Source organism: Dolichospermum sp. FACHB-1091, assembly GCF_014697585.1.
Lineage (GTDB): Bacteria > Cyanobacteriota > Cyanobacteriia > Cyanobacteriales > Nostocaceae > Dolichospermum.
On sequence record NZ_JACJSB010000021.1, the window covers coordinates 1 to 57671 of the forward strand.

Genomic DNA, 57671 nt, shown 5'->3' on the forward strand with positions numbered 1-57671 from the left:
TCTTCAGGCAGCAAGCCTTTCACCTCTCGGCACATCCGGTATTAGCCACCGTTTCCAGTGGTTGTCCCCGACCTGAAGGTAGATTCTTACGCGTTACTCACCCGTCCGCCACTAAATCCCTAAAGATTCCGTTCGACTTGCATGTGTTAAGCATACCGCCAGCGTTCATCCTGAGCCAGGATCAAACTCTCCATTTTGTTTGAGTTTGTTTTCGCTCTGAAACTTATCTCAAGCTTCAGAATCCTCTATAATTATCTTAATGACGAGGATTGGTTTAATCTATTCTTTCAAAGTATTATTTTTTCTCGGTTCAGTTGCCTTGAGTTGTTTCTCTCTCAGCCACTTATCCAATATATCAATGCTGCCGGTTGTTGTCAAGGGTTTTGAAAAACTTTTTTTTTAATCGGGTGAATTTAATTTCTGATTTTGGCTATAAGCTTTATGTGGTAAGGGTTAGACAAATTTTTAAATTAGTCAATCTATGGGATGCTGTCCATAATAGGGTAGAGCCTTAGACCAATGGGGGTGTTTACCTTGCCGCCAATTTAAATAAGCTAATTCCAAAATACTGTTAACAGTGGCAGCTAATTGAGATGTAGCCGAAATTAACTGATAACTGGTCTGCCAATTAGCAAGGGTTTCTTGCCATGCGGCTGAAGTGAATACTGTATCTGGCAACAAGGCCGTAAGACCGGAATTATCAGGGTTTGGTTGATAAATAGCACCAAAAGTCTGTCCCCTTTGTGCTGGCATTTCTACTGCAATTATTGGATATTGGCAATTTTGCGGTAGGGGAGTAGTATTTTTAATTTCAGCCGCAAACCTAGAATGGTTGTGTAAGGTATGTTCTTGCCAAGCTACTGCGGCCAGGGTGGAAATGGTAAATACTGGAATTTTTAACTGTTGTGCTAGTGTACGAGCGGTGACAATACCAATGCGAGTTCCTGTAAAACCACCAGGTCCTTGGCTGACGGCGATAAATTCCAGGTCTGTCCAGGTTCGTGGTTTAATCAGTTCTATCAGGTATTGATGGATATGACTGGATAGGTCACGCCCTAAATTCCAAACTTGAGATTGGGTATGATCTGCAAAGTTGCTAATTGCCAAACCTAGTTCTGGTGTGGTGGTGTGCAATGCTAAAGCGTATTTATTTAGTGGAAATATGGTTGTCAAAGTAAATATATTTTATTTGGGGGTGGAAGCTAAGGTAGCTTTGATTTTGGGCTTTTAATTTAATATTAATGGAGTTTGTCAGAATTGGTGTTACTGATTTCAAATATACTACCTTCCATCCTCATAGGTACAGGAATCAGGCATGAAACGCAGATAAACGCAGATAAACGCAGATAAGTTTATTCCTTATAAGGCTTCTAGGAAAGGGACATTTAATTTTCACCAATGTCTAATTGGAAGCTACTATATTTATCCGTAATTGGATAAATTTTATTTACATCTAAATTGTTTAATACTGAAATAGAAGATACCTAATCACGAAAACTGCAAATGTTGTTATGATTTCAGAAATTAAGTCAAAAAATTTTCACAGGAGGAATTTCCTTTGTCTCGTCGTTATTTATTTACTTCCGAGTCAGTTACAGAGGGTCATCCAGATAAAATCTGTGATCAAATTTCTGATACGATTATTGATGCGCTACTCGCAGAAGACCCTCATAGCCGTGTGGCGGCAGAAGTGGTAGTTAATACTGGTTTGGTGCTAATTACTGGAGAAATTACCACCAAAGCTCATGTTAATTATGTCCATCTTGCTCGGAAAAAAATCGCGGAAATTGGCTATACTGACGCAGATAACGGCTTTTCTGCGAATAGTGCCAGTGTTTTAATAGCATTGGATGAACAATCACCTGATATTGCTCAGGGTGTCAATGTAGCCAAAGAAAGCCGTACAGAAAATAGTGAGGAACTATTTGATAAAATTGGTGCTGGTGATCAAGGTATCATGTTCGGTTTTGCTTGTAACGAAACTCCAGAACTTATGCCTTTACCTATCAGTTTAGCACACCGCATTGCCCGGAGATTGGCAGGAGTTCGCAAAGCTGGTATTCTCCCTTACCTGCGTCCTGACGGTAAAACCCAAGTTACGGTAGTCTATGAGGATGGAAAGCCTGTAGGTATTGATACTATCTTGATTTCTACCCAACATACAGCTACTATTGGGGATATTAGCGATGATGCCGAGGTACATGACAAGATTAAAGCTGACCTGTGGACGGAAGTAGTAGAACCTATATTTGGTGATATTACTATTAAGCCAAGTCAGGAAACCAAGTTTTTGGTTAACCCCACTGGTAAGTTTGTTATTGGTGGACCTCAAGGAGATTCTGGTTTAACAGGACGGAAAATAATCGTTGATACCTACGGTGGTTATTCTCGACACGGAGGCGGTGCTTTTTCCGGTAAAGACCCCACGAAGGTAGATCGTTCTGCTGCTTATGCTGCTCGCTACGTTGCTAAAAATATTGTTGCGGCTGGGTTGGCTCAAAAGTGTGAAGTACAGCTAAGTTATGCCATTGGTGTGGCTCGGCCTGTTAGCATTTTTGTTGATACCTTTGGTACGGGTAAAGTAGATGATGAAATTCTCTTAAACTTAGTTAAAGAGAACTTTGAACTCCGACCAGCGGGAATTATCCATGTGTTCAATTTACGTAACTTACCAAGTGAAAGAGGCGGACGTTTTTATCAGGACGTTGCAGCTTATGGTCATTTGGGAAGAACGGATTTAGATTTACCATGGGAACGCACGGACAAGGTACAGGTGTTAAAGCAAGCTGTAAATTAAGCTTATTTAAGTCTGATTGCTTAAATAGTTAGTGTGATAATAAAAAATTATTTTGAGGCTATGGACAATTTAATTATCCATAGCCCCTTTTTTTAATTCAGGCACAACTCACACAAGTGTCATAATTACTAGGTTGCAATCAGGACTTTATTTCCATATCAGGGAGGGTAACGTAAAAGAATAAAGGATAAATCCCGTACTACAAACAAAATATATTTGCTTTTGTGACACTAGATTAAAATGTGTAAATTTAATTGCCTAAGTTGAACTGGATTTAATTTGTATGATTCTAGCGGGCAAGACTTGTACTGAGCAGTTCGACAAGCTCACTGTAACACTTGTCGTAGTATGCCCGCTACACAACATCTAGTTAGATGAGAATTATCAAATTTAGATGCGTAACAGCTTAGTCCCAGTCGGGAAGAGTAGCTCCATATTCTCCACCAACACCAATTCCTGTGTTATATATACCAGCATCAGTAATAATAATATTATCCATTGATGCTTGATAGACGTTAGAATCGTGAATGGTCGCCCCAGTCAGGTTGGCGTTGTTGAGATTGGCCTGTTTTAGGTTAACATTGGTAACAAAAGCTGATGTTAAATTAGCACCCGCTAAATTTGCTCCCGTCAAGTCAGCACCTTCTAAGTTAGCATTTGTGAGGTTAGCGCCTCGAAGATTTGCGCCCCGTAAGTCAGCACCAATCAAATGAGCGTCGCTAAGGTTGGCCCCTGATAGATTACACTGAATACATTCTCTAGTTAACAAAAGTTTCTGTAAATCTTGTTTGCTTCCAGCTTGAACTGAATTAGCTAGAAACAGGGGAGTTATCAAGGCCATAGCGGCTAAGAGTTGAAGTTTCATAAAGTTTCCCCCTTTATAATGGAGTTATGTCCGTTCTTGTCCTCACGCCATTATTGTCTCACTAATTGGCTGGAAAATGTTGATTTAAATCACAAGCTTGATATTTTTTCACAAATGGGCAAAATCTGGAGTTAGGATATAGAAAATAATTAAACGCAGATAAACGCAGATAAACGCAGATAAACGCAGATAAGTGATCAGGACTAGGAAGTGATGGATTGCTATGAGACATTGGGTAAAAATTAAATGTGCGTAAATAGCAAACCTTTGTGGAGACAACTAATCAATTGTTCCCACAATGTTGTTTACGAGATGTCTATTCAGTAAATACCGAATTTATTCTCTTTCTTCACTGATCACTACTTTACCTCGAAAGACAAAGTAATTGTAGATGTTATAAAACAACATAATCGGAATTAAAAACCCAATAAATGTGATCATAAATACCATTGAACTGGCAGAAGAAGCGGCTTGATAAATGGTAATGGTGGGGGGGATGATGTAGGGAAAGGCAATAAATCCTAAACCAATAAATGTCAGCAAAAATATTAAAGCTGTGTAAATAAACGAGGGAAGCTCCTCCTGGCGGTTTAGGCTTTGCAACAACAAAAAAATCAATAGTATACCCAAGAAAGGAATTATGGCAAAAATATAAACTTGTGGTAAAAAGTGCAATAAAGCTTCCATATAATTTCTGGCTATTGTCGTGTTTCTAGAGGACGACTATCAGGAATATGACTTACGGATTCAGTGGCAATTACTGTTTTGATTTCACCTCTTGGTACTGGTAAATTTGAATCTGGTCTTTTGCGAATAATGCGGCTACCAAAATACATGGCTCAGACAAATAAAACACTGTAGAGAATAGTAATAATAGAGTATTACTTCCAAAATTTTTAACCTTTGAAAGGTTCGACAATAGGTCGTTTGATGATTTTTCTATTTCCGCGTAATTAAGTAGAATTAATGTTATTAATTGTTGGCTATTCATCCGTACAAGGCGAATAATTCAATTGATGTCAATAGCTATTGCAATTTTTTACTATTTATATGATAATGATTATAATTATCATATAAATGCAGTGCGGCTTCCTTCTGTCCTTATTGTTGCAGTTTTTACCGTGCCATGTAAAATACTGTAAGTTTTACCTTTGTCAAGTTTTTAGTTATACAGGTGTTGAGGTCAAGAATGTCTACTAATTTAGTTGTGAAACTGGGAATTCAAATTATTGCGTCTAGTCTGACTATGACCTTGGGAATATGGGGTAGAAATTGCAAAGTTACAGCAGTAGAAATTCCCCAATATAAAGAAAAGGTCTCAAATAAAATTACTCAAAATACATCAGTAGATACTAAAGAAAAAGAAGCTGATATTGAAATAAATATCATTGGAGAACTATTAAATGAACCTGTTTTTTCACCTTTTCGTCAGGAAGGAACAGTGAAAGATTCTACCCGACCAATTTATGTAATTACGGGTGAAGAAATGGAAGCACAAGGTGCAAGAACTGTCAGAGAAGCAATTAAATTTCTTCCTGGTATATTAGGTGATGGTACTGTAGGAACAGAAGTTAACGCTTTAAGTGGTCAACTTATTCGTGGTTCTAATACTGGTCAAGTATTAATATTACTTGATGGTAGACCAATTAATAATGCTGGTAGTGGTGGTTTTGATCTTTCCGAATTTACAACTAATAATATTCAAAGAATTGAAGTATTACCAGGAGGAGGTTCAACTCTTTATGGTTCTGATGCAATTGGGGGAGTAATTAATATTATCACCCGTCGTCCTACAGAGAAAATTACCACAGAGGCAAAAGTCAATATTGGTGCTTATGGACTCAATCAACAGAGTATTCAAAACAGCGGTAAAAAAGGTGATATTTCTTGGGTTGTAGGTTACAACCGTACCCAAGCTGAAAATAATTATCCTTTTTCTATTCCTGAAGCTAATTTTTCAGGAACTCGAAAAAATAATGATGCACTTTATAACAATTTTAATCTCAAATTAGAAGCAGATTTAGGAAAAGGAAATACTCTCAGTTTCTCGACTTTATACTTAAATAAAGAACAAGGAACACCGGGAGGAGTGCCAATTCCTTTTCCAGTCAATGGACAAGGTTTTTTTAATTCACTTACAGATAAAAATCGCAAATACACAGATCAAATTTTAACAGATTTAACCTGGAATTTAAAACTAGGAGGTGGAGATGATTCTTTATTAACAGCAAAAGTTTATGGTGATTTTTTAAACACTCGTTTTGATCCTAGTGGTTCAGTTTCATCTCAAAATCGCTTTCAAACTAACCAAAGTTCCTACGGAATTCAAACTACACATAGTTGGAATTTTGCTAAAAATCAAAGTTTAGTTTATGGCTTTGACTATCGAAATGTCAATGTTAGGAATACTTCTTTTAGTTATTCTACAAATAAAGAAACATTAAATTATGACAATGACATTAATCAAGGAGCATTATTTACCAAATATGAAGTAGTATTAATCCCTAATTTGACCGTAAATGTAGGATTACGTCAAGATTTTAGCAGTTTGGTAAATGGTTCAGTTACCTCTCCTTCTGTGGGAACAAAATATGCTGTTTCTGATTCAACTACCTTAAGAGCAAATTACATTCAGAATTTCCGAGTTCCCACCATTGCTAACTTATTTAATGTCAATCCTAGTAATATTGGCAACCCAGAACTTAAACCAGAAAGAGGTGATAGTTTTGATATTGGTATTGACCAAAAACTTGGTAATATTGGTTTAGCAAGATTAACCTTTTTCAAAAATAATGTATCGGATACAATTGCCTTTAAGAGACTGACACCACCCGTAAATGGTAATACGGGAACTTGGGAAAATATCGGACTAGTGGAAACTACGGGAATTGAGGCCACTTTGAATTTACAAGTTGCTAAAAATATTTATACTTTTGTTAATTACACTGCCAATGATCCGCGCATTTTTAAGAGTTCTAACGCGGCAGAAATTAACAAAGAATTGCGTTTTGCTGGTGCCGATAAATTAAATTTGGGAGTTTCTTATGAAACTCCCCAAGGTTTGTATTTGGGTTTATTAATGAATTCCTTAAATGGATATCCAACTAATAATACAAATACAGAATTTTTATCTGGTTATACCACTTTTGATTTTAAACTGCTTGTACCTTTAAGTGATAAACTAGTAGTTACAGGTAGTGTGGAAAATCTTTTTAATCAGCGTTATCAGTTGTTTCCTGGTTTTCCTGACGGTGGCAGAGGTTTTCAAATTGGTTTGAGTTCTACGTTTTAAGACAAGGAGAGTTTTTTATGGCTGATTTTAATTGTTGGGTAACACCAGTAAATGAAAAAATAATTGAAGCGACTGGGAATAATTGGCAAATTGAATATGAGTTTTTTGATTGTCAAGGTGATGTTCTTGCTTGTTTAGCTTATACTTTATTTCAGCAAAATTGGCATCAAGTTGGTTTGGGACATTTGGAACAAGGTAGTGTTTTGGAACTGGAGTTTCACGAAGCACCTAAAAAGTGTGTTCTCTATGATGGATATTTAACTGTTATTACTAGAGATTGGCATTTTCACTTATGTATTGAGGAAACGCTAGGTGGTCCTAATGCTGAAACCTCTATCGAAGTAAGACAGCAACGTTTGATTAGTAAGGGTGCATTTTATAGACGGATAAATCCCCAAGGAGAACCCAGAAGTTGGGGTATTCAACTTTGGAATGGTGCTGGTGAAAAGGCTATGACAATATTTTTACCTAATCCCTATGTAGAAGATGAAAATTTACTTCCTGAAGGCAAGGCTGATTTTACAAAGTTAGTTTTTTATCAGGAACTTAGAGATATTTATGTATTAGGTAAAAACCCCATTCCTTTTTCTAAAAATCCTCTCAAATGTGGCTATATTGCAGTTTGTACTTCTGGTCGTTGTTATCCTTCTCGAAAATGGCAACCTACTTTTGATGCTTTAAAAGCTGCTGTTGAGAAAGCGGGATTAGATTTGGAAGTGAGAACAAGTGGTTGTTTACAAGTTTGTAAGTTAGGGCCTGTTGTTTATCATTCTACTGATAAAACTTGGTACAGTCGTGTTAAGCCGGAAGTTGCAGAAAGAATTGTACAGGAACATTTACTTGAGGGGAATAAGGTTGTTGAATATATATATCCTTAGTTGGTGTTTTTCTGGGGTCATTTTTTCACACACAGGCACAAAGGGGCAAAGGGAATTAACAATAATATCGAAGATGATTTCTCAAAAGTATAAGGGGATTATTTTTCTATGTCAGTTGTTTTTAGTTGCTATCTTGGTTGTTTCTTGTCAAGGTTCTGAGAATAGTCTGATTGTTAATTCTCCTAACAATGCCTGTGTTCAAAATTATGATTCCAATGTTGATTATTTTCCCAATAAGGTTAAGGTCACTCATGCAAAAGGCTTTGCAGTTGAATATTATAAAAACTACAAAGTCGTAACGATTAAAAATCCTTGGAAAGACGCTAAAACAAGTTTAAAGTATGTTTTAGTTCAATGCGGTACACCAATACCACCAGGGTTTGAGAAATCCCAAGTATTTACTACTCCTGTAAATTCTGTGGTTTCTCTATCTACCACTCATTTACCACATTTTTCTAAGTTAAATGTTGTTGATAAGTTAATCGCTATTAGTGATATCAAACAAGTAACTACACCAGATTTTATTGACAAAATTAAGGCTGGTAAGTTGGTATCTGTTGGGAATAATTCTACTGTGAATGTGGAGAAAATTTTAGAAATTAATCCTGAATTAATTACCACGTTTGGCACTGGAAATCAAGAAACTGATAGTTTTCCTAAGTTACTAGAAGCTGGTTTGAAAGTGGCAATAAATTCTGAGTATATGGAGGATACACCATTGGGAAGAAGTGAATGGTTGAAGTTTACTGCTTTATTTTTTAACAAGGAAAAAGAGTCGGAAAAAATCTTTGCTACAATTGCTAAGAAATACGAAGATATCGCTGTTAAAGCCAGAAGGGTTAAAAATCGTCCAACTGTGTTTGTAGGTTTCAATTTTAAGGGAACTTGGTACACGCCAGGTGGTAATAGTTATGTAGCCAAATATCTCGCTGACGCAGGTGCAAATTATCTCTGGAGTCAAGATCAATCTTCTGGTAGTTTACCTATATCTTTTGAAACTGTTTTTGAACGTGCTGTTAATGCTGATTATTGGTTGAATCTTAGACAATCTTGGCAAACTTTAAAAGATGTGATTACGGAAGATAATCGCTATGGTGATTATAAGGCTTTCAAAATAGGAAACCTTTATAATAATAATGCTCGTGTTAATGCTAATGGTGGTAATGATTACTGGCAAGGTGGAATTAGTAATCCAGATGTAGTTTTATCGGATTTGATCAAAATATTTCATCCTGAAATATTAAAAAATCATCAGTTTTTTTATTACCGGAAACTTAGTCAATAATGTTAATTACAAAACCTCAACTATCAAATTCTTTATTACACCAAAAACCTGCAACTCGAATCAAGGCTCTAGTTTTTTCAATTTTACTGCTAGGTTTGGTTTTGGCGTTTTTACTAGATTTAGCCTTAGGTGCTGTGGATATTCCTATTAATCAGGTAATTACAATTTTACTCGGACAAGAAGCAGAAAAAACAACATGGACAAGTATTATTTTCAAGTTTCGTTTACCTAAAGCCTTAACTGCAATTTTAGCTGGTGCAGCTTTAGGTGTCAGTGGTTTACAAATGCAAACTCTATTTAAAAATCCTTTAGCTGGACCGTTTGTATTAGGAATAAGTTCCGGCGCTAGTTTAGGAGTAGCGTTAGTTTTGTTGACAGCAAGTGTGACTGCACCAACATTATTAAATGATTTAGGAATAATTGGTGATTTTAGTTTAGTTACCGCTGCAAGTTTTGGTGCAGCATCAGTATTAGGGTTAATGTTAGTTGTTTCTCGTCGTGTACAAGATACAATGACACTGTTGATTTTAGGTTTATTATTTGGATATGCAACAAGTGCAATGGTAAGTATTTTATTGCAATTTAGCTCAAAAGAACGGATTCAAAGTTATATAATGTGGACTTTTGGTAGTTTTACAGGGGTAACTTGGCAACAATTAGCTATTTTAACTCCAGTTATTGGTGTAGGGTTATTAATTGCCATGCTGCAATCAAAATCTTTAAATGCACTTCTATTAGGTGAATCTTATGCACGCAGTTTAGGGTTAACAGTAGAAAAAACCAGATTTTCTGTAATTAGCAGTGCTGCTATATTAGCAGGAGCGATTACTGCTTTTTGTGGACCAATAGCATTTTTAGGTGTAGCAGTTCCTCACCTTTGTCGTAGTCTTTTTAACACTTCTGATCATCGGATATTAATCCCTAGTGTCATAATTATGGGGGCAATTTTAGCTTTATTTGCTGATTTGTTTTCCCAACTTTTAATCAGTCAAATGGTTTTACCTTTAAATGCTATTACAGCTTTAATGGGAACTCCTGTTGTTACTTGGGTAATTCTACAACGTAATTCCAAAAAATCTTTTACTTCATGAATACCTCAATTCTGACAACTCACAATTTGACTATTGGTTATAAGACTTCCCAAAAAACTATTCGCAATGTTGCATCTAATATTTGTGTATCTTTGCAAACTGGAGAATTAGTTTGTCTACTTGGTCCTAATGGTGCTGGTAAGTCTACTTTATTAAGAACTCTGGCGGGAATGCAACCACCAATTGCCGGAGAAGTTAAACTTTTAGAAGATAATATTTATCAGTTACCACCACAACAATTAGCCAAACGTTTAAGTTTAGTATTGACTGAAAAAATTGATGTGGGAATGTTATCGGCTTATAGTTTGGTGACTATGGGAAGATATCCTTATACTGACTGGTGGGGAAGGTTATCATCTGAAGATGAAAATATTATTAATTGGGCAATAAAATCAGTGGGAGCAGTAAATTTAGCCCAACGTAATGTTAGTGAATTAAGTGATGGTGAACGACAGAAAATTATGATTGCTCGCGCTTTGGCTCAGTCACCTATTGTTATGTTATTGGATGAACCAACAGCTTTTTTAGATTTACCACGTCGGGTAGAAATTATGCAATTGTTACGTCAATTAGCCAGGGATACAAATCAAGCAATTCTCCTTTCTACCCATGATTTGGATTTAGCTTTACGTCTTGCTGATAAAATTTGGCTGTTAGGAAATAATGGTATTCTACAGGTTGGCGCACCGGAAGATTTGATATTAAATGGTATATTTACTGATACTTTCCGCAGTGAAGGTGTGGAATTTGATGTCTTTTCTGGGGAATTTCATCTGCATACACCATACAAGAGGGAAGTTAAGTTAATAGGTGAGGGTGTTGCTGCTATTTGGACAATTCGCGCTTTAAAAAGAGTTGGATTTATAGTTCTACAAGGTGGTAAGTCTACACAAATCACAGTAAAAGTTATTTCTAAATCTGAACAAGTTTTTTGGCAAATTAGCAATAATCAGACTGTATCTACACACTATTCGGTGTATGAAGTAATTAAATTTTTGAACATCATCAGATAAATCATGAATGGGAGATGTAAATCTCCCACTTCTTTAACAAATTGTCTTTTGATTAAATTAGGTAACTGGTATTTGGCACAATGGGAAATATTGCATATTCATACCAAGCTGTCCAGATAAAACTCCGAATCCAGCGTTGACGTTTTTCCGAACTTAATTCATACTCAAATGTACCAGAAGATTGATCAATGGAAGATAGATGAGAGTTACAACCACAGCCATGTTGATAGGTAAAACCGTATTTGGAGGCGATACTTTGTACTTTCATTTGCATAGCAAATACCTTACCTGCGTGTAGGATAGCATCCCAAGGACGTTTATGTTCTATATCTCGTTGATCAAATCTTAAAGCTCTTTCTTCAAATACATGATCTCGATAAATTGGCGCTAAATGGACATGATAAAAACTGGCTGGTAAATCATAACCAAATTCCTGGAAAAGTTCTAGTCCAATACGCGCTACTTTGATTTCGTCACTGTATTCACAACCTTTTGATTCCAAATTACTTAAAACTTCTCCAAAGTTCGGATAATTATGAACCATAAAGTCATGACCATAAAATTCTAGGGTTTCCCGTGCCATTTGCCCAAATAGCTCAGAAAATGAGGGTTTTAAATGGAATAATTGGGAACGTTCATTAAACAAGTCAACATCACCATATTGCAGTTTATATTGAAACAACTGCGCCATTTCTACATAGATTTTTGGGTCACTGAGTTTAACATTTGCCCTACCTTTAGCGATATCTTGCCACACAGAAGGTAGTTGAGAAAGGGTCACGGCATTTTCACCAACAATGACTGCAATAGTAGGGACTTCTTGAAGCTGCATATCCAATTTCCACAGAGATTTTAATTAACTAATTTACTATAATCCTCTTTTTGGTTCATTAACAGAATTTAAAAATATTTGACAGACTGTCAAAAGACAGTCCATTTCTAATTAAGTTGGTTTGACGCAAAAAACCAACATTTTTAGAACTTTTTTGGGTTGCTTCTTTTCAGGCGTAGAAGTTGATTTATCAAGTTTACTGTTCCTGCGAGGACAGAAACTAAAACCCCGATCAACGCGAAAATGTCCGTAACTTCTTCGAGATTCATATGTTCCCATACAGAAGGTAGTTGAGAAAGGGTCACGGCATTTTCACCAACAATGACTGCAGTCATGACTGCAACAATGACTGCAATAGTAGGGACTTTTTGAAGCTGCATATCCAATTTCCACAGAGATTTTAATTAACTAATTTACTATAATCCTCTTTTTGGTTCATTAACAGAATTTAAAAATGTTTGACAGACTGTCTTTTGACATTCCATTTCTAATTAGGTTGGTTTGACGCAAAAAACCAACATTTTTAGAACTTTGTTGGGTTGCGCTGTCGCTTAACCCAACCTACAATAGGTTACGGTAAACTCCATTTTCAAACGTCCTTTAGTATCTGTTTTCGGAGTCGTTCTATAATTATTCCCTCTTCAGGAGATAGCTCATTAAACAACATTTCATATATTAATGGTACACCCAATTCTAATTCTTTTAAAAGTGTCCTTTGGCTAAATACATCTTCTGGTTTTCCTTCTAACATCAATTGTCCTTTATCCATGACAAAAACCCAATCAGCCCAGCGATAGACTAAATCTAAATCGTGGGTGGCCATTAATAAAGTCTGACCATGTTGATGAATTTTTTTGAGAGTTTTCATCAAATTACGAGTATGTTTAATATCTAAATATGCCGTTGGCTCATCTAATATTAAAAGTTGCGGTTTTAGTACCATAATATCAGCAATAGAAACTCTTTTTTTCTGCCCTAAACTGAGATGATGTACTGGTGTTTCTGCTAAATTGGTTAATTCAAATTCATCCAATATTTGTTCTACTCGCTGTTTAATTTCTGCTGTGGGTAAACCTAAATTACACAAACCATAAGATATATCCTCTTCAACTGTAGAAGCTACTAATTGTTGTTCAGGATCTTGAAATACTAAACCGACTTTTTGCCTAATTTGACTGAGATATTGCCGATTATAAATTAATGGTTCACCACACCATTTAACAACTCCAGAATTGGGTTTATATAGTCCGTTAGCTAATAAGAAAAGTGTAGTTTTACCACAACCATTTTGACCAATTAAGGCACACTTTTTCCCTGAAGGAATCCTCATATTTAAACCATTTAAAGCTGGTTGCTGTAGCCTTTCTGAACCGGGATAGGTGTAATATACCTGCTCAAATTCGAGTAAATATTCCTGCATTTTGGCAAATTTCTAATCCTATTAATATTACACAGCCACAAATTGCTTCTATAGTATATCGTGGAGATAAACGATAACGACGGGGATGCCAAAATCGCAGTTCTCCTGCGAAACCTCGTGCTTGCAGTCCCAGGGAAAATTGACTATATTGTTGTAGAGTTCGCTGCAATAATTGTCCGATTAATAATGCTAAACTTTTCATGCTAGTATGCCAATTGCGGTAGCCATTACGAGAATTTTGTGCTGTCCATAATTCATTGGCTGTTTTTAGCAAAATGAAAATAAACCGATACATTAGTAATAACAAATCAGTTAAAAGCACTGGAAATTTCAACCAACGTAAAGTTTGCAAAATTTCTGTGAATGGGACAGTTAACATGAGAAAATATAAGCAAGAAACAGAGGCTAATGCTCTGGTTAAAATTCCCCATGCTTGAATGCTGCCACTCCGACTAATATAAATATAGAAGTTTCCAAAATTTAACCCGTAAAATGAATCTAATTTGACAATTTCTAGATGAGAAATTGTAACTCCATTGACCATTAATGCTGGTAAACTTGTCAAACAAAAAACTATGGTGAATATTAACAAGCGCCAATAAATTCCAGCGGGAATTTTGGCATAAATTACTGTCCAAATACTCATCCAAATTACTATCAAAATTTGCACTAAAGGATGACTACAAAGAGAAATAATCAGAGTGGTAAATGCAAAAATGAGTTTATGTTCTGGTGGTAATTTTCGCAGTTGATTAGTGTAAGCTAGGGTATCTAATTTTAAAGTCATTCTTAACTTCTTTCTCGTTTTGAACGTCCTTTATATACACCAATTGCGTAACCAACTACTCCCGCACCTAAAGCTGCTTGAGACGCAAATAATAAACTGGCTATTTCCCCACTAGCTGGTGTAAATGGTGATTGAAACCAAGGTTTATATTCAGGTTGTATTTCTGTAATAGCGGCTTTAGCTTTGTCATCAGAACCGCCAAACTTTCCATGGGGTACAAATATTAATGGTGCAACTCCTAAAGCCAAAACTGCTAATATTAAAAACCAGTTATTTAAACTTTGATTAGATTGATTCATTACTGTGATTTCTTCCCTTGATTAATTGCAAAAGTTCTAATTCTTGAGGATTATAAGATTGTAACCAGTTCCAAACTAAGACAGTTAGTAATCCTTCACTAATTGCTAAGGGTACTTGAGTAAGGGCAAAAATTCCCGCGAATTTGGCAAATGAAGCGATAAATCCACCGACTGGTGCAGGAAAAGCCAAAGCAAGTTGGATAGAAGTGATAATATAGGTGAGTAAATCTGCCAAAGTTGCTGCTAAAAAGATGGCGATTTTTTGTTTACCAGTCAGCCCCATTGTGGTATTATATATCCAGTAAGCTGCATAGGGTCCAGCGATCGCCATGGAAAAGGCATTTGCACCAAGTGTGGTTAAACCACCATGGGCCAGTAATAAGGCTTGAAATAACAATACCAAGCTACCCAAAACTGTCATAGTCAGAGGTCCAAACAGCACCGCACCTAATCCCGTGCCTGTGGGGTGAGAACAGCTACCAGTAACAGAAGGAATTTTCAAGGCTGACAAGACAAAGGTAAAAGCACCAGCTAAACCTAATAAGAGTTTCAATTCGGGGTTAGCTTGGGTAATGCGAGTTAGACTACGCAATCCTAAAATGAAAAATGGTAATGTTACAACCCACCAAAAAATTGCCCACTGCACTGGTAAAAAACCTTCCATAATGTGCATTGCGTAAGCAGGTTTGGGAAAACCAACTACCAAGTAAAAACTAATAACAGCCATTAGGGTGAGACTAACTAATGCCTGTTTTTTTCTGGACATAATCTGTACCTCGCAGATTCATATAAGCGTAATTCTATCGGTGGGCATTCTGACTTACCATGTTTCGGCTCACAGTTGCGGGACAGTGCCGGACTTGCACCAGACTTTCCCCCTTACGTCCAATAGTGCAGCGAGGTGTTAGCCATTGGCTGCTCCCCATCAGAACCGATGGTAACAACTATATCATTATTCCCAATAGAACTTAAATTCTCAATACAACTTAGACAAAATCCGGGTGCTTTGTCACCCCAAATTTTCATCGCCAGGGTGCAAGATATAAGATAAGTTTTATAGAGTGGAAAATTAAAAAAAATGTCTAACAACCGTTCTGGAATTTTTATTGGCGGTTTGATGATAGGGGCTGCTATCGGTACTTTAGCCGGTTTGCTGGTTGCTCCCCGCACAGGCCGCGAAACCCGTAAACTTCTCAAAAAATCCGCTCATGCTATCCCTGAATTAGCTGAAGATATATCTACCAGTGTACAAATTCAGGCAGATCGTATTTCTACTAACACCCTGCAAAACTGGGATGAAACTGTAGATAGACTGCGGGAAGCGATCGCTGTGGGTATAGATGCTACTCAGCGCGAAATCCAAGGTTTAAATCAGAAGAATACTGTTAATGTCAGCAGCATCGCAGACGACACCGATAATTTGACTCAAAAACTAGAACGTTTATAAATGAGATAACAGTGATTGATCCTTTATTTTGGTTGGGACTATCTATCCTCTTGGTTGCTGCTAGTCTCACGGCTGTTCTGGTGGCATCTATACCCGCTTTGCAGGAGTTAGCCCGTGCCGCCCGCAGTGCCGAAAAATTCTTTGATACTCTTTCACGGGAGTTACCACCTACTCTTAATGCTATCCGCAACACCAGCTTAGAAATAACAGATTTAACTGATGATGTTAGTGAAGGTGTAAAAAGCGCTGGTCAAGTTGTCAAACAATTTGACCAAAGCCTAAATAGTGCCAAAAAACAAGCAGAAAATATTCAAGTTGGCACTCGTAGTGTTTTAATTGGTATTAAAGCTGCTTTGATAAGTTTAAATCGGAAAAGACCTGCTAAAAGAAGTGCTAGAACCCTAACTAATCAATGATAAATTACCAATAACCCAATAACATGACAGTTATCTCCAGTCTCTAATTTCTCAATCAGGTTTTGTTGATCTATCTAACTAATATTAGAGTAAAGTAAAGAAGTGTAAAGAAGTATCACTTTTACGTGACTCTTTGCAAAGCACTTGTTACATCATCCTGTTAATAATAGTATAAAAACGTTCATGCACCTGTGTTCTTGGCGACGAATTTTAGTATCAATTGCCTTATTTTGCTTTGCTGGGTCAATCTGGGCAATTAATTCTCCATCAGCCCTAGCTTATGAAAATCCCGATTTATTACCGGGTTTTGTCACACCAGTAGTAGATTTAGCAAAAACTCTCCCTGACCCCCAAGAAGAAAAATTAGTTAAAGAATTAGACCAGTTTGAAGCTGATACTGGTTGGAAGTTGCGCGTTTTAACCCAGTATGACCGCACCCCAGGTAGAGCAGTAATTAAATATTGGGGATTAGATGATAAAAGTATTCTCCTAGTCGCAGATGCCCGTGGTGGTAATATTCTTAGCTTTAGCGTGGGTGATGCAGTTTATCAATTCCTACCGCGCACCTTCTGGATTGAACTACAAACCCGCTTTGGTAACTTATACTTTGTCCGTGAACAAGGAGAAGATCAAGCCATTCTCCAGTCCTTAGATTCAGTTAAAGGTTGCTTACTTAAAGGCGGTTGTAATGTAGTTCCTGGACTCCCTAGAGAACAATGGATACTCACCCTTGTCACCTCCGCTGTGGGTGGAATTATTTGCGGTTTTGCCGCTCAACCCCGCAACGATAAACAAATACTGGCTTGGCAATGGGCGTTAATTTTTTCACCCTTATGGGGAATGTTATTTATTGCCTTCGGGATTGCTCCAGTTATTACCCGTACAAGTGACTGGTTGCCTCTAGTTCGCAATATTTCCGCTTTTGCTATTGGTGCTTTAGTGGCTTATTTATCCCCTGTTTTTAGTCGGCCTTCTTCGGGGGCTGAATCTTAGAGGATGTTTTAAAAGTTGACGGCGATTATAAATCGCTACTACATACATAAAGTCCACCTAAGTGGACTTACAAATTGAAGTGTGGAAAGTTCAGATATACCAACAGGACTTACGCAACTGGAACAAGCGATTCCTAGGTCGCGCCTCGCTATCCCCAAGCTCTCTCGAATTGCTAATCCCTGAAATAGAAGCAACCCCCAGAGAATATTGGACAGAACTACTAGAAACACTGCGTCAATTATTTAAGTTTACCCTGGAGAAATTAGGTTACTTAGGTTACTTCAAAAATCGTGATATTTTTTCAGCCAAGATTTGTTAAAAATTAATTCATAAATACGGTTATTAACTTTGAAGAGACCTTGTTTTTTGATCACTAACCCTGATAAAACTAATTCTTTTTCTACAGCACTATCAGTCAGGATAATTTCTTCCTGTTCTAACACCTGACAGTAAAATTCTAAGAGTTGGGCTGATTGTTTACTGTTGAGAAGGCGATCTCGAATTGTTTTCAAATGCTCTGGTTCATCCTGATATTCCCAATGCTGGATTACCTGGGTTTGGATTAAGTTCTCGATCCAGGCCGCTTCATCGTTAACGGGAATGGGAGTAGTAGTATCACGAATCAGTTTACAGATTTTTTGAGTGAGAAAGGGTTGACCATTTGTCCAGTTTAAGACTTCTTTGAGCAAGGTTTGGGGATTACTGACTTTTTCGCCTAAGCCTTGCAATAAAGGTTGGGCTTCATGTTCTTTAAAGCCTTCTAGATAAACGGCTTGACCAATATTAAAAGGGGTTATCTGAACATCGTTCATTAAATCGCTAGGCGTTGTGACTCCAAAAAGAGCGAAGGTCAAACGTTGATAGGCGGGATTAAGACTACGTTGATTGTAACAGGAACGAATCAGGGCAAAAAAGTCATGAACGGGGAATTTTAAGGCGAGAACGCTATCAATTTCATCAATAAAAATAACCAAGGGTTTGGTGGGAATGCCATTTCCTACACCTGCTTCAGTTAATAGCACCTCTTCGATCAATTCACCTAATCTTTGAACAGGGGAAATATCCTCTCGTTCTTGCCACCAGGTTTTTAAATTAATTTTGCTCCGCAAATCAAAACGGCGCAATAGCTCAAAGGCAAATCCTTTATACCATTGTTCTGGAGTCACGTTTTCACTACCGATACGGGTCATATCAATGGGCGCACAGCAATAACCCTCGCGCTGGAGATAGTCAATCATCCGCACCATTAAGCTAGATTTGCCCACCTGTCGGGCATTAAGAACATAGGAAAATTCTCCTTGTTTTAGGGCTTTATACAGGTAGCGATCGCCTGCTCGGACGACGTAGGTAGAGGCATCCATCGGCAAGCTTCCGCCTACTTGGTAATCAAAAGTTGAAAAGGATTCTTCGCTACGGAGTAAATCATTTTCAAAACGGAGTTCGGCTTGGGTGGCTTTGAGGATTTCTAGGGTTTGGGAGAGTTCTTTGGTACGTTCTTCTACTTTTTGTTCTAGGGTTTGGTAGAGTCGGGAGTTGTCAATCGAAATGGCGGCTTGGGCGGACAGTATATTTAAAAGTTCGATGCGTTCAGGTATAAAAGCATCTGTGGTTAAGTTATTTTCGAGATAGACAATACCGCTTAGGTTTCCTTGATTGAGTAAAGGTACGCAGAGAATGGATTTTGTTTGGTTGGCGATAATATAGCGATCGTTAACAAATTGCCCTTCTGAGACGGCGTTATTTAAAACGAGAGATTCTTGGGTACGAGCGACATAGTTAATAATGGTTGTCGGTAAAATGGGAATATCGTTATCAGTATTTACTGAGTCTATGGGAATAGATTGCAAGAGATTAACTTCGTCGTTATTGGCTGTTCCTTCGGCTTCGATAACCCAATTATCCTCTTTTTTTAAAATCAGGCAACCTTTTCGCGCTCCTGCATTTTCGATGGTAATTTTTATCAGTTTTTGTAGTAGATTTTCGAGATTGACTTCACCTGAGATGGCTTGGGAGGCTTTAAGAATGGTTGTCAGATCAAGCACTTCTCCATCGCTTCCAGTGGTGGAGATCCTTGTACTCAGTTTATTAGATTTACTTTGATTGGTTATACCCAATAAATATTGAGGATATTCTTCTTCTAGTTGTTTGACTTTGGCTTTTGCTCCCCAACGGAGATAACAATGATGGGCATTTCTGAGATACAATTTACCGATCTCTTCTCGACCTAGAGAAAAATAAAATTCTGAAGCACGTTCGTAGGCTAAGGCTTCTTCATGGATAAATTCATATTTTTTCGCTCCTTGAATGGCTTTTTCATAATATTCTTCTGCTTGCCAATTTTGACCTAAAACTCTAGCTTTTTCTGCTTCAACTAGATCATATTTGTGTTGAAAATTGGATTGACAGTGGCAAACCCATATTGTCATACTCTTCTGATTTTTTTCAACTTTATTCAGTAATTCTTTTTGTTGATTATAGTCACAATTACGGTAGTGAGCCAGAGAGCTAAGAGAAGAATAAAAGTTATGTTGTGCTTTAAATGAGGCTGCACCACTCGTTACCTCTACATATTTTTCTGTATGTTGACTATTTTCCAAAGATTCAAAAAATGCTTTAAAAATATAACAATCCACCATTTTTCCAAAATAATAAATAAATAGTAACCATTGATTATTTTGCTCAAGATATTTTTGTAAACGTTTATCTTCTTCATCTTGAGAATTTCCTAATAAGAAAAAATCTTTATTGCAATTAATATCTCGAACTCGTACATATTTAGCAGTATTGTTTACAATTTCTAGACAACCACGAGCATATTCTTGATTAAGTTTGGTTACTAATTGAATATATTTTTGAGAATTCTGTTCAATCTCTTCTAAATTAGATCCTCCCATAAATTTGATAATACAATAAGCAAAAGCCAGAAAACCAACATATTCATAATGTCCTGTATTAAGTCCTTGTTGCAAGCCATAAAGTAATTTTTCTTCAAGGATTGGGTCATTTAGCGGATTTTTCCAACACCATATATAAGCATAATATATAAAGATTACTTCGATTTTAAATTTCTGATTATTATCCTTTTCTGATAATTTAATAGCTAGTTTTCCAAACTTATAACTATAATCAATTTCTGTCGTCATTGCCAACGTGAGCATTCCATAAAAAGCATAAATCGTAGAAGCTTGTGGAGGATTACCGTATTTGATACAGAGACGAGTTAAGGTTAGTACCAATTCCGTAAATAGAAGAAAATTAGTTGTATTTGAAGCAGAGAGAATTTGCTGTATTATTTTAATAGCTGCTAGTTTTTTAGCATCAGTCATTAGAAAGTTATCGGCTAGGTCTTCAATCGATTTGTTTTTTAAAAGCAACTTTATGGATTTCTGTCGGTTACTAATTCTTTTTTTTATTTCATTTTCTTGAAGAGAAATTTTGATATCTAGTTCTAGTAAAACGTTGATGGCAATATCTATCGCTTTTTGAGGCTGAAATATGGCGAAGTAGTAAATAATTTGTATTTCATATACCTTGAGTTTGTCGAATTGGTTTTTAGCTCTCTTTAAAAGAGTCTTAGATAGTTTCTCGATTTGAGTAAATTTAGTATTTAAGTAAAAGGCTTCTAAGGTTTCAACATAAAGTTCTAGAGTCAATTCATAATCCGTTTTCCAGCTATTTAATGTCAACAATTCTAACCCCTTTTCTAAATATCTTAAAGCCGAGTCATAAGCTGTTGACGTTTTTGCCTTTTTTGCTGCTTTTAAATTTAACTTAGCCAGTTCTTTTTTTTCTAATTGATCGGTAATTAATATTGCTCCCTTATTAAGTTGATTAACAATATCAAATATTTTCTCTTCTAATTCATGCTCTCCTTGATATTTTTCTAATAAAATACGTCCTATTTGCAGATGAAAATGTTCTTTTTCTTTTTCCGAAATGAGAGACTGAGCCGCTTCTTGCACTCGGTCATGTAAAAACCGATAATGAATATCGCCTGAATAGTAAAAAGCATCTTGTCGCTTATAGCGGTATGCACTTGAATGAGATACTTCATTTGCCCCCTCCTCGCTTGCGGGGAGGGGGTTGGGGGTGGGGTTCTTGTATCTCACTAAACCGAGAACCGCTATATTATTTGACAACTTTTCTGCATTCCACAGTAGAGGAAATTTGTAATTGTTATCCAAGGGAACGACTAAGCCTTCATCAAGAGAAGACTGTAGTTCTTGAGCTGTAGTTATATCAGATGTCTTATTAATAGTGGCAAGAATTTCTAAATTAAACTGATTCCCAATACAAGCTGCTATTTTGAGAATTTGTTGAGTTTTTGGAGATAATTTGTCTATTTTGCTAACCATTAATTCAACTACATTATCAGTAATCGATACACTTTCAATTTGCTGTATATTCCATTGCCAATAACCTTGTTGATTTTCTTCAGAATTAAGAAGAGTTCGAGACAGATTAAATACTAATAAATTTTCTTTGTGCAAAAAATAGAGAAGTTGCGTCAGAAAAAAAGGATTTCCTTCTGTTTTTTTGAAAACTAACTTAGCTAAAGGTTTTGAAACTTCTCTTGAGCAACTGAGTGTATCAGCAATTAATTGATTAATATGGTCAAATTTTAAGGGGTAAAGGGTAATCTGATGGACTAGGACTTTCCCTTGATTAATTTTCTCTAAAGTGTGCATGAGGGGATGAGTCGAACTCACTTCATTATTTCGATATGCCCCTATCATTAGAAAATATTGGTTGTCGGGATCTGACATTAATTGTTCAATTAACTTCAGAGAAGGTAAATCTGCCCACTGTAAATCATCAACAAAGATAACTAAAGGATGTTCTTGTTGGCAAAAAATACTAAGAAATCTTTTAAAAAATAAATTAAATCGATTTTGACTTTCAGTTCTATCTAGCTCCTCTACTGGTAGCTGTTGTCCAATAATTTTTTCGACATCAGGAATTAGATCAATAATAATTTGACCATTATTGCCCAATGCTTCTAAAATCTTCTTTTTCCAAGTTACTAGGGTTATTTCCGGTTCGCTTAACAGTTTACGGATTAAGTCTTGAAAAGCCTGAGCAATCGCATAATAAGGAATATCCCGCTTCAGTTTGTCAAATTTACCACTAATAAATTGTCCTCGTTGGCGTGTAATGGGTTTGTGAATTTCATTGACTAAAGCAGATTTTCCAATGCCTGAATAACCAGAGATGAGAATCATTCCCGTTGTCCCTTGACTAACTTTCTCAAAAGTCGTTAAAAGTTGAATAACTTCCTGTTCTCGACCATACAGTTTTTGAGAAATATGAAACTTCTGGGCAATATCCTGACTTCCTAAAGGAAACTGAGAAATTTGCCCTAGAGTCTTTAATTGATTAAGACAGGTTTCTAAATCAGCTTTAATTCCCCAAGCACTTTGATATCTTTCCTCTGGGGTTTTAGCCAACAATTTTCTGACGATATTAGATACAGCTAAGGGAAGATCAGGAATTAGTTCATGCACTGGTAATGGTTGTTGTGCGATATGACAATGAACTAACTCCATTGGGTCAGTGGCTTCAAAAGGAAGTTTGTTGGTTAAAAGTTCATAGAAAGTAACACCAAGAGAATAAAAATCACTGCGATGATCTATTCCTCGGTTCATTCTACCTGTTTGTTCTGGCGCAATATAAGCTAAAGTTCCTTCTAGTTGATTAAGGGGGCAAACCGTTAGTAATTCTTGAGATAAAGGGGTAGCAATGCCAAAGTCAATGATTTTGAGTTGTTCTGTTTGCAGGTTATAAACAATATTAGAAGGGTTAATGTCTTTGTGAATAATGTTGGCAGCGTGAATTGCGTCTAAGCTCTCAGTTATTTTAATCGCAATAGTGAGAAAGTTTTCTACGCTTAATTGACCCTGGGATAGTAATGATTTTAAAGATTGACCGCCAAAGTCTTCTAAAATTATTGCTAAAGTATTCTCATATCGCTCTAAGTTATAAGCTTTAACAATACTATCCGTATTAAAAGAACGAGTAATTTCATATTCTTGTTTATAGCGTGTGAGTTCTGAAGGAGTAGGATAGTTTTCTTTGAGAACTTTAAGAATAATAGGTTGATTATCTAGCTTTAGTTTGGCTCGATAAACTAATGAGTTAGCACTTTCATAGATTTTTTCGATAATCTGATAGTTTGTTAACATAATACTTGTAGCCTGTTTTGATGTTATCCTATATAGAAATCAGCCATAAGATGAGCTAATTAGTGAGGTTTAGCACTCTGCTAATTTACGGCTTACTCTATCCATTGAGATTCAATTATTTACAAAGAACGAAGACGTATATAAGCGCAAGACAGGATGACGTAGTCTAATTGCTTATGCCTCCAGCTACCAGAGTCGCCGGGAGGATAAAATGGGTAACGCCCCTCCTAAGGTACAGATTGCCTAGACAGGTTGATTGCCGTTCCTGTTGCGAACAGTATAAAACACTATAGAACACTGTAGAACACAAAAAGATAAATTCTCTTGTCTTTTTCACCCATCTTTGCCAAAAAAAAGAAACGCGGTTAAAACCGCTTGTATCGCTTATATCTCAGGTCTGAAGACCCTGAGCTTTACGCTGACCGGATAATCCTGTAATAGTTTTAACTTAGTCCATAAAAGCGGGCGGGATTATGCCACAGTATTTTTTCCACCGTTTCTCTCGATAAATCTTTCTCAAGCTTAACCACTTGACTGACAATATCGGGCTTATGATCCATGTGTGGATAATCTGAGCCAAATATAATATTGTCATTACCAATATAGTCTATAAGTTGAGACAGATAAGGTTCAGAGGGTTCGATCGCAATATAACATTGACGGCGAAAATACTCTGATGGCAGCGATTTTACATGATTTTCGACTTCCCACTGTAAAGTTTTGTACTCCTCATCAAGTCGCCATAGCCAATAGGGTAGCCAACCACAGCCCGACTCCAAAAACCCGATTCTCAAGTTTGGATGACGTTCTAAAACCCCCCCCTCAATCAAAGCCAACAGTGCCATCATCTGCTCCATCGGATGGGAACAGGCATGAAGCGCGAAACGAGTGTTAAATCTATCCGCGCCCGTTGTGGGTAAACGACTCCAATGGCCTTCATGAAGCCCCACCGCGATGTCCAAAGCTTCACATTCTGTCCAAAAAGGTTCGTAAGCTGGATCGCTCAAAATTCTACCCTTAACAGGATTAGGACGCAAAAAAACAGCTTTCCAGCCAAAATTAGCAATACGGCGCAACTCTTTCACCATTCCTTCAGAATCATGTTGATTGATCGCTCCTACTCCTCTTAACTTATCAGGATCGTAACTACAAAATTCCTCATATAACCAAGTATTATAGGCATAGGTAAAAGCTCCAATCACTGCGGGAGGTAGGCTATCAATGGCAAACAGCCAGAGTCCGTAGTTAGGATAAATCAAAGCAACATCCATTCCCATTTGCATCATTGACTGAACATGGGATTCAGGATTATAGCGATTGAGATAAGCATGAGGATAAGCCTGCATCATTTGCTTATTTGCTTCTTGTTGAAGTTTTTTAGGGATGTTTTGGCTAATGGGTTCTCCTTTGATTTTCATGTCATGAGAAGGGGCAAACTCTCGAAATTCAGGATCGAGGTATTTCACCCACATATCCGGCGGTTCGATCACATGGGCATCGGCATCAATAATCTTGTATCCATTGAGCATAAATTAAAGATCCAATAAGATTTACATCCACGTCGGGAAGGGATTGAGTTGATTTTCTGTTAAAGACTCAGACAACTATCCCATTTTTGACGGTACATCATACAATCGCCCTGCCCTCTTTTAAGTAAGAGACTTCCAATTAAAAAAATACCCAAAAATCTCTTGTGGTGCGGGCAGAAAAGCCCGCTAATAATACAAGGATTGCTGGATGCCCATCCCACAAGATTGGATAGCGAGGCGGTGCTGCAAGCAGTTCATCTTTTTTGTGGAGTTCTCTAAAGTTCAATTGAGCTACAAACAGCTAAGGGGAATATAAGGGTAGGGGGGAGTATTAAATTTAGTCCCTACTAGGTATTGACCGGTTGAATCCTTAAGATAAAAAGGGAATTTTCCATTGTCGTCTTCAGCATTTGCCCAATCTTGAATTTCTTTTAAAGATAGATTGAGTTCTGAAGGAATTGGAGGGTAAGGAATAACGAGTTTGTAAATACCAGAAGGTTTATCCCAATCAACATAAAGTTCTTGCATTTCTCCTGCGAAAATATTCCTAGATACTTCTAGATTGTACATGGTGACTATTTCACCAGTGCTTAAAATAGGTTGACTAATTTGATGGTATTTTTGATTATCATTGGAAGCGACTTTGGAACCGACTTTGCGATACACTTGTCCTGCCAGCAAAAGACTTAATTCAATTGACCCCCAGGCTTGACTAGCCGGCGAGATCACAAATTTTGCCGGGTCTTGGACCTTAGATTTATCCTCTTTAAGTGGGTAGTAACCAACAAGCTCCTCTGGGTCATGCTTGTCAGGTTCCGCACTGTCACTGGTGAGAAAAATTTCTCTGGCAATTAATCCATCTAATATATCATCACCATCAGGAAGTTTAGTAATTTCTCCCCAGTCACCTTCACAAAAGTACCACCAAATTTTTTTTGTCTGTCCGTTTTTGGTTATTTCTTTTGTTTTGGCTTGATAATAAGCATCCCATGTTTTTGCAATTAACTGAGACATTTTACGTCCCCGTAATAAAATTCCTATTGGATAACTTATATTACTATTCACTGTCTGATTGCTAAACACACTTACAACAGTAGATGGCGATAACTTTTTTAGAAAATCTTCCTTCAGACAAATTCCAGGAGAAGGCAAATATGCGGCTATAGTACCAACAGGATCAAAATTATTGCCATGCTTATCTTTTATACTTGGACTCGATGGAAATCCCTTTAATTTATCCGTTGTCGCCTGGTCGAGTTCCCATTTACTAAATGCTTCTCTTGATTTTAGGTTTAATGTTGTCTTTAAGATTTTCCTCGGATTCTTATTATCCTTTTGTTTGTTTTCTCCATGGTGAGGTTCGACGGTTAATACCTGATAAAAGGTAGTTTTTTCATACCATTGATCTGGTTTGAACATAATTTTTATCCTAATTCTCCTAAATGATCTTGGTTCTCAAAGTTTTAGTAACTTATATTCAACCATAAAAATGAAGTGGATTATGAAAAACAATTTTTTCCACTATCTCCTGTGACAACATTGTTTCAATATCGGTAAGATAAGGCTCAAAGGGTTCGACTGCAATGTTGTATTCCAGTCGAAAATACTCTGATGGCAACAGTTTAACAGAATCTTTTACTTCCCAATAAACTTCATGACAAGGGAACAGGGAACAGGTTTTGGGCAACTTTACTTTTCGTTACTTATGTCGTTTTTTTCCGTTTACCTGCTTAGAGACGTTCCATGGAACGTCTCTACAAGGGTTTTGAAATCATCAAAAATCATTTTCATACCTCAAATCAGCAACGCCCATATTTCTAATCGCACATCAATTTTGTATCCATTGAGCATAAATTAAATATCCAACAATTTGATTTACATCCACATAGGAAAAGGATTGAGTTGATTTTCTGTTAAAGACTCAGACAACCATCCCATTTTTAACGATACATCATACAATCTTCCTGCCCCCAAACGTTTCCATAGGTGTCGCAGTCCTGGCACGATCACTTTTGCTACCTTTAAGCCAATGTCTGGACGAGTTTGATCTAATACTAGCATTTCCATGTTTTTCTCCTCGACAATTTTTTGACAAAGTTTTACGTCATCTAAAAGATCATTACTGAAAAACTGGGCATAATCTGTCTGGTTTTTGGCTTTTAGATGGGAGTCAGGTATTAAATAGGAATGATCGCTTAATTTTGCTTCTTTCCACCAAGTAAGGGCTAAAGGATCAACATATTGGGGATAATTTGTTGTTCCGTCGGGGTTAGCGGCTAAAACACTGGGTAGAATTTGATTCAGTTCTGTTAAAGCGCGACTGAGGGCAATATTGACATCAAAATGCGTACCGTAGCCTAAAATAATATCCTCTACAGAGCTATCTTTTTTAGCAGAAATGGCGGCAAAGCTGGGAATATTTAGATCGTTAGTGATATCTAATACCCATAATTCTCTACCTAATTCTTGATAATATTCTCTCAGATTTTGAACGTAGGGATCGTTAAAACTATTTAGATTAACTTGGGGCTTAGAGAGACGGTTATACCACCATAAAGCAATGCTATCCCGCTCTACTAATTCCATAAATCCTTGCAAGATTGCCTCTTCAATGGTATTTCCTGCGGCACAACCGTTAGAGTCTGCCCAACAATCTAGATAATCCCGTTGAGGATAGCCATAATAACAATAAGCGGTGGGTAAATATTTAAAATCTCCTGCGGTTAATGACCAAACAGGTGTCCAGTCAATTTCTCGCTCTTGATCAAAGGGTTCAGGTACTTTTTGAAACCAACCATGACAGTTAGTATTCCATTCTATTCTGCTGTCATATTGTTGTTGACTAAAATTCATGCAATGATTAGGATGAATAGCGCGATCGCCCATTTTTTGATAACTATTTTTTATCCTGATTTCGTTGCCTTGAAATACCCCAGAATAACGTTCGATTGCTTCACAAAAACCACTGGCTCTGGCTTGAATATCGGTTCTTCCCTTACCTGAACTTTTGCCTCCCAAATTTTTATGCAGATTCTCTAAATCATCAAAAATGGTGACAAAATGATGCTTGGCAATGTAGGTATGGTTTAATGGATTTAACGGAATTTTAATTAATTCTCGAACTACACCTGTTATGGGACTAATAAAATGCTGATATTTTCTAAGGGTTTCTTGCGGGGAACAAATGCGATGGCCGCCATCAGTAGTAAAAGTTTTTGGACGATGACCTAAGACCACTGGCACAGGTTTTTGCATTAATTCATGGCTCATTTGTCCACAACTCGGACATTGGGGACGTTTAATAACAAAGTGTTCTTGACTTTTAAAAGTTAGAGTATCATAGGTGATTAAAGTCTGATTTAACTGGCTATTTTTTTTCTGAATAATCCATTTAAAAACTTCCGTTGCCACCATTCCTAACGCAGTTTCTAGACTAGAAGGTAAAAGACTTTGGGGGGAAATAGGAGCAAACAAATCTTGATTCTGTCTTTGAATAAAACTGGCCATTGGCCGATTATCTTGCAAACGATGGGCTAGACATTGCCAACAGGCGGTTTCTTGAGTCTTAAAAATCGGACCCATCCAGAAAATTGTACCGACAGGTTTTACTAATAGCCAAGGAGTTTGAGATTGTAGGGCTTGTTGATTAAACTCTTTTAAATTCGGGTTAAGATAATCATCTATCAAAACGATGGTTAGATCAGGGGAATCCGTTTCCTTAACTACTTGAATATTTAACGATTTTAAATTATTAATTAACGCTTCTGTTCCTGGACAATCAAAAGATCTAACGGCAATTTTTGTCGTCTTCAATCTTTCATTAGCAAGTTTCGGTTGAATATTCAGATGTTCACAAAAAACGAGTAAATTTTCGGGTAAAATATTTTCATTTTCGACCAGATAACCTTCTCTTTCTAGTTGAAATAGGGCGGCTTGAATTTTAAGACTAATATTTAAAACTTCTTGAAATAAGGTTGCATTATCTTGAATTGTGGACAGTAATTGCCATTGGATTTTGTCAATAATTTCATCGTTAGTGCGATCGCCGTCCACCAGAGAAGCAACCAAATATAAAAATTGGTCTTGCAAACAGACCGATCCTCTTTCCGACAATAGCAACACTTGATCGGGGGCGATCGTTGAAACCGAATAACAGGATTTAAAACGCGGTCTAGAGAGCATAATTTTGATGATTTAGGAAAACTTCTAGTGTTTGAGTGCAATTTTAAGTTTAACTGTCTTATTTTAAGGTAAAAGTCGGAACAAAGATAGTCAGAAGTCAGAACGAAGTCAGTCAATCTCAGGTTTGAAGTTAGATAGGCGAGGGCGCGTTGGTTGGGGTAGCGGTTTGGTTGGAGAGTTTGTTGGACTTTCGGCGAATCGCTGTATTGAGGGGGGACTTTAAGGTTAATGGTCTTATTCTCAGGTGAAAGTCAGAAAGAAGTCAGGTGTTCTCAGGTTTGAACTCAGGTAGCGGCGGGGTTTGATAGATAGTGTCAGGTTCAAAGACATCGAGAAAGGTGATTGAACAAATCACCCCAAAAAACCAGACGCTTTGCCTTAAAATTAAAATATCCATATTCTTACTCAGGTTGTCGCGGCCGAAGGTGACTTTAATCGCGATATCGACCAAGCCATCCAGACACTGGGCGATTCGGCGATCAAGACGAGCGAGGAGGAGGAGATCGAAACCCTTAAAAAAGCCATCACCAAAGGTATTAGGACTTACGCACAAGTCACGGAATAATGAACCACGTTCGCGGAGCGTCCCGTCAGGGATAGGAACGAAGAGAACGAAGAAAAGAGGGTTTGAGAGATATTTTGCGTAAGTCCTGGGTATTAGTGACATTCTTACTGAGGTTTTCGCGGCCGTCGGTACGGATAAGCCCCCTACCGATGGTGGCACTTCTGTGCCCTCCGTGAGTTTTGTCGTCTCGGCAATATCGGGAGCGCAGGAGGGCACCACTAAAACCCTTCAAGCGCGGGACGATCTCAAGGCTAACAACCAAAAACTCGCGGAAGCTTACCAAAGGCTGGCGCAGGCCAACTCTCTCGTGGCAGTCGCCAAAGCTGTTCAAGTTCAAAACCAAATGTTTGTCGCCGAAATAGCCGTGACCCGAGAAAAAATCCTCGCTATCGCGACCGATTGGGGGCAATCTCCCGATGTGAGACCTCCAGGAAACGGTGTTAGCCTTGGATTCTTTCAATTCCACAGGGGGTCCCAAGAGATTCCCATTTGGCACCTGCAACCAATACTGCGGGATGCAAACAGTTCCTGGCAATCGTTGGTGATGAGATTGAACAGGATCAAACGCGCGTTCACCGGTGTCTGATCCACGCCAGGACGTTTTTAGGGTACGTTATATTAACGTACATTTTTATCTTTATTGACTTAATTATCTGCGTTACACTTTGCAAATGTATCCTCCGGTTTCTGTCAAAACGGATTAGCAAGGGGGTAACTGAAAATGACCCGCAATAATCCCAGGAACAGTAATATCCTCATCTAATTCTTCCCACCTTAGAGCATAGCCGTTTACCTCAACCTTAACCGCCGCCAATTGCTCATTTGTCGCTTGTTTCAAGATGCAGAAGCGATCGCCAGGAAAACCGATAATACGTCCATCACTGAGTTCAACATATATCATGCGTTTGTCTGCCCAGGCTCGAATGGCGACAGGTTCAATAGTCATCATGGAATTAACGGTTGTGGAAATCACGATAAGCACTCCTTAAAAGAACTTGATTTTGATAAACTAACCTCTCTACTTCACGTAGCTCATGGGAAGGAATGCCACGATTAGAAGCTAAAATAACCATCGGTTCAAGCCAAAATTTACATTCGCCATCAGAAGAACGAACATGAATATGTGGCGGCTCGGAACCTTCATCAGAATAGAAGTGAAACCGAAAGTGTCCAATTCTAATTACCGTTGGCATTTAGTGAAATTCGTAATCATCAAGAGTTGTTAGTTCTTGATTTTAATATTAACTGCAAGAATCATCGATCTTGTAGAGTACGTTAATATAACGCGCCTTTTAATCGCGTTTTCCTATCTTACACTAATTGGCGATCGCTTTTTAAGTTTTTAATAACGGCGATCGCGTTTCTGTGTCTTCAACTAAATTGCGATCACTTTTCTGTGTCTTCAACTAAATTGCAATCGCCATAACAGGATTTAAAACGCGGTTTAGAGAGCATAATTTTGATGGTTTAGGAAAAACTGGCGATATAACTCACAACTGAAAACAAAATTTGATTCTAACTGTTTAACCAATCCGAGACTGGTTAGTTTATGGACAAAAATTGGTTCTAGGTTAACCCGCTCAATACCGGGTAGAACTGAGTGGAGGGCTGTTAATAATTCGGGATATTCTTTTAAATATAACCAATGTCGCTGTAAATGATGGGTATAAATGCCGACATTTGTGGCAGAAGTTTCTAATAGATGCTCTAGGGTCATTTCTCGACGACTCAGGTGATAGAGGGCGATCTGTATCAAGGCGGGATGGCCACCCACCATCTCCATTAGTTTTTGACAATCTTCTCCCTGTTCCCAGTCCAGACCGTAGCATTGAGCTAATTTTTTAACTTCTTCTTCGGAAAAGTGAGTTAACTGAATGGGTAATCCGATATTGAAGGGGGACTGGTTAAGCTGGAGCGGGACGTAGATTTCTGTGGAGTGAACGATAACCAGGCGGAGTTTTTGCCAGAGGGGTGAGGTTTTGCTTTCTTCGTACCACGATCGCAGTAGGGGTAAAAAGTCCTGGGCCAGGTTGGAATGTTCAAAAATTTGTTGGGCTTCGTCTAGGGCTAAAATGAGGGGATTTTGAAGAGATTTTAGTAAATAGTCTTCAAAGTAGGAGGTACAGCTTATTTTACTGCCTAAGTCTTCATCCCAATACTCGTCTAGGTGAGATTTGAGGTGCAGTTGTCGGGCAAGGTTGGCACAGAGCCAGCGCAAAAATTGGTTAAGGTCGTTTAAGATGGGGCGATCGACTTGGTCTAGGTTGAGGCTGACGGTGTGGTAGTTTTGAGTTTTGGCAAATTCTAAGATTCTCACTAGTAGGGAGGTTTTGCCCATTTCCCTCGGTGCTTTGATGCGGATTAAGGTTCCTGGTTTTTTGATTTCTTGTTTGATATGGGCTTCGACGGGTTTGCGTTCGAGGTAAAAGGGGGAGCCAAGGGGGACTGCGCCGTTGGGGTAGGGTGGGGAATAATTATCAGGTTCCGTGTCAAAAAAATCGAGGCTTTGGGGTTTGGTGGGGGTGTTGGTTTCAAGGTCGAGGTTGGCGATGTCTTTCCATTTGAAGCCCAATTGCCGACTGAGTTCTTCAAAGGATTTGTAGTCAACGGGTTTACCCCTGAGAAAGTTATTGACGGTAGCAAGAGATAATCCAACTTCTTCGGCTAGGGCCCGTTGGCTGGGGTAGCCGTTTCTTTGGAGGGCTAGTTTGACGCGGTCTAGTTGGGTTGGTTGGACTCTCAGCGATCGGGGCATGGAGGCGATTTTGAGTTTAACGCTCTTATTCTAAGGTAAAAGTCAGGCCAAAGATAGATGTAAGTCAGAAAGAAGTCAGAAAGAAGTCAGGTGTTCTCAGGTTTGAACTCAGGTAATGGTGGAGTTTAATAGATCCCACATTCCGCACTTCATTTTGTAGCACAGAATGGGTATAATAAGTAACAAAAGTAGCTTAAATATAAACAGATGACTTATTGAAAGCGATTGGGCATAAGGAAGATAGTCGTAGAGTGTAGTGAAGTTTATGGTGATTCAGCTTACACTGATTAGAGTATAGAAGATGATCTCAAACAAACCAGTCAAGTTAGTTTGAAAGTGATGCGGAAAAAGAACTCTAAGCGTCAAGACCACCCTTGGATTCAATATATTAAACAACATACTCGTCATTACATTGAAACCTTGTTTAGTGCTATCATAAGTAATTTTACCAAGTCCATTCATAGCGATTGTACATTGGGGACATCCAGCAATCATGGGGATTGCGATCTTTGTAGTGGGGACTTTTGTGGGAGTGACCGATTGGCATGGTAAGTTACTGGAGGATAAGAATGGAGATCTTCAAAGATGTCATGCTCATCGTCAATTAGCTCTTAGGTTATTTGTATTTTTTTGATTTATGATGCTCACGAGTGGAATAATTATCTGTCTTAGTTATATTTTGGGTTTGCTATTGACTGCAATTCCTTGGGGTGGTGTCTGGATTTTACTATTGGGTGTGGTAGGGGCGCTTTTATTTCGCCGAATATATGTTAATCTGCGGAAATTTGCTCTTAAAAAAGGTGCGACTGTTAGCAAAACAAAGCCAGTTGCTAATAACTGGATAAATATTCCCCATCCTACTGTATGGTTGATAGCCGGTGTGGTGGGCTTGTTGGCTACTTTTTATTTTAATTTGCGATTACCTCAACCTGGTATAAAAGATATTAGTCGCTTTGTGGTTGAGGATAAGAGCAATGTTGAACAATTAGTGATTGTGCGAGGTTTGGTGGATAGTAATCCTCGCTTAACTCGCAGTCAAAGGGGACAATTTTGGTTAACAGCGACTCAGTTAGATGAGGTACAGAATAATCAAGCTTCTGGGGGGAATCCCAGGGAGGTAACAGGTAGGTTATACGTGACTGTACCGATACTTCAGTCTACTGGTTTATATCCTGGACAAGAAATTGCGGTGACAGGATTTTTGTATAACCCAACAGCAGCGTTAAATCCTGGTGGTTTTGATTTTCAGAAATATCTGCGACAGGAGGGGACTTTTGCTGGTTTAGTGGGAAGACAGATTAATATTCTCGATGATCAACGTCCTTGGGGATGGTGGCAAGTTCGTGGGAAAATCGGGAGATCACAAGCTCGTTTATTAGGTGTTCCTGAAGGTCCTCTTGTTAGTTCCATGGTTTTAGGCGCTAAGGCTGTTGATTTACCCTATGATACCCGTGATTTATTTGTCAGGACGGGTTTGGCTCATGCTTTGGCGGCTTCTGGTTTTCAAACTTCTTTAATTTTGGGTGTAATTTTACAGCTAACAAGACGCAAAAATAAAGCGACTCAGATCACTCTGGGTAGCTTGGGATTAACTGGTTTTTTGTTTTTAGCCGGTTTTGAACCTGCGGTATTAAGAGCCGTAATTATGGGCTTTGCGGCTTTGCTCGGTTTGGCTTTAGAAAAAGGTGTAAAGCAGTTGGGATCTTTGTTGATAGCAGCAACATTATTATTAATATTTAATCCTTTGTGGATTTGTAATTTAGGTTTTCAATTAAGTTTTTTAGCTACATTAGGATTAATTGTCACCGCACCAGCAATAGATAAACGTTTAGATTGGCTACCACCAACAATTAGTTCTTTAATTTCCGCATCTTTAGCCGCAACAATTTGGACTGTACCCCGATTGCTAGAATTTTCTTGTGTAATTATAGTTTATAGTGTGCCTCTTAATATTCTGGCGACACCATTTATTTCTGTGATTAGCATTGGGGGAATGATTAGCGGTTTGGTAGGTTTAATTTTACCAGATTTAGGAAGTATTTTAGCGAGTTTTTTATATTATCCTACCCATTGGTTAATTCAACTGGTGAAATTTTTTGATCATTTACCAGGAAGTCAGATACCTGTTGGTAGTATATCAATTTGGCAAATGTTGACTATCTATCTTTTAATTATTTTACCTTTGTTAGTCAAATGGTGGCAGAAACGCTGGTGGTTCGCAGGTTTTATTGTGGCCGGTTTGGTACTTTTTCCCCTTTGGTATTCTCATAATAATTTGCTTAGAATTACTTTATTAGAAACCAGAACTGCACCAGTTTTAGTAATTCAAGATCGAGGTAATATTGCGATAGTTAATGGAGGAAATGAAGGTACAGGTAGATTTACAATTTTACCATTTTTAAGACAGCAAGGGATAAATCAAGTTAATTTGGCTGTCGCTAGTAAGTTCCCCGGTTATAGTCATGATGCTTGGTTGGAAATTATGCAAGATATACCAATTAAAAATTTATATGAATATACTCCCGATTTAGAAGACAATATTACAACTCAATTACTCCAACAACAACTCCAAAAACAGCAAGGAATCTATCAAGGTTTATCAGTTGGTCAACCGATAAATAATCCAACAATTATCGCACAATTAATTAATGAGCAGATACCAATTTTAAAATTACAAATTTTTAATCAAAACTGGTTACTAGTCGGTAATATTAAATCCCAACAAATTCAAGAGTTAATTAAAAGCGGAGATTTGTCTTCTCCCCAAGTTTTATGGTGTCCATCAGAATCTTTACAAAATCTAATTCTAGCACTTAAACCGCAAATAGCCATCGCTCCTACTAATAATTTAGATAGTAAAACATTATCTTCTTTAAGTAAAGGACAAACGAAGCTTTTTTTTACTGGTAAAGATGGTGCGATTCAATGGACACCCAACGGGGATTTTCAAACTTTCATTCAAACAACAGAAAATAAATCTTCTGTTTTATAATATGGGTTTTTTCCCGCCAAGATACAAAGGAGCAAAAACCCAAAGAAAGAATACGAAGGTTTTTAGAAAACTACATATACATCGGTTTTATCCTGTTGACTTACTTGTGATTTGGTTTATGTTAAAATACAGAAATATTCTCAACTAGTGCAATTTCACCATGAAAAAATCAATTTCCCCAATTGCTTTAATTTTTAGCTGTGTATCTTTGATAGCTTGTACTAGCGCATTAAAGGATACATTTAAAGAAGAGGCTGCTGCTACTGTAACACAAAATCAAATGAAAACTGCTCTGGTAGTAGCAAGTGAACAACGGAATAAACAAGCATCTTCTCTACAATCAGAAACAGAAGAGAAGAAAGAACCTGTTGGTAAAAACCTAGACAACAATAAGAAGACTAAAAAAGGTGCAAATCAACAACCAAAGGAGGGAAGAGTAAAAAAAATAGTCAGTGGTGATTTAATGTGTTATGTCACCTTAGTAGATAATAAAGGAATACAACACAATGTTGGCGCAAGTTTTGAAGTTTGTGACGAGAAGAAGTTTTTGAATAAAAAAGTCCGCGTTACTTATAAAGTAGAATCAGTTAATGATTGTCAGAGTGCAGAACCCTGTGGAAAAACTCGTAAACAATCAATCATTACTAAAATGGAAGTTGTGAATGAAAGTTCAAAAAAAAAGATTCGTACACCTTGAGTAATGGGAAATGGAAGATTACTATTAGTAATAGCAACTCTTGGAATGGTGTGAATGGTACAGGAAATGTGAGTTATCAAGGATGTGACGTTAATGGTAAATGTCTCAGGTTAAGAGGTGGTAAAATAGTTTGTCGAGACGGTGTATGTCGTACAGCTTGGAAAAATGCAAATTACACTTATATTTTAGAACAACCTATTACTGAAAATGGTAATGCTGATTCTACTTTGATAGTCAGAAAAGGTAGAACTGAGGTTTTGAAAGTTACAGATTTGAAAGCTATACCTGATAGATAATCAAAAAAACATCCCAGTTTATTTTAACTCAATTATTAAATAATAATTGATTATTAGGCGTTGCATAATAGCGGTATGAATTGTATTTTTTTCCTCAAATCAGCAACGCCAATTATTACTCTTCTGGGGTAAAATTTTGGTCAAGAAAATTAAGAGCGTGGTTGCGGAGTTCAAAATATTCCGTTGAGTTCCGCATGGCCATTCTATCTCTAGGATGTGCAAAAGGAACTGTTAAAATTTCTCCAATGTTTGCAGATGGTCCATTAGTCATTAAAATGATCCGATCTGACATATAAATTGCTTCGTCCACATCATGGGTAATCATCATAACTGCTTGACGATGATGTTCCCAAATATCTAATACTTGACGTTGTAATTTACCACGAGTTAGAGCATCTAAAGCACCAAAAGGTTCATCCATTAATAACATTTTGGGACGAATTGCTAAAGCTCTAGCAATACCTACCCTTTGTTTCATACCTCCAGAAATTTCATCAGGATATTTGTCGGCCGCTGCTGTCAAGTTTACCATAGCTAAGTGTTCATTGACAATGCTAATTTTTTCGGCACGATTAGCATTTTTTAATACTTCATCTACAGCTAAACGGATATTTTCGCGGACAGTTAACCAGGGTAATAATGAGTAATTTTGAAATACCATCATTCTCTCTGCTCCTGGTTTACGAATCTCTTTTCCTTCTAAACGCACAGAACCAGAAGTAGCTTTTTCAAAACCGCCAATTATTTTTAATAATGTGGATTTACCGCAGCCAGAATGACCAATTACAGAAATATATTCATCTTCACCAATAGTTAAATTAATATTATTTAAAACGACAAATTTGCCTTTATCTGGGGTGGGATAGGATTTAACCAAGTTCTCAATTTCTAAAAATCCGTTTCGTTGTCTTTCTGTGGTATTATTATCTGTTAAAATTGGATATGTCATGATTAATCACCCTTGATCTAATTAACTTTTTTTTAAGACATAAAAAATCGAGCGGGAGCATTAGCGCGGATATCAAAACTATGAAGATATCCTACAGGATCACTGGGATCAAATCCTTTTTTATCTATAAATGCCTCTGGAGGTTCAACCTTATAATCATTTGCGGGACATTGAATACCCATTTCTGTGGCTATTTCCCGATATAAATCTGTTCTCCAACCTTTTGCGGCTACTTGTTCGGCGTTTTTAGGAATTTCTTTGATTTGTCCCCAACGGGCTGCTTGAGTCATTAACCAAAGACTGCGAGAACGCCATAAAAATGTTGAATGTTCTCCTATTTCGTGGGGAATAGTGTTAGGAAGATCATAAAAGATTGTGGTATCATCTGCTTTTATCGTGCGGTCTTGACCGTCAAAACCACCATAGTTATAATTACCAATAATTCCCGGTCCGGTAAACTTGGTAATAGGAACACCTGATTTTTTGGGTTTTGCACCAGTAAAAGCACGTTCTGTGAGTAATTCAGCTATTTGTTGACGATTTTCAGGTCGGCTACAATATTGACAAGCTTCTATCATGGCTTTTACTAAAGAACGGTAAGTTTTAGGGTAATTAATAATAAAAGATTCCATTACCCCTAATAGTCTGTCTGGGTGTCCGTGCCATATTTCCTTACCTTGAGCAAAAGTAAAACCAATACCTTCATTACCAGTAATTGCTCTAGTATTCCAAGGTTCAGCCACCATATAGGCTTGCATTGCGCCAATTCTCATATTTGTCACCATTTGTGGTGGAGGAACAATGATGATCCGAAATTCTTTAAGAGGATCAACACCCGCAGCAGCGGAAAGATAACGAGCGAAATATTCATAAATGGCAGAACTGAGGACTACAGCCCAGATTTTCTTTTCTGGGGGTTGTTTGTCAAAATAACCGCGAAAGTCCCTTCCAAAGGCTTCTAAAGCCCCCTCAGCGTATTTCTGTTGATATTCGTACCAAGGACGGATACCATAGTCCCACATTTCCTTATTCATGGTCATAGCGTTACCATGTCGGTGGATAGTCATTGCAGCACATAGGGGAGCATGACGGGCACCTTCCGCGCCAATTCTAGCATTAGTGACAGCACCGGAAACGACAGGGGAAGCGTCGAGACGACCAAAAATCAAGCCGTCGCGGGAAGTAGCCCAACTAGCTTCCCGGTTAAGTGTGACATTTAAGCCATATTTACGGAAAAATCCTTTTTTCCAAGCGATCGCAAATGGTGCACAATCATTAACAGGGACATAACCAACCGTAAGATTAGGTTTCTCTAAATCTTGGGGTCTAACTACCTGTGTCACCGCTAAAGCTTCTTCTGTTAGTCCGTTAGCAGACCTATCTCCAGAAACAGCACAGGAAGATAATATAATTCCCGCAGTTGTCGCACCCATTCCCGCAATAAAATCCCTGCGAGTTAAATAATTTTCACTCATAATAATTAATCATTAATAATTGAAAAATTCTCTTAAATCTCTCTGCTCCTTTGCGTGAGAAAAAATCATTAACCTCCTGGACGGTGAGTAACTAACTCTTGAATTTTGCCCACAGCATAATCTAAAATCAACCCTGTTAAACCAATTATAAACACTGCTAAAAACACAGAACTCAGATTTAAACGACTCCATTCGTCCCAAACAAAAAAGCCAATTCCTATACCTCCGGTGAGCATTTCTACAGCTACAATTACTAGCCAAGCAATGCCTAAACTAATTCTCAAACCAGTAAAAATATAAGGTAAACTAGCAGGTAAAATGATTTTAGTAATTTGTCGCCAGCGGGGCATTTCTAGGACTTGCGCTACATCTAAATAATCTTTGGGGACGCTAGAAACTCCCAAAGCAGTATTAATAATTGTTGGCCATAGCGACGTAATGAAAATGACGAAAATAGCGGAAGGATCTGCTAAATTAAAAAGAGATAAAGAAATGGGCAACCAAGCCAATGGAGATACAGGTTTAAAAATCTGAATAATGGGATTAAAAGCCAGCATTGCCGGTCTAGACATTCCGATTAAAAAACCCAAAGGAATGGCCACTAATGCCCCCAAACCAAATCCTAATATTACCCGGCGTAAACTGGCTAATAATAACCAACCAACTCCTAAATCACCCGGACCTCTTTCATAAAATGGATGTAAAATATATTCCCAATTAGCAATTAAAGCTTCTGGTGGTGTAGGCATTAATTCATGATTAGCTAATGCTACCACCCACCACAATAAAATAATTCCCAAACAGCCTAATGCTGGGAATAAAAAAGTGTCTTGAAAAATTATCGTTTTGGCTTTTCTCCACACAGTTTGACTAGCAACTGCTATAATGGCTGCTAAATTTAGTTGCAATATCATTTATTTTACCTCAGCAGAGTTAAGCGCGGGTGCAAAGAAATTAAATTAGATAGTACCAACCTTGGACACTGATGAGATCAGAACATCATGATAATTATTAATTATAATTAATAATTATGATTCTGTCTCTTCAGTCTTTTCTCAATGCCTAGGAAGTTAGCTGACGGGCTAGGGTTGAGAGATACCATTTTTTACTTTATTTTAGAATGATTTTGAACTTTAAAGCGCAAATTAATCAACTAGTCAAGACAAAAACACGCCCCACAATTTGGTTCTTCCGTTCCAGTGCTACTGTTGTAATGTACTGGACTAGGCTGACTTACTTGAAATTAATAGTAGTATGATAACATTGATATCTAGTGATAACATCAGTATTAATCATAAATATTAATCATAAATATTAGTATTAGTTACTTAACTGGGGTTTGGTGGAAAAGTTATCTGTGAGGGTAGGGAACTCTTAACCGTGACCAGTCAACCGTCAACCGTCATTTGTCTATGTAAATTGTCAACTTAGGCTAACTTTGACTGCTGATAAAAAATGACCAATTAAATACAGAGAACCGCATAATACAACTTGATTATCTGTGGAGGGACAAGCAACGTCTAAGGCTGAAAATACATCTGTATAAGTATTACAAAACTTTAAATCTGGACAAATTGACGCTGCTAAATTAGCTAATTTTCCTAAATCCGCTGAATTGCTATCGGGTACTGGCACTAAATACAATTTATCCCCTGGTTTGAGAAGTTCCTGAAAAATATCACTATGATCTTTGGTGGCCAGCATTCCCATTACCCAAGTAATGTTTTTAGTTTTGAGTGTATCTACATAATGACGTAAAACATTAGCTGAGGCTGGGTTGTGTGCGCCGTCAATGAGGATTTGATAAGTTTTCCAAGTAATCCATTGCATTCTCCCTGGCCACTTGGTTTTAGCCATTCCTTGAATAATAGCTTGTTCAGAAATTTGCCAATTCTGTTTTTGCAAGATTTCCAAAGCTGCTATTGCTAAGGCTGAATTATGTAATTGAATTTGTCCCTGTAATGCTAAGGGGTATTTTATTGTTTCTGGACTGGCTATTTTTTGATATTCGGCCCAGTTTTGATTAATTTTACGAGAGGGTGCGGGGGTAAAAATCGGGCATTGTAATTCTAGAATACGCGATCGCACGACTTTTTGGGCTGCTTCTGGTAATGAACCCACCACCACCGGACATCCGGGTTTGATAATTCCCGCTTTTTCTCTGGCAATATGGGTTGTAGTTGGTCCTAGTTGTTGCCAATGTTCTCGACTTATGGAAGTAATTATTGTCACTAAAGGATCATCACAGACATTAGTGGCATCTAAACGTCCTCCTAGTCCGACTTCAATTACCGCAATATCAACTTGTTGCTGGGCAAAATATAACCAAGCGGCTGCGGTAATTACCTCAAATTGGGTAGGAGATTCTTCATCTGGATTAATTGCTGCTTGAACTTTAAGTATTAATTCACACAATTTATCACTATTAATTGCTTGTTCATTCACACAGATACGTTCTGTCCAATCAACCAAATGGGGGGAGGTGTAGCGTCCAGTTTTATAACCAGCTTCAGTAAGTACCGCAGACAGATAAGCACAAACAGAACCTTTACCATTAGTACCAGCGACATGAACAATTGGCACTTGGTGATGGGGATTTCCCAAAATTGCCAATAAATTGACAATTCGAGATAACCCCAAATTGACACCAAAATGCTGAAAAGGTTGGAGTAGGGAATCTATGCTCATGGGAATTGTGTAATTGGTAATTTGGTAATTAGATTAGAATTGGTAGAACTCTTGCCTATTCTCTGTTCCCTGTTCCCTGTTCCCTGTTCCCTATTCTCCAAATTACGCTTCTTTGCTCAAAAAGTTTTGTATTTGTCTAATAGCAGCAGCGCCGATATTAAAAGCAGCCCAACTAGCAGCGATCGCTAAAGGTGCTAAAACAATTACTACACGAGTATCAATGTCCATATTTAGAAACCCTCTGTAAATTAAAAATTTTAAGTTTTTTGACATACCTCCTCGTCCTTTCATGAGCGAGGATTCTTTGACACTGCACTGACTGGTGCTACCGAAAAGTAGTCTTATTCAGTCTCCATGTCCGTTTATAGTCTCCCAATGCCCTGTGGCGACTATACCTAGTTTACTATAAAGCCGTCCTATAAGAACGGGGATTGTATCCGATTTTTTTTGGTCAACAGTTCTCAGTTTTGATTGAGAACTCAAGTGGGGAATTTTTTCAAGGTTGTATGTAAAGTTTAATTAAAAGTCGGTGGTCAGTTGTAAAACGTGAATCACCCATTACCAATTACCCATTACCAATTACCAATTACCCATTACCTAGTCAGCATGAAGCAGGGCTAATTGATAGTATTTTTCCGCGTGTGCAATGAGTTCAGTGATTTCGGTGTCTGTGAGTTGACGAACTACCTTACCGGGGAGGCCGAGGACTAGAGAACCAGGGGGGACATTTTTGGTAACTACTGCACCCGCACCGATAATACTACCTGCACCGACTCTAACACCATTTAAGATAATAGCACCAATACCAATTAAACTACCACGTTCAATGTGAGCAGAATGGACAACAGCCCGATGGCCAACAGTGACATAATCTTCTAAAATTGTTGGTAAACCCGGATCACCATGGAGAATTGCACCGTCTTGAATATTTGTACATTCGCCAATTTCAATCCGTTCTACATCACCTCTAACCACAGATCCATACCAAATACTGGCTCTGGCTGCTATGGTTACAGAACCAATGATTATAGCGTTGGCTGCCACAAAAGCAGCTTGAGAAAATTCAGGAGATTTTGAGTCAGAAGAGATAGACACGATAGAATATGGATATTGTACCCAGGAACACTGGAGAAACTCCAACCTTTAGGGCTGGTTGTCAAACCAGAATATCACGGCTTTGGCCTTCTATGGTCAGACGGTTGTGAAACTTGTTCTCAGGCACTATCCCCACTTTTATGCAGGAGTAAGCAAGTTATCTAAAGTAGTGGAGCAGGAGTGTAAAGTTAAACCTACTGGTGCTGGCAGAAAAACAATACTATGTTTATACGCACTTCATGATAAATCCAGGCTTTCAGTACCCGATATTTGGCCCTGAAATACAGTGTCCCCACTGTCGCCAAAATATTTCAGCGTTGACATTGACGGATACTTATTTGTGTCCCCGTCATGGCGCATTTGAAGCTGAACCCAAAACTGGGGAATTGGTTCATTTACAGTCCGGTCGTCACTGGCGCAGATGGGATGGCGAATGGTATCGTCAACATACTCATCCTGATGGGATTCGTTTTGAAATTCACGAAGCTTTAGATAAGCTTTATACTCAAGGTTATCGGGCTACGAGAATAATTGTTGCTAACCGTTATCAGGAGTTAATGAATGGCTATTTGGAACGTAGTACGCCCTGGCGTTCTGGACAAGGGGAAGTTACTACAGGGGCGCGGTTATATGGCTTACCTGTAGATTTTAGCCCTGATTCTGCCGCAGAACCTTGTTGGGAAGTGATTAATTTTGATTTGGATAAAGAACCTGGTGTACCAGTCCGTTACCCATATTTCCGGTTGTTTGAATAGGTAATAGGTAATAGGTAATAGGTGATTGTAAATATCTTCTTGTATTCCTACCTGTTCTCTTTTTTGGGTTTTAGGTTGTAGATTAATCCAAAATCTAAAATCCAAAATCCGAAATTCTATGCACCATACTTCGATTAGAACGGCAAATATCCATCTAGCGATCGCTTTTTATGAAACACTAGGGTTTACGGTGCGCGATCGCTTCACCACCGGTTATACTCTAGCTTGCTGGATGGAAGGTTTGGGAGGGAGAATTGAACTGATCCAAATTCCCCAACCAAAACCAGCCCCAGATGCTTTTGAGGATGAACATTATGTGGGTTACTATCATCTGGCTTTTGATTTAACACACATTACACCAGATTTACCAACTTGGCTAGAAAGTTTAAAAACACGGTTAGCTGCAAGAGAAAGTTTACCACCTCTGAAGATTCTTTTGCAACCTACACAGCAGCAAATAGGCGATAAAATCTTGGAAGTCACGTTTATCGCTGATTTTGACGGTTTACCTCTGGAGTTTATACGGTTTTTGCATAAATCTCCCGAAAATTAGTATTCATGCCTTTTGGCTGATATAATATTTTTCCCTTTCAGGTACACTTTTATTTTCTATGGGGTACTCAGGAAACATTTGCTCAATTTTTCTAGTCCATCAATATATGTAATCTAAGTTACATATATCTATTCGCCAAAGATATGTCTTTTTTTTCTCTAGCACAACGACATCGCTTTTCTTTACTGATCTTGAGTCTTTGGGTAATAGCCGCATTTTCATTAAATCACGATGCTACTTTTAATCTCAAAGAAGGGGGTTTATCAACAACACCCTACAAGTCCAACCCGGAAAAATCCCTGGAAACACTAGTTACTAAAGAAACAGCCAATTTCGCCATTACAGCAAACGTGCGGAAAACAGTCCTCGACAATGGCTTAACCGTGATCACGAAGGAGGTTCATAATGCTCCGGTGGTGACAGTACAAGTATGGTATAAATTTGGTTCTGGTCAAGAAGCAATTGGGGTAAATGGCATTGCTCACCAATTAGAACATATCATGTTTAAAGGTACTAGCGATCGCCCGATTCAATTTGGCCAGTTATTTAGTGCTTTGGGTAGTGATTCTAATGCTTTTACCAGTTATGACCAAACCGCATATTACAACACTGCTCAAGGGCATAAACTCACCTCTGTGTTAACCTTAGAAGCAGATAGAATGAAGAACTCACTCATAGATCCTCAACAGTTAGCTAGTGAGAAACAAGTGGTGATTTCTGAATTACTTGGTTACGAAAATAGCCCGGAATATCGTCTAAAACGCGCTGTCATGAAGTCAGTTTTTCCCAATCATCCTTATGGTTTACCCATTGGTGGTACTAAAGCTGATGTAGAGAAATTTACGGTTGAACAATTAAGAGAATATTACCAAAAATTCTACAGTCCTGACAATGCTGTTTTGGTAATTGTCGGGGATTTTGACACCACACCAACGTTAAAAAGTGTCAAATCTATTTTTGGTAAAATTCCTAAAGGTCAATATTCATCCCATAATCTTATAACTCCATCCTATTCCCCATCACCTGCAATTAAACTACAAGAACCGGGAGGAAATCCATTACTACAGATAATTTATCCCCTTCCTCAAATTAATCAACCAGATGTACCTGCTTTAGAGGTCATGGATTATATCTTAACTGCGGGTAAAAATTCTTACCTATATCAAGAGTTGGTAGAATCGGGTTTAGCTAGTGATTTGAAAGCAAATGTCGCTAGTTTACGGGCTGGAGGCTGGTATGAAATATTAGTAACTGCTGCGGAAAATCAGGATTTGTATAAAATTGATGCAAAGGTAACAAAAGCATTAAAAGAAGTTATTAAAATTGGTGTCACTACAGAACAAGTAGAACGAGCAAAAAGCCAATTAACAGCTTCAGTTATTTTAAATAATCGTGATATAACCAGTCAAGCCATGCAATTGGGTAATGATCAAATCACAACAGATAATTACCAATATACAGAAAATCATTTAATAGATATTCGGAAAGTTCAACCCAAGGACGTAATTAATGTCATCAATAAATATCTAAAACCAGAAGCGCGGACAGTGGGATTTTTTGAACCTACTCAACAAACAGGTACAAATCTGATCAAATCTGATTCCGAGATCAAAAAAGATCATTTTGTCGCTGATATTACTGAAGTCCCAGCAGAAGTAAAGAAATATTTACCACCTGTAGATATCTTACCGAAAACAGGAATCAGGGAAATACCCCAGGAGTTAAAATTTGCTAATGGTTTACGCATACTACTATTAACAGATAGGTCTACCCCTACAGTTACTTTAAGCGGACATATTAAAGCAGGAACAGAATTTGATGGCAGTCATAAGGGAGGATTAGCCTCCTTAGTAGCAGCAAATCTGATGAATGGGACGAAAACCAAAGATATGCGGACTCTTGATCAAGAATTAGCAGCAAAAGGCGCAAATTTGGACTTTCAAGCCTATCGGGAAGGTGTGAGAATCAAAGGTAGCAGTTTAGCAGCAGATTTACCGATTTTACTCTTAACATTGACAGACGTAATTAAAAATAGCACATTTCCAGAAAAAGAGTTCAAACTCTCGCGTCAACAGGCTTTAACCTCCCTAAATTCAGATTTAGATGATCCTGAAAAGATTGCAACTCGTATCTTCCTTCAATCTATTTATCCGAAAAAACACCCACTACATAGCTTTCCGACAGCAGAGAGTATTCAGAGTATTAAACGTCAAGACGTGATAGCTTTTAAAGCCCAACATTATCGTCCAGATACTACAGTATTAGCAATTGTAGGCGATTTTGATATTAACAAAGTGCGATCGCTCATTCAAGCACAACTAGGCAACTGGCAAGTAAAAGGCCAACCACCAGTGGTAAAATACCCCAAAGTGGAGATGCCAAAAAATGTCATTAATCTTAATCCCGTTGTTCCTGGTAAACCCCAAGCAGTTACTTATATGGGTTATACAGGGATTAATCGTCAAGATAAACGATTTTACGCGGCGATGGTCTTGAATCAAATTCTCGGAGGTGATACATTATCAAGTAGACTAGGGGCGGAAGTGCGCGATCGTCAAGGCTTAACCTACGGAATTTATAGTAATTTCATCACAGGTAAGAATGTCGGCACATTTTTAATTGAAATGCAAACCAGTCCAGAAGACGCACACAAAGCCATTTCCAGTACCCGTAACCTGCTCAAACAAGTTCACCAACAAGGTGTTACCCTAGAGGAAGTAGAAACAGCCAAAGCTAATTTAATCAGTAATTATCATATTTCCTTAGCTAGTCCAGAACAACTCAGCGAAATAATGGTCATGAATCAGGTTTATGGCTTAAATCAGGTAGAATTACGCTCATTTGTTAGTAAGATAGAGCAGGTTAAATTAAGTCAAGTCAATCAAGCTGCTCGTGAGTTACTTCACTCTGATAAAATTGTTGTCGTCACAGCAGGTCCGCCAATTCTTGCCCATAAAAACATCAAGTGAGTATAGTTATGAGTCATAGTCAGAGGTGTAATCTACAACTATCTATTTAGCTATGAGTAAATTTTTGACTGTTATTTTCTCCCTGCTCATGAGTATAGTGATCATGGGTACATCTCCAGCAACAGCAGAGAATCTATCGCATAATCTCTTAAAACAACCAGTTATAGAAATTACGGTTAGCTTGAGTAATACTGCTAATGAATTAAAATTTGAACCGAATTACTTAGAACTTATCCCTGGTAAACGTTACAATCTGAAATTAAATAATCCTAGCTCCCAAAAACATTATTTTACTGCTAAAGACTTTGCTGATGGAATTTGGACACAAAAAGTCGAAGCGGGTAAGGTAGAAATTAAAGGTAATATTCACGAACTAGAACTTAAACCTGGTGCAGAAGCAGAATGGGTGTTTGTCCCCATAAAATCAGGAAAATATGCTTTACGATGTACTATAGCTGGACACACAGAAGCGGGAATGAAAGGAGAAATTGTGATTAAGTGATCATCTGTTTCTAGAGGCGCGAAAATAAGTTAACGTAAATATAGATATTTTTGGCAATAAATCTCAACAAATTCACACTTAATCAGTAAAGCACCAATAATTTCTCAATTTAATGATGAACATTTTCACCAGCCTGCTTTCGCAACCAGTCCAGCCAAAACCCGAAAAACAACAACGTCGAGGGATTGAAATTAAATCCCCCCGTGAAATCGAAATTATGCGGCAATCAGCTAAGATTGTAGCAACCGTCCTCAAAGAAATTTCTGAGCTAGTGCAGCCGGGAATGACGACGGCTGATTTAGATGCTCACGCAGAAAAACGTATCCGGGAAATGGATGCAGTACCTAGTTTTAAAGGATATCACGGTTTTCCGGCTTCCATCTGCTCCAGTATTAATAACGAAGTTGTCCATGGGATTCCTAGCCCTAAAAAGGTAATTCGGTCTGGAGATGTTTTAAAAGTTGATACAGGAGCTTATTATCAAGGTTTTCACGGTGATTCCTGTATTACTATCGCTGTGGGGAATGTCACAGATGAAGCTGCAAGACTGATTAAAATAGCTGAAGAATCTTTATACAAAGGGATTGAACAGGTAAAAGCTGGTGTCCATTTGACGGAGATTGCGGGTGCAATTGAAGATCATGTAAAAGCCAATGGTTTTACGGTGGTAGAGCAATTTACTGGTCATGGTGTAGGTAGAAATTTGCACGAAGAGCCAGCGGTTTTTAATTATCGGACTCATGAAATACCGAATGTAAAATTACGCTCAGGGATGACCTTAGCAATTGAACCAATTTTAAATGCTGGTTCTAAAAATACCAGAATTTTAGCTGATAGATGGACAGCGGTAACGGTTGATAATGCTTTATCGGCTCAGTTTGAGCATACGGTGTTAGTGACAGATACTGGTTATGAAATTCTCACTGATAGAGAACAACTTTAAAGGTGATTTTGGTGATTTTGGTGATTTTGGTGATGTAGATGATTAATGGACAACGGATAAAAGACAACCTACTTAATTACATTGTTAATTCCCACCAAGTTTTTTGACCAACCATACCATCTGCTGATAAAGTTCGACGATTTTGAAAGGCTTTAACAGCGGCTTCGGTGATTGGTCCAAAAACGCCATCAACAGGTATTCCATAACCATTAGAAACTAAAAGTTTTTGTAAAACTCTCACAGATATACCTGAGTTACCAAAACTAATCACGGGCATAGGATTTTTACGGGTTGTGGGATATCGTGTTGATAATTTAATATCTGTTGTTGCTATAATGTCTATGTCACCAGCATCAGCCAAAAGAAGTTGTGGTTCAAAAGAATTGACAGACATTTGTTTTTGTCTAATTTGCTCAAAGATTTTGTTCCGTCGAAAAGATATGGCTAAGGGATGAGTTAGGAAAGGTTCACTTATTTGTATAAATTCTGGTGGTGTAATTTGAGTCAGGGAAATTAACTGGGTTGATTGACTATTTGTTAATGGCACACCATTTTCTAAGTGAAACAGGGTTTGGTTGAATGGAAAATGGGGAATATTTAGTTCTCTTGGATTAAATACACCCATCATCAGCAGTCCGATTTCAGTCATTGTATTTTATAGATATACTTACTCTCTGGGCAAAAGGTAAAAACCAAATATAATTACTGTATAAAACTACTAATATGGAACTACTAATATTTATACGTAATTTCAACTTAAAGAAAATTACTACTATGAAATAGTCAAAAATAATCTTGTGTATGGAGTTTTTCTAGCCATTGAGGACAATTGATGTATCACAACCATTAAGATTTAAATTACAAGTAAATATCCTCAAGAAGTTGATATCAAAAGGACGATCTGATTTGAGACTATAAGAAGACTATAAGAATTATTAATTTTAGTCATCTATCTTAAGGGAGTTCAAATTATTAAAAAAATATTTACGGCAGATTGCAATGTGTTTGAGTATAAAAAAATTCCCAATCTAATCTAAATAGATTGGGAATCTCAGATTGTCAAGATTTGACTAGGGTAATAGTTTAACCAATACTATTGGCAACTGGATGAAAGTAAAAGGCAAAACCTAATACAGTATAAGCTGCTAGAAGTAAAGTCCCTTCTAACCAATTAGATTTACCATCAGAACTAATACTATTAGCAATTAACACTGATACAGCAACGGCTACTAATTCAAATGGGTTAAAATCTAAATCCATGGGTTGACCAATTATCCAACCAGCAATGACTAAAACTGGGGCTACAAATAGGGCAATTTGCATACTTGAACCCACAGCAACAGACATAGAAAGATCCATTTTATTTTTCATGGCTACAGTGACTGCGGTAGCGTGTTCAGCGGCGTTACCGATAATGGGGACTAAAATCACCCCGGTAAATAGTGCGCTTAAACCTAGTTTAGATGTAGCAACTTCTAGGGAACTGACTAATAATTCTGACTCAAAGGCAACTAACAAGGTACAGGCTAAAAGTACACCAGTCCACAACCAAATATTTGGTTTTTCATGGGAAACCTCTTCTTCTCCTTCTATTCCTTCTAAGTCTACTACACCAACTTCATACAAATACGCATGAGTTTTCATAGAAAATAGTAGTGTTAAACCGTAAACTAGAATTAAGACTATAGCCACTGCTAGAGAGAGATTCTGTACAGTTTTTTCACTAATACCTATTGAGGTATAGTTCATTGCAGTTGGTAGTAAAATGGCAATTACCGCCAAGTTCATGGAGGAGGCATTTACCCGCGCTACAACTGACTCAAATGTTTGTTCTTTGTAACGAATACCGCCTAGTAACATGGATAAACCCATGACTAGGAGTAAATTACCAATAATTGATCCAGTAATACTGGCTTTGACAACATCAATTAGGCCTGCATTCAGGGCAACTAAGGCAATAATTAATTCTGTAGCATTACCAAAAGTCGCATTTAAAAACCCGCCCAGAATTGGACCGACTACCACAGCTATTTCTTCGGTCGCTGTACCCATCCAAGCGGCTAGGGGTAGTATAGCTAATGCAGCAGTGATGAAGATTATTAAGTCTCCCCATTCTAAAAAGTGGGCTGCTAGAGATACGGGTATAAACAGCAGCATTACGGTGAAAATAATGTTCTTGATTGACATTTTTACCTTAATTTCAGGGGATCTGGCACAGATGTCTGAAATATCATCTGCATTTGCACACCTATCATATCTGCCAGGGCTAGTAATTGGTAATTGGTAATGGGTAATGGGTAATTGGTAATTGGTAATGGGTAATGGGTAATTGGTAATTGGTAATTGGTAATGGGTAATTGGTAATTGGTAATTGGTAATTGGTAATGGGTAATTGGCTTCATCTATATAGGAATAATATTTGATTTTTGATAGCTTGCGTCGCGTAGCCATACAAGACTCAGTAGGTATCAATTCTGTCTTTCTTCCTGTGTTCCCTGTAACCTGTTCCCTGTAACCTGTTCCCTGTAACCTGTAACCTGTTCCCTGTTCCCTGTAACCTGTTCCCTGTTCCCTGTAACCTGTAACCTGTTCCCTGTTCCCTGTACCCTGTTCCCTGTTCCCTGTAACCTGTACCCTGTAACCTGTTCCCTGTACCCTGTACCCTGTACCCTGTACCCTGTTTCCTGTTCCCTGACCACACAAGTAAATTCACAAAATCAAACCGGATTCCTATAGTTGTATTCTTGTTTAGAAATGATTGTGATAAGATTTAGTTTTGTTTCTTATGTTTTATTTATAACTGATTTTGTGAGACAACAATTGTAGAAAGGTAGACATAGCAAGAATCTTCTTCAAAATTGCACATTTATTTGGGTAACAATATATGACTTCAGCAGCGGAAATACCAAGTAGTTCTGTCTCGATCTTACCATTAGATAAACGGGCTAAATACAGTCCTGAACATGATCCCCTGAAAATTGCTCAAGGTGTTTATGTTACAGTTCATGGTCATTTTTATCAACCCCCTAGAGAAAATCCCTATCTGGATGCGATTGAACGTCAACCCAGTGCTACGCCTTTTCATGACTGGAATGAGCGCATTCATTGGGAATGCTATCGTCCTAATGCTTTTGCAAGGGTATTAAATGACCGTGGAGAAGTTGTGGGGATTGTAAATAATTATGAGTACATGAGCTTTAATATTGGTCCAACCCTGATGTCTTGGTTAGAACGCTACGATGGGTCTGTTTATCAGCGGATTTTGGAGGCTGATGCTAAAAGTTGCCAACGGTTAAATGGTCATGGCAATGCGATCGCTCAAGTATATAATCATATTATCCTACCCTTAGCCAACGAAAGAGATAAACACACACAAATTCGCTGGGGTAAAGAAGATTTCCGTTCGCGCTTTGGCCGTGATCCCGAAGGGATGTGGTTAGCAGAAACAGCCGTGGATTATGCCACCTTAGAGGCATTGGTAGCGGAAAACATTAAATTTATCATTTTAGCACCTTCTCAAGCCCAACGTTGTCGTCCTTTCCCCACAGAGGATGATCCCCATAGTCAATGGCATGAGGTAGGAGGTAATCAGATTGATCCCACTCGTCCCTATCGTTGTTATTTAGATAGTCGGGAAACTGGAAAAAAATCACAGGCCTATATTGATATCTTTTTCTATGATGGTCCGATTTCCCGGGATATGGGTTTTAGTGATGTTGTCTATAATTCCCATCATTTTGCAGGCCGGGTGGGGGCGGCTATTCGTGGGGATCATCGTCGGTCCCAATTAATTTCTGTAGCCACTGACGGGGAGACTTTTGGACACCACAAAAAAGGCACGGAGAAGACTCTGGCCTATGCCTTTATTGGTGAGTTTCCTGATCATGGTTGGACTGTCACTAACTATGCCCATTATTTGAGTTTAAATCCTCCTAGTTGGGAAGTGCAATTAAAGCCCGTTACAGCCTGGAGTTGCGCCCATGGTGTGGATAGATGGCAAGATGATTGTGGTTGTGGTGGTGAAGGGGGTGTGTGGCATCAAAAATGGCGGCGGCCACTACGAAATGCGTTAAATTGGTTACGGGATCAATTAGTTGATGTTTATGAAAAACATGGTGGTATGTTATTCCGTAATCCTTGGCAAGCAAGGGACGAATATATTCACGTTATGTCTGATCGTTCTCATGCTAATGTTAGCCATTTTTTATCTCGTCATCAAACTCATAAACTAGACGCTGGTGAACAGGTAGAGGCTTTACGCTTGTTGGAAATGCAGCGTCATTCTTTACTAATGTTCACTAGTTGCGGCTGGTTTTTTGAAGAAATTTCCCGCCCGGAGGGAACACAAATTTTACGTTATGCCGCCCGTGCTTTAGAATTAGCAGGAGATGTATCAGGTGTACAGTTAGAAAAGGGTTTTCTTAAACGCCTAACTTTAGCCCCTAGTAATGTGGAAGAGTTTAAACATGGGGCAGATATATATCATAAATTGGTATTAACTGCTCAAATTGGATTTAAACAAGTCGCCGCCCATTATGCTATTACTTCCTTATTTAATCATCGCAAAAATACTGTTTCTGGACAGGACACAGATAAACAATCCCATGGTAATCATCAGCGAGTCTATTGCTATACTGCCCATGAGTTAGATTACCATAAACAGCGCATTGGTCCGTTAACTATGGTAGTAGGGCATTTGCAGCTAGTGTCAGATATTACTTGGGAAAGTGAAAATTTAATATTTGCTGTACTGCACTTGGGGGGTTGGGATTTTCACTGCTGCATTCAACAGTTTACTGGCAGACGTAACTATGCTGAAATTAAAGAAAAGCTGTTTACAGCCTTACAGCAGGCCAGTGTAGCTCATGTTATTTTGGTAATGACTCAAGTATTTGGGGGTGAAGCCTTTAGTTTACAGACTCTATTTGCTGAAGAACGTCATCGGATTATGCGGTTGTTAAGTCAGGAAACATTGGCGCGGTTAGACCAATTATATACTCAAGCTTATCGTGATAATTACGGTGTCATCATGGCTTTTCATCGAGATGGATTAGAAGTACCACGGGAATTACAAGTAGCAGCGGAAATTGCTTTAGGACATCGTTGTTTGATAACATTGCGATCGCTACAGCAAGCGCAGCTATCGCTAGAACAAGATATTAATGAAGCACAATTAAGCTGGAATCTAATGGTAGAATTGGAGGCGATTTCTCATGAAGCGGAACATCTTCGTTGTCAATTAAATATTCCCGAAGGCAATCAAATCCTAGAACAATTAATAGTTAAGTTATTGTGGCAATTATTGTATGATGCCAATAGCAATTTGGATACAGATATCCAACGGTTAGAACGGTTAATTGATATTGGTTATAAGCTGCATATTGGCATTAATTTAAACCAATCCCAAGAACTATATTGGAGTTGTTTACACAGTCAAATATTGCCACTAATTACCAATATTAACAGTGAAGCAGAAGCCATGCAATGTCGTCAATTGCTGAAATTAGGACAAAAACTAGCGGTTGATGTTAATCCATTTTTAGATAAATTAGTGTAAATTTGTAGGGTGGGCAATGCCCACCAAAAGCTAAAACAAAAGCTAAAATTTTATCTGAAAATTTTCATCTTTTTTCTGTGTTTTTATGGTGGTTTGTTACTGAACAAAATATGAACCCTGAAAACCTCTTGACCGTTGCCGCTTGCTTCTTGCCCTGCTATGATTCTGCGATTTATGATGTTAATTAAAAACCGTTATCGTTTGATCAAACAGATTGCTAAAGGGGAATTTTATCAAACATTTCTTGCAGTAGATGAAAATCAATTTCCTCCCCTTGCTTGTATTCTTCAAAAATTGTTGTCTCCACAGCAAACACTTGAAAATTTTGAATATCAAGCACAGCAATTAACAGAATTAGGTAAACATCCTCAAATTCCCAAATTAATCACCCATTTTACAGAAGACAAATATGATTATTTAATTCAGGAATTTATCGAAGGTGATAATTTAGCTACTGTGTTAGAAAAGCAAGGTGTTTTTAATGAAAATCAGATTTGGCAAGTTTTAAAAAGTTTATTACCCGTTCTCAGTTTTATTCATAATCATCAAATTATTCACCGCAATATTAACCCAGAGAATATTATTTCCCAGACTGTTAACCAAAATCAAAATTTATTAGAAAATCTATTTTTAACTGATTTTACAGTCGTTAAATTCGTCCATAGAAATCAATCAAAAGATAATATAGTTGGGAGTCCAGAATATATTTCTCCAGAACAAATACAAGGTAAAGCCGTTTTCGCAAGTGACTTATATAGTTTAGGTGTAACTTGTATTTATTTACTAACTCACATACCACCCTTTGAATTATTTAATATTACTCATCATAGCTGGATATGGCGAGATTATTTAACTAATCAAATTAGTGAACATTTAGCGCAAACCCTGGATAAACTAGTAAAACACAATTTACAAGAACGCTGGAAATCAGCAAATGAACTTATTTACAATTTGGGAATTAAAGCTAATGATTTACGTTTATCATCTCATATTTTCCAGGATAATTGGCAACTTTATCATACAATCAAAAATCAAATTCATAGTCCTATTAATACCATAGCATTAAGCCCTGATAGTCAAATTTTAGCAAGTGGTGAGGATGATAAAAGTATTAAATTATGGGATTTAAAAACTCAACAATTAATTGCTAATTTGAAAGAACATACCCAAGCCATAACAGCAGTTAAATTTAATCCCAATGGGACAATTTTAGCCACCGCTAGTGATGATAAAACTATCAAATTATGGGACACAAAAACATTAACAATAATTCAGACTTTAAGTGGACATTCCCACGCTGTCAAGTCTCTAGCATTTCATCATAATGGGCAAATTTTAGCCAGTGGAAGTTGGGATAAAACTATTAAAATATGGGATATAAATACAGGTTTAGAACTTCACACTTTAACTGGACATAAATTACAAGTAAATGCTGTTGCTTTTAGTCCCCAAAGAGAACTTTTAGCTAGTGCTAGTCATGACAAAACAGTTCGTATTTGGCAACTACAAAACGGAAAATATAACTTATTAACAACTCTTTTAGACCATACTTGGGCAGTTTTGACAGTTGCATTTAGTCCCACCAATCAGAATTTATTGGCAACTGGTAGCGGTGATAATACCATTAAATTATGGGATGTTAACACTGGTGAATTAATTAACACACTTTCCGGTCATTCCTGGTCAGTAGTAGCTGTAGCCTTTAGTACAGATGGGGAAATGCTAATTAGTGGCAGTTGGGATAAAACAGTGAAAATTTGGCAAATCAGCACAAAATCAGAAATTACCAGCCTTGTAGGTCATACAGACTCAGTATCTAGCGTTGCTATTAGCGATGATACAGAATTAATTGTCAGTGGTAGCAAAGACAAAACAATCAAATTATGGTATATGTGACAATTATCAATGAAGCTAATCAGCACTTAAATTACACATTGGGATTGAGTCAAGTTGTAGTAATTTATTAAAGGGTACTGACTTAAAATATCATCAGGCCAAAAAACACAGCAACAAACCTCACAAGTGAGTCAATATGTGGCAAATTACTCAAAAAAGGACAGTTAAGTAGGTGAACGGAAAAAAACCGACATAAGTAACGAAAAGTAAAGTTGCCCAAAACCTCTTCCCTGCCCTCACAGACAACTTTTTCAGCAAGCCCTACTTAGTAATTTTCATCAAGGGAAAAATACTCAACGGAAGAATATAAAGCAATGCAACCCCTCACAACCCACTGAGGATTGCTATAGATAGATATTTGAATAATCAGGAAAGTAAGTGAAAATAATTATCTTCACTTTTGACAAACCTGCGTAAATTTAGGGTAATTTAAATTCCCATGTAGATAACTGATTCAGTCCATGTCCATAGGTCAGATTATACTGTAAAGGAGTAATACTGATATAATTCTTTTCAATGGCATGAACATCAAGGGGAATGTGGTTTGGTAAATTTAACTCTAGGGGTGGTTCTATATTTTCTATCACCTCTCCAGTTAACCAGTAGTAAGTTTTACCTCTGGGATCAGTTCGCTTATTAAAAACATCCACGTAGCGTCTGACACATTGTCTTGTCAAGCTAACACCAGCAATTTCTTCCCAGGATATAGGAGGAATATTAACATTAAGTAACATTGATTCTGGTAGTGGTTGAGCAGCAATTTTGGCTACCAGAATTTCCGCAAATTTGGCGGCTGGCTGGAAGTCTTTATGGGTATGACTGGTTAAGCTGAAAGCAATACTAGGAATACCTTCTATTAAACCTTCCATGGCGGCCGAAACAGTCCCGGAATAGAGAATTTCTGTCCCTAAATTTGCCCCCTGGTTAATTCCAGATAATACCAAATCCGGTGGAGAATCTAATAAAGCCCATAATGCTAATTTTACACAATCTGAAGGCGTACCATCACAAGCCCAAGCTTCAATCTCAGGATTAAAACCCGTTTCCACTATTTCCGCGCGAATTGGTTGTAGTAGCGTTAATCCGTGTCCAGTTGCTGATCTCTCTCGATCTGGACAAACTACTGTGACTTTATGACCCGCTGCTGCTAAAGTGTTAGCTAGGGTGCGAATACCTAAAGCGGAAATTCCATCATCGTTACTAATTAGTAATTTCATTTGTCAGTTGTCAGTTGTTCTTTACCTATTACCTATTATCTATTCCCCCTTCCCTGCTATAGACTAATGATTAATGACTAATCACCAATGACTAATGACTAATAATTTAGAGGATCAACTTTTAATATTACGCCAAGAAGGAGAAACGGCCATCGCCTCTGCTGATACCCTAGAACGACTGGAAGAACTCAGAGTTAACTATTTGGGTAAAAAAGGTCAACTGGGGGTGCTATTGCGAAGTATGGGGCAAATGAGCGCGGAGGAACGTCCTAAAATTGGTGCGATCGCTAATATTGTTAAAGAAGCTATTCAAAACAGCCTTGACCAACAACGCACATTTTTAGAAGCGGCGCAAATTCAGGTACAACTAGAGGCAGAAACCATAGATGTTACCATGCCCGGTATTTACCGTCCCCAAGGTCGGATTCATCCCCTCAATGGCATTATTGACCAAACCCT

General features: G+C 37.9%; 46 protein-coding genes, 1 rRNA gene, 1 pseudogene and 2 riboswitches (1 of these 50 running past the window's edge). Of the genes and pseudogenes, 20 read left to right on the forward strand and 28 right to left on the reverse strand.

The window, feature by feature from the left end:
* Both H6G25_RS14125 and tsaB read right to left on the reverse strand, forming a co-directional pair.
* Positions 1-197: ribosomal RNA gene (locus H6G25_RS14125) — 16S ribosomal RNA — on the reverse strand; the annotation flags it as partial.
* Between the two features lie 277 nt (positions 198-474).
* Positions 475-1173 carry a tRNA (adenosine(37)-N6)-threonylcarbamoyltransferase complex dimerization subunit type 1 TsaB gene (gene tsaB, locus H6G25_RS14130; protein WP_199319763.1) on the reverse strand — a complete coding sequence of 233 codons (699 nt, stop codon included), beginning with the start codon at positions 1171-1173 and terminating at the stop codon, positions 475-477.
* Positions 1174-1558: 385 nt separating this feature from the next.
* Here tsaB and metK point away from each other — a divergent pair, with 385 nt between their 5' ends.
* A complete protein-coding gene (gene metK / locus H6G25_RS14135) occupies positions 1559-2797 on the forward strand; it encodes a methionine adenosyltransferase (protein WP_190393025.1) in 1239 nt (412 codons plus the stop codon).
* 406 nt (positions 2798-3203) lie between these two features.
* On the opposite strand, the gene H6G25_RS14140 is transcribed toward metK, so the two are convergent.
* The 3 genes and pseudogenes from H6G25_RS14140 to H6G25_RS14150 all read right to left on the reverse strand — a co-directional run bounded on the left by H6G25_RS14140 (position 3204) and on the right by H6G25_RS14150 (position 4498).
* Complete coding sequence (locus H6G25_RS14140) at positions 3204-3662, reverse strand: pentapeptide repeat-containing protein (protein ID WP_190393026.1); 459 nt, start codon at positions 3660-3662, stop codon at positions 3204-3206.
* A 336-nt stretch (positions 3663-3998) separates the two neighbouring features.
* Positions 3999-4325 (reverse strand): annotated as a pseudogene (locus tag H6G25_RS14145) (cytochrome d ubiquinol oxidase subunit II); the annotation flags it as partial.
* A gap of 35 nt (positions 4326-4360) precedes the next feature.
* Positions 4361-4498 (reverse strand): hypothetical protein, encoded by a 138-nt coding sequence (locus H6G25_RS14150; protein WP_190393027.1) that lies wholly within the window; start codon positions 4496-4498, stop codon positions 4361-4363.
* Between the two features lie 353 nt (positions 4499-4851).
* On the opposite strand from H6G25_RS14150, the gene H6G25_RS14155 reads away from it, so the two are divergent.
* The 5 genes from H6G25_RS14155 to H6G25_RS14175 all read left to right on the forward strand — a co-directional run bounded on the left by H6G25_RS14155 (position 4852) and on the right by H6G25_RS14175 (position 11221).
* The gene (locus tag H6G25_RS14155; protein WP_190393028.1) at positions 4852-6954 is read left to right on the forward strand and encodes a TonB-dependent receptor; all 2103 of its coding nucleotides are present in this window, start codon (positions 4852-4854) and stop codon (positions 6952-6954) included.
* A 17-nt stretch (positions 6955-6971) separates the two neighbouring features.
* On the forward strand, positions 6972-7832 hold the full coding sequence (locus H6G25_RS14160) for a (2Fe-2S) ferredoxin domain-containing protein (RefSeq protein WP_190393029.1): 861 nt from the start codon (positions 6972-6974) through the stop codon (positions 7830-7832).
* A gap of 73 nt (positions 7833-7905) precedes the next feature.
* Positions 7906-9117 (forward strand): ABC transporter substrate-binding protein, encoded by a 1212-nt coding sequence (locus tag H6G25_RS14165; RefSeq protein WP_190393030.1) that lies wholly within the window; start codon positions 7906-7908, stop codon positions 9115-9117.
* Positions 9117-10208 carry an iron ABC transporter permease gene (locus H6G25_RS14170; protein ID WP_190393031.1) on the forward strand — a complete coding sequence of 364 codons (1092 nt, stop codon included), beginning with the start codon at positions 9117-9119 and terminating at the stop codon, positions 10206-10208. The genes H6G25_RS14165 and H6G25_RS14170 overlap by 1 nt, the downstream gene beginning before the upstream one ends.
* The gene (locus H6G25_RS14175; RefSeq protein WP_190393032.1) at positions 10205-11221 is read left to right on the forward strand and encodes an ABC transporter ATP-binding protein; all 1017 of its coding nucleotides are present in this window, start codon (positions 10205-10207) and stop codon (positions 11219-11221) included. The genes H6G25_RS14170 and H6G25_RS14175 overlap by 4 nt, the downstream gene beginning before the upstream one ends.
* A gap of 52 nt (positions 11222-11273) precedes the next feature.
* Here the strand turns inward: H6G25_RS14175 and H6G25_RS14180 are convergent, their stop codons facing one another.
* From H6G25_RS14180 to H6G25_RS14205, 6 genes are all read right to left on the reverse strand, one after another.
* Complete coding sequence (locus H6G25_RS14180) at positions 11274-12053, reverse strand: hypothetical protein (protein ID WP_190393033.1); 780 nt, start codon at positions 12051-12053, stop codon at positions 11274-11276.
* Between the two features lie 143 nt (positions 12054-12196).
* Complete coding sequence (locus H6G25_RS14185; protein WP_190393034.1) at positions 12197-12433, reverse strand: hypothetical protein; 237 nt, start codon at positions 12431-12433, stop codon at positions 12197-12199.
* A 209-nt stretch (positions 12434-12642) separates the two neighbouring features.
* Positions 12643-13473, reverse strand: a complete 831-nt coding sequence (locus H6G25_RS14190) for an ABC transporter ATP-binding protein (RefSeq protein WP_190393035.1) — start codon at positions 13471-13473, stop codon at positions 12643-12645.
* A complete protein-coding gene (cbiQ, locus tag H6G25_RS14195) occupies positions 13448-14260 on the reverse strand; it encodes a cobalt ECF transporter T component CbiQ (protein ID WP_190393036.1) in 813 nt (270 codons plus the stop codon). The genes H6G25_RS14190 and cbiQ overlap by 26 nt, the downstream gene beginning before the upstream one ends.
* A gap of 2 nt (positions 14261-14262) precedes the next feature.
* Positions 14263-14559: an energy-coupling factor ABC transporter substrate-binding protein gene (locus H6G25_RS14200; RefSeq protein WP_028084892.1), complete on the reverse strand. Its 297-nt coding sequence runs from the start codon at positions 14557-14559 to the stop codon at positions 14263-14265.
* Positions 14546-15325, reverse strand: coding sequence for an energy-coupling factor ABC transporter permease (locus H6G25_RS14205; protein ID WP_190393037.1), 780 nt, complete (start codon positions 15323-15325; stop codon positions 14546-14548). The genes H6G25_RS14200 and H6G25_RS14205 overlap by 14 nt, the downstream gene beginning before the upstream one ends.
* A gap of 21 nt (positions 15326-15346) precedes the next feature.
* Positions 15347-15510, reverse strand: a riboswitch (cobalamin riboswitch).
* Positions 15511-15637: 127 nt separating this feature from the next.
* Here H6G25_RS14205 and H6G25_RS14210 point away from each other — a divergent pair.
* From H6G25_RS14210 to H6G25_RS14220, 3 genes are all read left to right on the forward strand, one after another.
* Positions 15638-16006, forward strand: a complete 369-nt coding sequence (locus tag H6G25_RS14210) for a YtxH domain-containing protein (protein ID WP_028090053.1) — start codon at positions 15638-15640, stop codon at positions 16004-16006.
* 11 nt (positions 16007-16017) lie between these two features.
* Positions 16018-16422 carry a hypothetical protein gene (locus H6G25_RS14215; protein ID WP_190393038.1) on the forward strand — a complete coding sequence of 135 codons (405 nt, stop codon included), beginning with the start codon at positions 16018-16020 and terminating at the stop codon, positions 16420-16422.
* A gap of 183 nt (positions 16423-16605) precedes the next feature.
* A complete protein-coding gene (locus tag H6G25_RS14220) occupies positions 16606-17415 on the forward strand; it encodes a TPM domain-containing protein (protein WP_190393039.1) in 810 nt (269 codons plus the stop codon).
* Between the two features lie 281 nt (positions 17416-17696).
* On the opposite strand, the gene H6G25_RS14225 is transcribed toward H6G25_RS14220, so the two are convergent.
* The 8 genes from H6G25_RS14225 to H6G25_RS14260 all read right to left on the reverse strand — a co-directional run bounded on the left by H6G25_RS14225 (position 17697) and on the right by H6G25_RS14260 (position 32628).
* On the reverse strand, positions 17697-23597 hold the full coding sequence (locus H6G25_RS14225; RefSeq protein WP_190393040.1) for an AAA family ATPase: 5901 nt from the start codon (positions 23595-23597) through the stop codon (positions 17697-17699).
* 443 nt (positions 23598-24040) lie between these two features.
* Entirely contained in the window at positions 24041-25126 is a 1086-nt protein-coding gene (locus H6G25_RS14230) for an amidohydrolase family protein (protein WP_190393041.1), read from the reverse strand.
* Positions 25127-25417: 291 nt separating this feature from the next.
* Positions 25418-26545, reverse strand: a complete 1128-nt coding sequence (locus H6G25_RS14235; RefSeq protein WP_190393042.1) for a hypothetical protein — start codon at positions 26543-26545, stop codon at positions 25418-25420.
* A 456-nt stretch (positions 26546-27001) separates the two neighbouring features.
* Positions 27002-29215 carry a TOMM precursor leader peptide-binding protein gene (locus H6G25_RS14240; RefSeq protein WP_347239193.1) on the reverse strand — a complete coding sequence of 738 codons (2214 nt, stop codon included), beginning with the start codon at positions 29213-29215 and terminating at the stop codon, positions 27002-27004.
* A gap of 355 nt (positions 29216-29570) precedes the next feature.
* Positions 29571-29975 carry a hypothetical protein gene (locus H6G25_RS14245; RefSeq protein WP_190393044.1) on the reverse strand — a complete coding sequence of 135 codons (405 nt, stop codon included), beginning with the start codon at positions 29973-29975 and terminating at the stop codon, positions 29571-29573.
* Positions 29976-30573: 598 nt separating this feature from the next.
* Positions 30574-30846 carry a DUF2442 domain-containing protein gene (locus H6G25_RS14250; RefSeq protein WP_199319764.1) on the reverse strand — a complete coding sequence of 91 codons (273 nt, stop codon included), beginning with the start codon at positions 30844-30846 and terminating at the stop codon, positions 30574-30576.
* Positions 30827-31066 carry a DUF4160 domain-containing protein gene (locus H6G25_RS14255; RefSeq protein WP_190393045.1) on the reverse strand — a complete coding sequence of 80 codons (240 nt, stop codon included), beginning with the start codon at positions 31064-31066 and terminating at the stop codon, positions 30827-30829. Before H6G25_RS14255 ends, H6G25_RS14250 begins: the two co-directional genes overlap by 20 nt.
* 251 nt (positions 31067-31317) lie before the next feature.
* Positions 31318-32628, reverse strand: coding sequence for an AAA-like domain-containing protein (locus H6G25_RS14260; RefSeq protein WP_190393046.1), 1311 nt, complete (start codon positions 32626-32628; stop codon positions 31318-31320).
* Between the two features lie 637 nt (positions 32629-33265).
* Between H6G25_RS14260 and H6G25_RS14265 the strand changes: the two genes are divergently transcribed.
* From H6G25_RS14265 to H6G25_RS21250, 3 genes are all read left to right on the forward strand, one after another.
* The gene (locus H6G25_RS14265; protein ID WP_190393047.1) at positions 33266-35620 is read left to right on the forward strand and encodes a ComEC/Rec2 family competence protein; all 2355 of its coding nucleotides are present in this window, start codon (positions 33266-33268) and stop codon (positions 35618-35620) included.
* Positions 35621-35780: 160 nt separating this feature from the next.
* Positions 35781-36317 (forward strand): hypothetical protein, encoded by a 537-nt coding sequence (locus H6G25_RS21245; RefSeq protein WP_242034967.1) that lies wholly within the window; start codon positions 35781-35783, stop codon positions 36315-36317.
* On the forward strand, positions 36314-36613 hold the full coding sequence (locus H6G25_RS21250; RefSeq protein WP_242034968.1) for a hypothetical protein: 300 nt from the start codon (positions 36314-36316) through the stop codon (positions 36611-36613). Before H6G25_RS21245 ends, H6G25_RS21250 begins: the two co-directional genes overlap by 4 nt.
* 115 nt (positions 36614-36728) lie before the next feature.
* Here H6G25_RS21250 and H6G25_RS14275 read toward each other — a convergent pair whose 3' ends face one another.
* The 6 genes from H6G25_RS14275 to H6G25_RS14300 all read right to left on the reverse strand — a co-directional run bounded on the left by H6G25_RS14275 (position 36729) and on the right by H6G25_RS14300 (position 42820).
* A complete protein-coding gene (locus H6G25_RS14275) occupies positions 36729-37562 on the reverse strand; it encodes a nitrate ABC transporter ATP-binding protein (protein ID WP_190393048.1) in 834 nt (277 codons plus the stop codon).
* A 32-nt stretch (positions 37563-37594) separates the two neighbouring features.
* On the reverse strand, positions 37595-39037 hold the full coding sequence (locus tag H6G25_RS14280; RefSeq protein ID WP_190393049.1) for an ABC transporter substrate-binding protein: 1443 nt from the start codon (positions 39035-39037) through the stop codon (positions 37595-37597).
* A gap of 68 nt (positions 39038-39105) precedes the next feature.
* Positions 39106-39951: a nitrate ABC transporter permease gene (ntrB, locus tag H6G25_RS14285; RefSeq protein WP_190393050.1), complete on the reverse strand. Its 846-nt coding sequence runs from the start codon at positions 39949-39951 to the stop codon at positions 39106-39108.
* A 130-nt stretch (positions 39952-40081) separates the two neighbouring features.
* Positions 40082-40277, reverse strand: a riboswitch (cyclic di-AMP (ydaO/yuaA leader).
* 182 nt (positions 40278-40459) lie between these two features.
* Complete coding sequence (locus H6G25_RS14290; protein ID WP_190393051.1) at positions 40460-41725, reverse strand: folylpolyglutamate synthase/dihydrofolate synthase family protein; 1266 nt, start codon at positions 41723-41725, stop codon at positions 40460-40462.
* 102 nt (positions 41726-41827) lie between these two features.
* A complete protein-coding gene (locus H6G25_RS14295; protein ID WP_028082918.1) occupies positions 41828-41953 on the reverse strand; it encodes a photosystem II protein Y in 126 nt (41 codons plus the stop codon).
* Positions 41954-42322: 369 nt separating this feature from the next.
* Positions 42323-42820 carry a gamma carbonic anhydrase family protein gene (locus tag H6G25_RS14300; RefSeq protein WP_190393052.1) on the reverse strand — a complete coding sequence of 166 codons (498 nt, stop codon included), beginning with the start codon at positions 42818-42820 and terminating at the stop codon, positions 42323-42325.
* Positions 42821-43059: 239 nt separating this feature from the next.
* Between H6G25_RS14300 and H6G25_RS14305 the strand changes: the two genes are divergently transcribed.
* The 5 genes from H6G25_RS14305 to map all read left to right on the forward strand — a co-directional run bounded on the left by H6G25_RS14305 (position 43060) and on the right by map (position 48542).
* Complete coding sequence (locus H6G25_RS14305) at positions 43060-43575, forward strand: TIGR02652 family protein (RefSeq protein ID WP_190393053.1); 516 nt, start codon at positions 43060-43062, stop codon at positions 43573-43575.
* Between the two features lie 118 nt (positions 43576-43693).
* On the forward strand, positions 43694-44128 hold the full coding sequence (locus H6G25_RS14310; protein ID WP_190393054.1) for a VOC family protein: 435 nt from the start codon (positions 43694-43696) through the stop codon (positions 44126-44128).
* 143 nt (positions 44129-44271) lie between these two features.
* Positions 44272-47097, forward strand: coding sequence for a pitrilysin family protein (locus tag H6G25_RS14315; protein ID WP_190393055.1), 2826 nt, complete (start codon positions 44272-44274; stop codon positions 47095-47097).
* 52 nt (positions 47098-47149) lie between these two features.
* Entirely contained in the window at positions 47150-47599 is a 450-nt protein-coding gene (locus H6G25_RS14320; RefSeq protein WP_190393056.1) for a plastocyanin/azurin family copper-binding protein, read from the forward strand.
* A 115-nt stretch (positions 47600-47714) separates the two neighbouring features.
* Positions 47715-48542 carry a type I methionyl aminopeptidase gene (map, locus tag H6G25_RS14325; RefSeq protein WP_190393079.1) on the forward strand — a complete coding sequence of 276 codons (828 nt, stop codon included), beginning with the start codon at positions 47715-47717 and terminating at the stop codon, positions 48540-48542.
* 76 nt (positions 48543-48618) lie between these two features.
* Here the strand turns inward: map and H6G25_RS14330 are convergent, their stop codons facing one another.
* Together H6G25_RS14330 and cax are read right to left on the reverse strand one after the other, a co-directional pair.
* Entirely contained in the window at positions 48619-49191 is a 573-nt protein-coding gene (locus H6G25_RS14330) for a peptidoglycan-binding protein (protein ID WP_190393057.1), read from the reverse strand.
* Between the two features lie 434 nt (positions 49192-49625).
* The gene (gene cax / locus H6G25_RS14335; RefSeq protein ID WP_190393080.1) at positions 49626-50729 is read right to left on the reverse strand and encodes a calcium/proton exchanger; all 1104 of its coding nucleotides are present in this window, start codon (positions 50727-50729) and stop codon (positions 49626-49628) included.
* Positions 50730-51426: 697 nt separating this feature from the next.
* Here cax and H6G25_RS14340 point away from each other — a divergent pair.
* Complete coding sequence (locus tag H6G25_RS14340; protein WP_190393058.1) at positions 51427-54099, forward strand: DUF3536 domain-containing protein; 2673 nt, start codon at positions 51427-51429, stop codon at positions 54097-54099.
* 159 nt (positions 54100-54258) lie between these two features.
* A complete protein-coding gene (locus H6G25_RS14345; RefSeq protein WP_242034969.1) occupies positions 54259-55995 on the forward strand; it encodes a serine/threonine-protein kinase in 1737 nt (578 codons plus the stop codon).
* A 419-nt stretch (positions 55996-56414) separates the two neighbouring features.
* Here the strand turns inward: H6G25_RS14345 and surE are convergent, their stop codons facing one another.
* A complete protein-coding gene (gene surE, locus H6G25_RS14350) occupies positions 56415-57212 on the reverse strand; it encodes a 5'/3'-nucleotidase SurE (RefSeq protein ID WP_190393059.1) in 798 nt (265 codons plus the stop codon).
* 94 nt (positions 57213-57306) lie between these two features.
* Between surE and pheS the strand changes: the two genes are divergently transcribed.
* On the forward strand, positions 57307-57671 hold the 5' portion of the coding sequence (gene pheS / locus H6G25_RS14355) for a phenylalanine--tRNA ligase subunit alpha (protein WP_190393060.1). The gene runs 628 nt beyond the window's last position; only the first 365 of its 993 coding nucleotides appear in the window; its start codon is at positions 57307-57309; its stop codon lies beyond the right edge, outside the window.

Bases quoted from the DNA above. Each gene is read 5' to 3' on its own strand.
- H6G25_RS14200 (WP_028084892.1), bottom strand. From the start codon at position 14,559: ATGAATCAATCTAATCAAAGTTTAAATAACTGGTTTTTAATATTAGCA.
- H6G25_RS14150 (WP_190393027.1), bottom strand. From the start codon at position 4,498: ATGTATTTTGGTAGCCGCATTATTCGCAAAAGACCAGATTCAAATTTA.
- H6G25_RS14165 (WP_190393030.1), top strand. From the start codon at position 7,906: ATGATTTCTCAAAAGTATAAGGGGATTATTTTTCTATGTCAGTTGTTT.
- H6G25_RS14170 (WP_190393031.1), top strand. From the start codon at position 9,117: ATGTTAATTACAAAACCTCAACTATCAAATTCTTTATTACACCAAAAA.
- H6G25_RS14280 (WP_190393049.1), bottom strand. From the start codon at position 39,037: ATGAGTGAAAATTATTTAACTCGCAGGGATTTTATTGCGGGAATGGGT.
- H6G25_RS14330 (WP_190393057.1), bottom strand. From the start codon at position 49,191: ATGACTGAAATCGGACTGCTGATGATGGGTGTATTTAATCCAAGAGAA.
- H6G25_RS14255 (WP_190393045.1), bottom strand. From the start codon at position 31,066: ATGCCAACGGTAATTAGAATTGGACACTTTCGGTTTCACTTCTATTCT.
- H6G25_RS14245 (WP_190393044.1), bottom strand. From the start codon at position 29,975: ATGTCACTAATACCCAGGACTTACGCAAAATATCTCTCAAACCCTCTT.
- H6G25_RS14180 (WP_190393033.1), bottom strand. From the start codon at position 12,053: ATGCAGCTTCAAGAAGTCCCTACTATTGCAGTCATTGTTGGTGAAAAT.
- H6G25_RS14225 (WP_190393040.1), bottom strand. From the start codon at position 23,597: ATGTTAACAAACTATCAGATTATCGAAAAAATCTATGAAAGTGCTAAC.
- H6G25_RS14230 (WP_190393041.1), bottom strand. From the start codon at position 25,126: ATGCTCAATGGATACAAGATTATTGATGCCGATGCCCATGTGATCGAA.
- H6G25_RS14310 (WP_190393054.1), top strand. From the start codon at position 43,694: ATGCACCATACTTCGATTAGAACGGCAAATATCCATCTAGCGATCGCT.
- H6G25_RS14205 (WP_190393037.1), bottom strand. From the start codon at position 15,325: ATGTCCAGAAAAAAACAGGCATTAGTTAGTCTCACCCTAATGGCTGTT.
- H6G25_RS14210 (WP_028090053.1), top strand. From the start codon at position 15,638: ATGTCTAACAACCGTTCTGGAATTTTTATTGGCGGTTTGATGATAGGG.
- H6G25_RS14140 (WP_190393026.1), bottom strand. From the start codon at position 3,662: ATGAAACTTCAACTCTTAGCCGCTATGGCCTTGATAACTCCCCTGTTT.
- H6G25_RS14345 (WP_242034969.1), top strand. From the start codon at position 54,259: ATGATTCTGCGATTTATGATGTTAATTAAAAACCGTTATCGTTTGATC.
- H6G25_RS14290 (WP_190393051.1), bottom strand. From the start codon at position 41,725: ATGAGCATAGATTCCCTACTCCAACCTTTTCAGCATTTTGGTGTCAAT.
- cax (WP_190393080.1), bottom strand. From the start codon at position 50,729: ATGTCAATCAAGAACATTATTTTCACCGTAATGCTGCTGTTTATACCC.
- ntrB (WP_190393050.1), bottom strand. From the start codon at position 39,951: ATGATATTGCAACTAAATTTAGCAGCCATTATAGCAGTTGCTAGTCAA.
- H6G25_RS14175 (WP_190393032.1), top strand. From the start codon at position 10,205: ATGAATACCTCAATTCTGACAACTCACAATTTGACTATTGGTTATAAG.
- surE (WP_190393059.1), bottom strand. From the start codon at position 57,212: ATGAAATTACTAATTAGTAACGATGATGGAATTTCCGCTTTAGGTATT.
- H6G25_RS14160 (WP_190393029.1), top strand. From the start codon at position 6,972: ATGGCTGATTTTAATTGTTGGGTAACACCAGTAAATGAAAAAATAATT.
- map (WP_190393079.1), top strand. From the start codon at position 47,715: ATGAACATTTTCACCAGCCTGCTTTCGCAACCAGTCCAGCCAAAACCC.
- H6G25_RS14265 (WP_190393047.1), top strand. From the start codon at position 33,266: ATGATGCTCACGAGTGGAATAATTATCTGTCTTAGTTATATTTTGGGT.
- H6G25_RS14295 (WP_028082918.1), bottom strand. From the start codon at position 41,953: ATGGACATTGATACTCGTGTAGTAATTGTTTTAGCACCTTTAGCGATC.
- H6G25_RS14155 (WP_190393028.1), top strand. From the start codon at position 4,852: ATGTCTACTAATTTAGTTGTGAAACTGGGAATTCAAATTATTGCGTCT.
- H6G25_RS14340 (WP_190393058.1), top strand. From the start codon at position 51,427: ATGACTTCAGCAGCGGAAATACCAAGTAGTTCTGTCTCGATCTTACCA.
- cbiQ (WP_190393036.1), bottom strand. From the start codon at position 14,260: ATGACTTTAAAATTAGATACCCTAGCTTACACTAATCAACTGCGAAAA.
- H6G25_RS14320 (WP_190393056.1), top strand. From the start codon at position 47,150: ATGAGTAAATTTTTGACTGTTATTTTCTCCCTGCTCATGAGTATAGTG.
- H6G25_RS21245 (WP_242034967.1), top strand. From the start codon at position 35,781: ATGAAAAAATCAATTTCCCCAATTGCTTTAATTTTTAGCTGTGTATCT.
- H6G25_RS14275 (WP_190393048.1), bottom strand. From the start codon at position 37,562: ATGACATATCCAATTTTAACAGATAATAATACCACAGAAAGACAACGA.
- H6G25_RS14220 (WP_190393039.1), top strand. From the start codon at position 16,606: ATGCACCTGTGTTCTTGGCGACGAATTTTAGTATCAATTGCCTTATTT.
- H6G25_RS14260 (WP_190393046.1), bottom strand. From the start codon at position 32,628: ATGCCCCGATCGCTGAGAGTCCAACCAACCCAACTAGACCGCGTCAAA.
- H6G25_RS14190 (WP_190393035.1), bottom strand. From the start codon at position 13,473: ATGCAGGAATATTTACTCGAATTTGAGCAGGTATATTACACCTATCCC.
- H6G25_RS14305 (WP_190393053.1), top strand. From the start codon at position 43,060: ATGATAAATCCAGGCTTTCAGTACCCGATATTTGGCCCTGAAATACAG.
- H6G25_RS14235 (WP_190393042.1), bottom strand. From the start codon at position 26,545: ATGTTCAAACCAGATCAATGGTATGAAAAAACTACCTTTTATCAGGTA.
- H6G25_RS14315 (WP_190393055.1), top strand. From the start codon at position 44,272: ATGTCTTTTTTTTCTCTAGCACAACGACATCGCTTTTCTTTACTGATC.
- H6G25_RS14185 (WP_190393034.1), bottom strand. From the start codon at position 12,433: ATGCAGCTTCAAAAAGTCCCTACTATTGCAGTCATTGTTGCAGTCATG.